General features: G+C 37.7%; 60 protein-coding genes and 1 pseudogene (1 of these 61 running past the window's edge). 9 read left to right on the forward strand and 52 right to left on the reverse strand.

Annotated features, from left to right (window positions below; all coding sequences use genetic code 11):
- Nucleotides 1-135 precede the first annotated feature (135 nt).
- The 14 genes from PG766_RS11245 to PG766_RS11310 all read right to left on the reverse strand — a co-directional run bounded on the left by PG766_RS11245 (nucleotide 136) and on the right by PG766_RS11310 (nucleotide 7,095).
- Nucleotides 136-540 (reverse strand): hypothetical protein, encoded by a 405-nt coding sequence (locus PG766_RS11245; RefSeq protein ID WP_270590813.1) that lies wholly within the window; start codon nucleotides 538-540, stop codon nucleotides 136-138.
- A gap of 2 nt (nucleotides 541-542) precedes the next feature.
- A complete protein-coding gene (locus tag PG766_RS11250; protein ID WP_270590814.1) occupies nucleotides 543-764 on the reverse strand; it encodes a hypothetical protein in 222 nt (73 codons plus the stop codon).
- A gap of 75 nt (nucleotides 765-839) precedes the next feature.
- Nucleotides 840-1,958, reverse strand: a complete 1,119-nt coding sequence (locus PG766_RS11255; protein WP_270590815.1) for a DUF4317 family protein — start codon at nucleotides 1,956-1,958, stop codon at nucleotides 840-842.
- Between the two features lie 75 nt (nucleotides 1,959-2,033).
- Complete coding sequence (locus PG766_RS11260; protein ID WP_270590858.1) at nucleotides 2,034-2,378, reverse strand: hypothetical protein; 345 nt, start codon at nucleotides 2,376-2,378, stop codon at nucleotides 2,034-2,036.
- Nucleotides 2,344-2,622, reverse strand: coding sequence for a hypothetical protein (locus tag PG766_RS11265; RefSeq protein WP_270590816.1), 279 nt, complete (start codon nucleotides 2,620-2,622; stop codon nucleotides 2,344-2,346). The genes PG766_RS11260 and PG766_RS11265 overlap by 35 nt, the downstream gene beginning before the upstream one ends.
- Before the next feature lies 1 nt (nucleotide 2,623).
- Nucleotides 2,624-3,055 (reverse strand): hypothetical protein, encoded by a 432-nt coding sequence (locus tag PG766_RS11270; RefSeq protein ID WP_270590817.1) that lies wholly within the window; start codon nucleotides 3,053-3,055, stop codon nucleotides 2,624-2,626.
- A complete protein-coding gene (locus PG766_RS11275) occupies nucleotides 3,022-3,975 on the reverse strand; it encodes a ParB/RepB/Spo0J family partition protein (protein WP_270590819.1) in 954 nt (317 codons plus the stop codon). The genes PG766_RS11270 and PG766_RS11275 overlap by 34 nt, the downstream gene beginning before the upstream one ends.
- 46 nt (nucleotides 3,976-4,021) lie before the next feature.
- Complete coding sequence (locus PG766_RS11280; RefSeq protein WP_270590820.1) at nucleotides 4,022-4,438, reverse strand: RNase H family protein; 417 nt, start codon at nucleotides 4,436-4,438, stop codon at nucleotides 4,022-4,024.
- Nucleotides 4,350-5,186 (reverse strand): rolling circle replication-associated protein, encoded by an 837-nt coding sequence (locus PG766_RS11285; protein WP_270590821.1) that lies wholly within the window; start codon nucleotides 5,184-5,186, stop codon nucleotides 4,350-4,352. Before PG766_RS11285 ends, PG766_RS11280 begins: the two co-directional genes overlap by 89 nt.
- A 164-nt stretch (nucleotides 5,187-5,350) precedes the next feature.
- Nucleotides 5,351-5,707, reverse strand: a complete 357-nt coding sequence (locus tag PG766_RS11290; RefSeq protein WP_270590822.1) for a DUF3846 domain-containing protein — start codon at nucleotides 5,705-5,707, stop codon at nucleotides 5,351-5,353.
- On the reverse strand, nucleotides 5,704-5,901 hold the full coding sequence (locus PG766_RS11295; protein ID WP_173826517.1) for a hypothetical protein: 198 nt from the start codon (nucleotides 5,899-5,901) through the stop codon (nucleotides 5,704-5,706). Before PG766_RS11295 ends, PG766_RS11290 begins: the two co-directional genes overlap by 4 nt.
- Entirely contained in the window at nucleotides 5,879-6,115 is a 237-nt protein-coding gene (locus PG766_RS11300) for a hypothetical protein (protein WP_270590823.1), read from the reverse strand. Before PG766_RS11300 ends, PG766_RS11295 begins: the two co-directional genes overlap by 23 nt.
- Before the next feature lie 36 nt (nucleotides 6,116-6,151).
- Complete coding sequence (locus tag PG766_RS11305) at nucleotides 6,152-6,304, reverse strand: hypothetical protein (protein ID WP_173698935.1); 153 nt, start codon at nucleotides 6,302-6,304, stop codon at nucleotides 6,152-6,154.
- 59 nt (nucleotides 6,305-6,363) lie between these two features.
- Nucleotides 6,364-7,095, reverse strand: a complete 732-nt coding sequence (locus PG766_RS11310) for a phage antirepressor KilAC domain-containing protein (protein ID WP_270590824.1) — start codon at nucleotides 7,093-7,095, stop codon at nucleotides 6,364-6,366.
- Nucleotides 7,096-7,199: 104 nt separating this feature from the next.
- Between PG766_RS11310 and PG766_RS11315 the strand changes: the two genes are divergently transcribed.
- Entirely contained in the window at nucleotides 7,200-7,676 is a 477-nt protein-coding gene (locus tag PG766_RS11315) for a DUF2321 domain-containing protein (RefSeq protein ID WP_270590827.1), read from the forward strand.
- Nucleotides 7,677-8,094: 418 nt separating this feature from the next.
- On the opposite strand, the gene PG766_RS11320 is transcribed toward PG766_RS11315, so the two are convergent.
- Nucleotides 8,095-8,256 carry a hypothetical protein gene (locus PG766_RS11320; protein WP_270590828.1) on the reverse strand — a complete coding sequence of 54 codons (162 nt, stop codon included), beginning with the start codon at nucleotides 8,254-8,256 and terminating at the stop codon, nucleotides 8,095-8,097.
- A gap of 155 nt (nucleotides 8,257-8,411) precedes the next feature.
- On the opposite strand from PG766_RS11320, the gene PG766_RS11325 reads away from it, so the two are divergent.
- On the forward strand, nucleotides 8,412-8,765 hold the full coding sequence (locus PG766_RS11325; protein WP_173684967.1) for a helix-turn-helix domain-containing protein: 354 nt from the start codon (nucleotides 8,412-8,414) through the stop codon (nucleotides 8,763-8,765).
- A gap of 11 nt (nucleotides 8,766-8,776) precedes the next feature.
- Here the strand turns inward: PG766_RS11325 and PG766_RS11330 are convergent, their stop codons facing one another.
- Nucleotides 8,777-8,899 (reverse strand): hypothetical protein, encoded by a 123-nt coding sequence (locus tag PG766_RS11330; RefSeq protein ID WP_270590830.1) that lies wholly within the window; start codon nucleotides 8,897-8,899, stop codon nucleotides 8,777-8,779.
- A gap of 181 nt (nucleotides 8,900-9,080) precedes the next feature.
- On the reverse strand, nucleotides 9,081-9,275 hold the full coding sequence (locus tag PG766_RS17140) for a helix-turn-helix domain-containing protein (RefSeq protein ID WP_173698948.1): 195 nt from the start codon (nucleotides 9,273-9,275) through the stop codon (nucleotides 9,081-9,083).
- Nucleotides 9,276-9,336: 61 nt separating this feature from the next.
- On the opposite strand from PG766_RS17140, the gene PG766_RS11340 reads away from it, so the two are divergent.
- From PG766_RS11340 to PG766_RS11350, 3 genes are all read left to right on the forward strand, one after another.
- The gene (locus PG766_RS11340) at nucleotides 9,337-10,149 is read left to right on the forward strand and encodes a potassium channel family protein (RefSeq protein WP_270590832.1); all 813 of its coding nucleotides are present in this window, start codon (nucleotides 9,337-9,339) and stop codon (nucleotides 10,147-10,149) included.
- Nucleotides 10,106-10,729 carry a hypothetical protein gene (locus tag PG766_RS16975; protein ID WP_330674517.1) on the forward strand — a complete coding sequence of 208 codons (624 nt, stop codon included), beginning with the start codon at nucleotides 10,106-10,108 and terminating at the stop codon, nucleotides 10,727-10,729. Before PG766_RS11340 ends, PG766_RS16975 begins: the two co-directional genes overlap by 44 nt.
- Before the next feature lie 201 nt (nucleotides 10,730-10,930).
- Nucleotides 10,931-12,460, forward strand: coding sequence for a recombinase family protein (locus PG766_RS11350; RefSeq protein ID WP_270590833.1), 1,530 nt, complete (start codon nucleotides 10,931-10,933; stop codon nucleotides 12,458-12,460).
- 21 nt (nucleotides 12,461-12,481) lie between these two features.
- On the opposite strand, the pseudogene PG766_RS11355 reads toward PG766_RS11350, so the two are convergent.
- From PG766_RS11355 to PG766_RS11420, 14 genes and pseudogenes are all read right to left on the reverse strand, one after another.
- A pseudogene (locus tag PG766_RS11355) lies at nucleotides 12,482-12,685 on the reverse strand (manganese catalase family protein); the annotation flags it as partial.
- A 3-nt stretch (nucleotides 12,686-12,688) separates the two neighbouring features.
- The gene (locus PG766_RS11360) at nucleotides 12,689-12,961 is read right to left on the reverse strand and encodes a spore coat protein CotJB (protein ID WP_117556436.1); all 273 of its coding nucleotides are present in this window, start codon (nucleotides 12,959-12,961) and stop codon (nucleotides 12,689-12,691) included.
- 5 nt (nucleotides 12,962-12,966) lie between these two features.
- A complete protein-coding gene (locus PG766_RS11365; RefSeq protein ID WP_243002763.1) occupies nucleotides 12,967-13,284 on the reverse strand; it encodes a spore coat associated protein CotJA in 318 nt (105 codons plus the stop codon).
- 262 nt (nucleotides 13,285-13,546) lie between these two features.
- Nucleotides 13,547-14,830 carry a S1C family serine protease gene (locus PG766_RS11370; protein WP_118198460.1) on the reverse strand — a complete coding sequence of 428 codons (1,284 nt, stop codon included), beginning with the start codon at nucleotides 14,828-14,830 and terminating at the stop codon, nucleotides 13,547-13,549.
- 160 nt (nucleotides 14,831-14,990) lie between these two features.
- Entirely contained in the window at nucleotides 14,991-16,829 is a 1,839-nt protein-coding gene (gene glmS / locus PG766_RS11375) for a glutamine--fructose-6-phosphate transaminase (isomerizing) (protein WP_118198461.1), read from the reverse strand.
- 129 nt (nucleotides 16,830-16,958) lie between these two features.
- Nucleotides 16,959-18,416 carry a hypothetical protein gene (locus tag PG766_RS11380; protein ID WP_118198462.1) on the reverse strand — a complete coding sequence of 486 codons (1,458 nt, stop codon included), beginning with the start codon at nucleotides 18,414-18,416 and terminating at the stop codon, nucleotides 16,959-16,961.
- Between the two features lie 179 nt (nucleotides 18,417-18,595).
- Entirely contained in the window at nucleotides 18,596-20,578 is a 1,983-nt protein-coding gene (locus PG766_RS11385; RefSeq protein WP_207662339.1) for an LTA synthase family protein, read from the reverse strand.
- A 142-nt stretch (nucleotides 20,579-20,720) separates the two neighbouring features.
- Nucleotides 20,721-21,377: a hypothetical protein gene (locus PG766_RS11390; protein WP_118198463.1), complete on the reverse strand. Its 657-nt coding sequence runs from the start codon at nucleotides 21,375-21,377 to the stop codon at nucleotides 20,721-20,723.
- Between the two features lie 42 nt (nucleotides 21,378-21,419).
- On the reverse strand, nucleotides 21,420-21,767 hold the full coding sequence (locus PG766_RS11395; RefSeq protein WP_118198464.1) for a hypothetical protein: 348 nt from the start codon (nucleotides 21,765-21,767) through the stop codon (nucleotides 21,420-21,422).
- A 274-nt stretch (nucleotides 21,768-22,041) separates the two neighbouring features.
- Nucleotides 22,042-23,139, reverse strand: a complete 1,098-nt coding sequence (glf, locus tag PG766_RS11400; protein ID WP_118198465.1) for a UDP-galactopyranose mutase — start codon at nucleotides 23,137-23,139, stop codon at nucleotides 22,042-22,044.
- A gap of 18 nt (nucleotides 23,140-23,157) precedes the next feature.
- A complete protein-coding gene (locus PG766_RS11405; protein WP_118198466.1) occupies nucleotides 23,158-24,156 on the reverse strand; it encodes a glycosyltransferase family 2 protein in 999 nt (332 codons plus the stop codon).
- A 23-nt stretch (nucleotides 24,157-24,179) separates the two neighbouring features.
- Nucleotides 24,180-24,860, reverse strand: coding sequence for a sugar transferase (locus PG766_RS11410; protein ID WP_008374631.1), 681 nt, complete (start codon nucleotides 24,858-24,860; stop codon nucleotides 24,180-24,182).
- Nucleotides 24,861-24,869: 9 nt separating this feature from the next.
- Complete coding sequence (locus PG766_RS11415; protein WP_118198493.1) at nucleotides 24,870-26,063, reverse strand: DegT/DnrJ/EryC1/StrS family aminotransferase; 1,194 nt, start codon at nucleotides 26,061-26,063, stop codon at nucleotides 24,870-24,872.
- 133 nt (nucleotides 26,064-26,196) lie between these two features.
- Nucleotides 26,197-26,655 (reverse strand): GtrA family protein, encoded by a 459-nt coding sequence (locus PG766_RS11420; protein ID WP_118198467.1) that lies wholly within the window; start codon nucleotides 26,653-26,655, stop codon nucleotides 26,197-26,199.
- Between the two features lie 173 nt (nucleotides 26,656-26,828).
- On the opposite strand from PG766_RS11420, the gene PG766_RS11425 reads away from it, so the two are divergent.
- The 4 genes from PG766_RS11425 to PG766_RS11440 are packed head-to-tail and all read left to right on the forward strand — an operon-like array spanning nucleotide 26,829 to nucleotide 31,637.
- On the forward strand, nucleotides 26,829-27,968 hold the full coding sequence (locus tag PG766_RS11425) for a polysaccharide pyruvyl transferase family protein (RefSeq protein ID WP_243014326.1): 1,140 nt from the start codon (nucleotides 26,829-26,831) through the stop codon (nucleotides 27,966-27,968).
- A gap of 2 nt (nucleotides 27,969-27,970) precedes the next feature.
- Entirely contained in the window at nucleotides 27,971-29,194 is a 1,224-nt protein-coding gene (locus PG766_RS11430; protein WP_118198469.1) for a Coenzyme F420 hydrogenase/dehydrogenase, beta subunit C-terminal domain, read from the forward strand.
- Nucleotides 29,195-29,206: 12 nt separating this feature from the next.
- Nucleotides 29,207-30,271, forward strand: a complete 1,065-nt coding sequence (locus PG766_RS11435; protein ID WP_118198470.1) for a pyridoxal phosphate-dependent aminotransferase — start codon at nucleotides 29,207-29,209, stop codon at nucleotides 30,269-30,271.
- 16 nt (nucleotides 30,272-30,287) lie between these two features.
- Complete coding sequence (locus PG766_RS11440; protein ID WP_118198471.1) at nucleotides 30,288-31,637, forward strand: Gfo/Idh/MocA family oxidoreductase; 1,350 nt, start codon at nucleotides 30,288-30,290, stop codon at nucleotides 31,635-31,637.
- A 52-nt stretch (nucleotides 31,638-31,689) separates the two neighbouring features.
- On the opposite strand, the gene PG766_RS11445 is transcribed toward PG766_RS11440, so the two are convergent.
- From PG766_RS11445 to PG766_RS11545, 21 genes are all read right to left on the reverse strand, one after another.
- Nucleotides 31,690-32,844 carry a LicD family protein gene (locus PG766_RS11445; RefSeq protein WP_118198472.1) on the reverse strand — a complete coding sequence of 385 codons (1,155 nt, stop codon included), beginning with the start codon at nucleotides 32,842-32,844 and terminating at the stop codon, nucleotides 31,690-31,692.
- Nucleotides 32,845-32,871: 27 nt separating this feature from the next.
- Nucleotides 32,872-33,831 (reverse strand): glycosyltransferase family 2 protein, encoded by a 960-nt coding sequence (locus PG766_RS11450; RefSeq protein ID WP_118198473.1) that lies wholly within the window; start codon nucleotides 33,829-33,831, stop codon nucleotides 32,872-32,874.
- Complete coding sequence (locus PG766_RS11455; protein WP_118198474.1) at nucleotides 33,804-35,003, reverse strand: glycosyltransferase; 1,200 nt, start codon at nucleotides 35,001-35,003, stop codon at nucleotides 33,804-33,806. The genes PG766_RS11450 and PG766_RS11455 overlap by 28 nt, the downstream gene beginning before the upstream one ends.
- Nucleotides 35,004-35,013: 10 nt before the next feature.
- Nucleotides 35,014-36,762 (reverse strand): glycosyltransferase, encoded by a 1,749-nt coding sequence (locus tag PG766_RS11460; protein ID WP_182438575.1) that lies wholly within the window; start codon nucleotides 36,760-36,762, stop codon nucleotides 35,014-35,016.
- A gap of 72 nt (nucleotides 36,763-36,834) precedes the next feature.
- The gene (locus PG766_RS11465) at nucleotides 36,835-37,569 is read right to left on the reverse strand and encodes an ABC transporter ATP-binding protein (RefSeq protein WP_118198476.1); all 735 of its coding nucleotides are present in this window, start codon (nucleotides 37,567-37,569) and stop codon (nucleotides 36,835-36,837) included.
- Between the two features lie 11 nt (nucleotides 37,570-37,580).
- A complete protein-coding gene (locus tag PG766_RS11470; RefSeq protein WP_118198477.1) occupies nucleotides 37,581-38,369 on the reverse strand; it encodes an ABC transporter permease in 789 nt (262 codons plus the stop codon).
- Between the two features lie 14 nt (nucleotides 38,370-38,383).
- Nucleotides 38,384-39,388, reverse strand: a complete 1,005-nt coding sequence (locus PG766_RS11475) for a glycosyltransferase family 2 protein (RefSeq protein ID WP_118198478.1) — start codon at nucleotides 39,386-39,388, stop codon at nucleotides 38,384-38,386.
- Nucleotides 39,389-39,598: 210 nt separating this feature from the next.
- Nucleotides 39,599-40,630, reverse strand: coding sequence for an acyltransferase family protein (locus PG766_RS11480; RefSeq protein ID WP_270590842.1), 1,032 nt, complete (start codon nucleotides 40,628-40,630; stop codon nucleotides 39,599-39,601).
- 51 nt (nucleotides 40,631-40,681) lie between these two features.
- Nucleotides 40,682-42,373 (reverse strand): hypothetical protein, encoded by a 1,692-nt coding sequence (locus tag PG766_RS11485; RefSeq protein WP_118199108.1) that lies wholly within the window; start codon nucleotides 42,371-42,373, stop codon nucleotides 40,682-40,684.
- 7 nt (nucleotides 42,374-42,380) lie between these two features.
- Entirely contained in the window at nucleotides 42,381-43,319 is a 939-nt protein-coding gene (locus PG766_RS11490; RefSeq protein WP_270590844.1) for a glycosyltransferase family 2 protein, read from the reverse strand.
- A gap of 28 nt (nucleotides 43,320-43,347) precedes the next feature.
- A complete protein-coding gene (locus PG766_RS11495) occupies nucleotides 43,348-45,303 on the reverse strand; it encodes a polysaccharide biosynthesis protein (protein ID WP_118199106.1) in 1,956 nt (651 codons plus the stop codon).
- A gap of 69 nt (nucleotides 45,304-45,372) precedes the next feature.
- Nucleotides 45,373-46,962, reverse strand: coding sequence for a glycosyltransferase family 39 protein (locus PG766_RS11500; protein WP_118199105.1), 1,590 nt, complete (start codon nucleotides 46,960-46,962; stop codon nucleotides 45,373-45,375).
- Nucleotides 46,963-47,109: 147 nt separating this feature from the next.
- On the reverse strand, nucleotides 47,110-48,072 hold the full coding sequence (locus PG766_RS11505; protein WP_118199104.1) for a glycosyltransferase family 2 protein: 963 nt from the start codon (nucleotides 48,070-48,072) through the stop codon (nucleotides 47,110-47,112).
- A gap of 197 nt (nucleotides 48,073-48,269) precedes the next feature.
- On the reverse strand, nucleotides 48,270-52,091 hold the full coding sequence (locus tag PG766_RS11510) for an N-acetylmuramoyl-L-alanine amidase (RefSeq protein ID WP_118199103.1): 3,822 nt from the start codon (nucleotides 52,089-52,091) through the stop codon (nucleotides 48,270-48,272).
- A gap of 17 nt (nucleotides 52,092-52,108) precedes the next feature.
- Entirely contained in the window at nucleotides 52,109-52,714 is a 606-nt protein-coding gene (locus tag PG766_RS11515; protein WP_118199102.1) for a hypothetical protein, read from the reverse strand.
- A gap of 225 nt (nucleotides 52,715-52,939) precedes the next feature.
- A complete protein-coding gene (locus PG766_RS11520) occupies nucleotides 52,940-53,851 on the reverse strand; it encodes a nucleotidyltransferase family protein (protein WP_118199101.1) in 912 nt (303 codons plus the stop codon).
- A gap of 31 nt (nucleotides 53,852-53,882) precedes the next feature.
- Nucleotides 53,883-54,146 (reverse strand): HPr family phosphocarrier protein, encoded by a 264-nt coding sequence (locus tag PG766_RS11525; RefSeq protein ID WP_117556388.1) that lies wholly within the window; start codon nucleotides 54,144-54,146, stop codon nucleotides 53,883-53,885.
- Nucleotides 54,136-55,413, reverse strand: coding sequence for a CdaR family protein (locus PG766_RS11530; RefSeq protein WP_118199100.1), 1,278 nt, complete (start codon nucleotides 55,411-55,413; stop codon nucleotides 54,136-54,138). The genes PG766_RS11525 and PG766_RS11530 overlap by 11 nt, the downstream gene beginning before the upstream one ends.
- Nucleotides 55,394-56,281: a diadenylate cyclase CdaA gene (cdaA, locus tag PG766_RS11535; protein ID WP_118199099.1), complete on the reverse strand. Its 888-nt coding sequence runs from the start codon at nucleotides 56,279-56,281 to the stop codon at nucleotides 55,394-55,396. The genes PG766_RS11530 and cdaA overlap by 20 nt, the downstream gene beginning before the upstream one ends.
- 56 nt (nucleotides 56,282-56,337) lie before the next feature.
- Nucleotides 56,338-57,504 carry a hypothetical protein gene (locus PG766_RS11540; RefSeq protein WP_118199098.1) on the reverse strand — a complete coding sequence of 389 codons (1,167 nt, stop codon included), beginning with the start codon at nucleotides 57,502-57,504 and terminating at the stop codon, nucleotides 56,338-56,340.
- Nucleotides 57,504-57,671: the final stretch of a hypothetical protein gene (locus tag PG766_RS11545; RefSeq protein ID WP_117836238.1), read on the reverse strand. The gene runs 228 nt beyond the window's last position; only the last 168 of its 396 coding nucleotides appear in the window; its start codon lies off the right edge, out of view; the stop codon is at nucleotides 57,504-57,506. Before PG766_RS11545 ends, PG766_RS11540 begins: the two co-directional genes overlap by 1 nt.

A 57,671-nucleotide genomic window follows, 5' to 3' on the forward strand; every position in this document is an offset into this window, starting at 1 on the left:
AATTGGCGTTTCAACTGGCTTACTTTTTTCTTTAGTGCCCGGTTTTCTTTTAATACTGCCATGAGTTTGCAGCTATCTTTCTGATCACATTTCGTATCTTCTGAATAGTTTTCACACATCAGGCATACTTCTTTTTCAGTCATTGTTGCCGCCTTTCTTGTATGGTTTTGGAAGCGGCATCCAAGCTTTTATATCTTTCCAATCGTTTCCACTTTCCAAACAATGTCCTACAATATCTATGCAGTTCTCATCGGTCCATACCCTTTTTCCGTCTGTTACTATTATTTCTTCACCATCTTCCGGCATCGGGCAGTCCAGATAGTAGACTATATCATCCGGTATTCCTTCCTCTTCCCGTTCGGCATCCAATATCACATGCCATTTCACCGGAATCCATTTCAAGATCATTCCAGTCTCTTCTAAATCCTCATATTTTGCCAGCCTATTACAGCACGCCTGATGTCCGTTTTTTCTCAAATCCATTCTTGGTATAGCGTGTCGGTCTTCTCCTTCGCCAATCCATTCTGTCAATCTATCCATTGTTACCCCTTCCTGCGCCACGATTCCGCGCCTTCCATTCCTTCTTTACTTGTCAACTGCTGCCACTCCCAGTTTATATAGCTCCTCACAATCCCTTTCTGATTCCTGACCTGCACATGGTGCGGATAGATTCCAAGGATTGTGACCTTTTCCGTGGCAAGTCTGCTTTTACCTCCCTTCTGGGAGATCCTGCGCCTTAACTGTACTTTATCTCCAACTTTCATTTTTTTGTTCCTTTCCGTCTTACTTTGCGCATTTTCTTCGTTACTGGATAGATGAACGCCCGCATATTGCCGGGTTTAGTCATCTTCCTCTTCATCTTTCTCATTCTCCCGGTTCTCTAAAATGATTCCATTTGCACAGATACCGCCGTCTGCTTTGATCAGGATGTATTCTTCACCATCAATCACTCTGGTTGATACCAGATCCGTCCGATCAGCATTTACGGTCACATGCGCATCCGGAAGTCCGATTTCAAATCGCTTCGTATTTACGGTGTTCTCTGTGTCAATCTCGGCAATATTGCAGCCTTTGGCACTTTCTGCTGCCGCCTCCGGATCAATCCCAATGTTTTTCAAGACATTCTCTATCTCGCTTGCTTTCAGCCTTCTATCTTCTGAATCCGATTTAATATCCTTGATTCTTCCAAGTGAATGATACAGATCTTTCGCCTGTTCCAGGCTCACTTTTCCGTTCACTGCATTTAAGCTTTCCCTAAATGCTATTTTCTGTTCTTCCGGCGTAGACGGTAATTTACACCATAAGGTCTGTGTGATCAATCCTTTGTCCGGATCGTTCGGACGTTTGCTATAGTACCAGACGTGATCCAGATCACTGTGACGGTCTGTGAATGCTGGATATAAAAATCCCTGCGTCGGCATGCTTACCACCCAGTCCCTTGTCCGTTCCTGAACGTCTGCCAGCTCCGGTGCATAGGATAATCCTGCTGCCGATAATCCTACCGGACATAAGCAACCAATCATATACCGGTAAACCTCTTCGCTTTCATACAGATCAGTTCCATCTGTGGCAATCTTCGGGATATCATAGATTCCGCTGGCGATCAGGATTAAGGTGTATGTTTTGTTCGATACATCTATGGACTCTGCAATTTCTTCCAAGAAGATCTGACGCACTTCATCGTCCTTCAGCTCTGTATTTGCAATGGCATTTAAATATCTGGCTCTTTCTTTGTCCAGAAAATCCAACTGGAACATATTTTTTCCCGGCTTTCCAGATAAGACCTTTCCGAAAATATCCAAATATTTGAACTGCTCTGTTTCCGGAATATTTAAAAATGTCTTTGTAAACTCCAACTGACAGTCCCTGTTATTGTCTACGATATATCCTGTTATCTTAGTGATGTTGCATAATTCTATCCTCATGTTTCTTTTAAGCTCAAACAGCTCTTTCTTCATATCGCTCCTTTCTGGCTGCCGCACCGGGCAGCCATGCACTCTGCGAAATTGTGATATATTAACTTCCTGTGGTGCCTATAAATAATTCTTTCCGGCGTTTTTCATCCATTCTTCCCTTGCATGGGTTCTTTCGTAAACCTCCTGGGCTTTCGCCATCAGGATCCGTGCGTTCTTGGCATTGTTATGGACTGCTGCCGGTCCGTTTCGGTGATGTTCCAGGCAGAGATTTACTTTTAACCCTTCCGCCTCTGCAAATGCATGGGTGTTACCAAACAAAACATGATGCTCTTCCAGATATGGCTTGTATGTAAAATCTCCATCCAGTAACATACACAGATAGCACCGACGATCGCCTTTTGGCTGCATAATGCTTTTTTTGTGCTTCTTACGTTTCTTCTTGGTTGGTTTCGGAAACATCATATTCACCAGATAACACCTCCCCGTTTTGATCTACTTTTTCGTTTAAATACAGATACCATTCCTGTGAACTGTGTACTTTTTGGGTTGTCTCTGCAAGGTACAGAGCCGCATGATACAAGGGAATTGTCTGGAGATATTCCCGGCGGGTTAATTTGATTTTTGGAAATGTGACCAGATATTCTTCTACGGTTATATTTTTCGGGCAGGCATCCGGTTTCCAGTCTTCTACACTTAACTGCTCCATCTTAGGACTCCTTTTTGTATAGCTCATGGTTGCCGTAAACCAGATCTGCCTCTTCTCTTTCGTAACTCCATCCGTAGCGCATCAGAATTTTGAAACATTTCTGACATTCACGCCCTCGTTTCGCATCAAATCCACCGTCATAGTTTACTAAACTTCTTGTGCTATCCATCGTACCGTTGAGTACAGTCAAAAGCAGTATCTGGATGTCTTCCTGCCGTATTCTTTCTCTGATCTCGTTTCGTTCTTCTTCCGGCATACCGTACCACTCTTTCCCTGTGTAAACCTCACTAAATCTCCTTTCATTTATCCATCCTCCGACTTCTGTCAGAGTTCTGATCATCTTTTCAATCACTTTCTGACGTTCTTCGCCTTTCAGCAATTCAATTTTCCCGATTATGATCATCCTGATAAACGATTGTCTTCTGGCATCCATTTTTTCTGCAGGGCTTCCAGTTCCTTATTCTTTTTCTGCTGTTTGTCCCATTCCGTTTCTTCTTTTGGTTTTCTTGGTAGTTTTTCTACTACGCAAATTCCATCCCAACTTTCCAGCCAAAAAAGATTTGTCCCATGGATATTAAGTTCTTCTGGTGGCTCTTTATCCAGTGGAATGCTCTTTTTATCTTTCACCTCTTCTGTATAACGTTTTCTCTCTATCTCCTTTGTAGCTTTCTTGATTCCTGCTGCCTCCAAGAGTTCGACAATAATCTTTTTATTCTTCTCCCTCTCCCTGTTTTTAATCTCTGCTTCTACTTTCCACTGGATCTGCCTGGAGTCCGCTGCATTTTTTAAGATTTGGTTTCTGGTTTCAACATCCTCGATTCTCGACAGTTGGGCAAGGTCTTTTAGATTTAGCTGATATGCCCCGTTCTCATCCGTCTTTTCCTTCACCAGATCCCGGTCAAGCTTCGCGATCTCCAACCTCCGGTGGACGGTTGTCCTGGAGAATCCGGTCTTTTCCGCAATCTGTTCTTCCGTATCTCCAAGGTTAAGCATCATCTGGAAGCCTTCCGCCTGTTCCAGGACCGTCAGATCGATGCGCTGCATATTCTCTTCCAGCATGGTTCCGACCTGGTCTTTGTAGCTCATGTCCTCTACGATCCGGCATGGATACATAGTTACGCCTGCCATTTTTCCGGCAGCGAACCGGCGGTGCCCGATGATCAGCGTGTATCCTTCATCGTGGTGCGCCCGGTTTTCATCCCAGTGCCCCGGAACGACCGTAAGGTTCTGCATAATTCCTTTCTTCTTGATTGACTCACTCAGCTCCGTCAGATCACCCAGGTCTTTTCGTGGGTTATCCGGATGCTGATGGATCAATTTCGCATTGATATTCGTGATTCCACTGGTTGTCATTTCAAATTCCTCTCTTTCTCGGTGTTTTCAAGGTTTTCTCCTGTTTTTATCTCATTTTGGACTGTAGTCTATCGGAATACCGTGTAGACTCGGAAAATTCAAGGGTTACACGGTGTTTTTGCGTCTGCTCATACAGTTCCTGCCAGAGTTCTTTGTTCTTAATCTCTTTTCCATGTGGTCTGCGCCACTCTTCCCGTTTCCATTTGTCCATATTTCCTTCGTTTATGGTGGTGACCAGGAACTGATCCGGCGTGTAGACGGTTACTTCACACGGTCGGAGCATTCTCAGACCAGCAAGGATAGCGATCATGCTCATTCTGTGGTAGGTCGTGTTCTGTTCGGTCTCGATCTGTGCTTTCACTGCCGGCCCTTTCTTAGTCTCGCACTCCACCAGAGCGATACACTTTCCGTTTTTTGCGGTTGGTCCCCGGAAGTTTACCTCTGTGTATAGTTCTATCTTCATCTTCTCTCCTTATCCGGATCATTTCGTAGTGTCTGTACGGGAATCCGGTTGCTTTGTTGATCCCTTCGTAAAAAGAATCCTTTACTATGTAATATCCCTTTGGCGGTTTCGGTTCTTTCGGCCACCGGTATAAAATCTTTGTTTTGGGTTCTGGAAGCGGCATGTTCCGAGACGTAGAAAAATTAGCTTCTGCAATCTCATGATCCAGTACGCCCTCATCCACATATTTTTTCTGAGTTTTCTCATTTTTGGTGACATACTGCGCCAGCTTCCGGAACTCGCCTTTTTCGTAGAGTAGCTGCTTATTACGAACCTTTCCGTGTTTCCAGGCTGCAGCTATGATCAGATCTGTATCCGGGATTCGATTCAGAACCACATGGATGTGCCAGTTACCGGACGGGGTACATTCAATATTGCGGATCCAGCGGAGCTCCTGTCCTCTTTTCTTGTATTCCTTCTTACAGAACAGGTAAAACTCTTTAAAATCCTGCTTTGCCTGCTTCATGTCCAGCGGACGTTCTTCTTTCGGATATGTCAAGGTGAAAAAATAGTCATTGACCTTAAAATACATCCGGAGTCTGTGTCTGGCTTTCCTCTCCCTGGTCCACTGGTTGACCTGCTCCACTTCCTCCGGTGTGGCTTTCTTCTTTTTGGCTCTCTTCTCTCCCGGTGCTCCATATCTTCCATCCAGATATTCCTGTCTCTCTATTACATTTCCCAAATCGTATGTCACTCGTCTGATTCTCATAGCGTGTCCTCATAACTTTAATAGTCTTATCAAGTTATTAAAAAGGGCAGTCGCCCTGTAAATACTTGACTTTCCAGCCGCTAAAAGGTACACTATAAGTGCTTAGATTATTCGTGTACCTTTATGGTTGCGGCGCTTGCGATATTTCTTTTCGCAAGCGTTTTTTATTCTTCTTTTAAATATGAAAAATTCATTTTCAGGAATATCTTTAAGGCTTCTGCATCTGATGGTGCCTCGATATCCTCTCCGGCTGTGATCGCAAATACAACATCTCCTAAGATTGGCCATCCGTGCCTGTCTGCATCGTAGAAATAGCTTCCCAGACGATTTACTTCTTTCTGTTTCATTATTCCGTCTTCATCCACCAGCATGATCATTGGCATTTTAAACGTCTCATATAGGGTTTTTGTGCTTACAGTTTCAAAATGCCCGCCGACTGCTTTCTGCAGATCGTGGAAATCGTCAAAATCCACATCGATTATCGAAATGATGTTATCCGGTGTTACTTTTACTGTTTTCACTGCTTGTCCTCCAATACTACTGTTTTTCTGCCTGCTTCTTTCAGGCTGTCTACATATTGTTCTAAATATGGGATCGCACTCTGTTTGAAATATTCGGATTCACGATTGACTCTTTCTATTGATTTCAGAGTCTCAATCCATTCATCCAGCTTCTCCACTCTGATCCGCCTTTTACGCTGCTTCTCTTCTGGCATGCTCCCTCGCCTCCCTTATTTTCCTTTTCCGGTACTGCCATTCCCGTATCCGGAAATATTCCAGTGCAAATGCTCCTGTAGAAAACGTTGTGAATCCAAGTGCTGCATATAAATAAAACAGCTCCTGACTTTTCACCGAGCACGCACCAGCCATCATCAAGATTCCGATAATACTTGCCGTTACGCTGAGTGTCTTTGCGATCTTATAAAACATTTTTCATCCCTCCTTTGCTTGTCCAACTGGTACCGCTTACGCGGTTTTCTCCTTTTTTCTCTCTGCAGCTTCGATCAGAACTCTGAAAAATCCATCTGCACATTGCTGCATTTCCTCTTTCGTCTTTTTAAAACAATCATCATGCACCCGTATGGTTGCGTTTCCGATCTGCATGGTTTCAACAATCATCTATCATCACCTCTTTTTATGCTATGCTGTCCAGATTGTCCTTCTTACTTTGTCCTCGCCTACTCTTTTAAAAACTTATTGATAAAATATTGCTGACCTTTGCCTGTAACCTTTGTAGTTTTATTGATTCTCACGGATCCATCCGGATTATTTACCGTAGACTCTTTTACCTGGAACAGCTGTAGCTCCATTGACTTCTGCGTTGGCATATTGTAGTCTGTTCCTTTCCTCCGGATCAGATAACCATTCGCACGCAGCCACTCAAAGAGTCTCTTCGGACCGGTATCCACGCCATTCTGCTTCAGGAGCTTTGCGAGATCCGCAATCAGGATTGTGCTCTGGCTTGTTGCTACCGCATCCGCAAATACTTCTTTCGGTTTCATCCGGAAATTATCTTCCAGAAGGGCTGCATTATTGTGCTTCAGTTCTTCGATAGTCTTTTCTGCCATCTTTAATGCCCTGGCAAATATCTGTTCCGGTGTGTTCCATGCTTTCTCCAGATCTATAAAGTACTGGCGGATCCGCTTTCCTTCCGGTGATCGCTGGATCATACAAATCTCTTTTGCCATATCCACAGATATCTGATAGTCAACCATGTTCTGTCCACCGTGGTTTTCGCTTCCCAAATTTGGGTAGCAAGTTTTGTAGTCTGTATTTTCAGAAAATCCATATTCTGTCATTCTCTGAAACCATGTTGTGAACTTGGTCCCGATATTCAGCTGATCATGCAACTCTCTTGCTGAAACAGTCGGATTTTCTGCTTCATAACTAATTTTCAACAATTCCTGCATTTCATCGCCTCTTTCTTTCCTGTTGCCTTTTCATCAGATTCTCCTATACTTTAACTACAGGCATTACCGTGCCAAGTAATAAAGAAGGGGAGAATGCGTTACACATGGGAAACTTTCTTACAGTTCAAATCTGCGAAAACGGGCATATAATAACTAGCGATATTGAAAAATTCTCTTATTCCTTTTGCCCTCAATGCGGTTCAAAAGCTTTTGACAAATGTCCTTCTTGCGGAAAACCTATTCATGGTAGTTATTACGAGTATGATATTCTGTTCGTACCCGAACCGTTGGATCAAAAACCTTTCTATTGCTATCATTGTGGAAAACCGTATCCGTGGACACAAAAAATCTTGGATAGTGCTATCGAACTTCTATCACTTGATGAAGATCTCGATTCAGATACGAAATCGATAATTAAAAATGCTATTCCTAATTTGCTTGTTGAAACACCCGAAACTCCTATTGCAACCGCAAAGTACCGATCTGCTATAGGAAAAGCTGGACAAATCCTTAAAGATTCTTTGTATCAGCTCCTCGTTGATTGCATTACTGAATCTGCAAAGAAAGTAATTTATCCTTAATTTTTTTGTTTAGCGAGTTTAACCAACATCCTATACCCTGGACAACTATCTTCACCGCATGTATAGTTGTCCTTTTTTAATACCCAACACTTGCACACAGGTCTTAATTTTGCTCCACATTTTACACAGAAATTTGCATTTCCGTTAATTTGCTTACTTCCACATCTTGGACATTCCATCCCATCACCTCGCTCTCTGATTTTCCTGCACTTCCGTTTACTGGGTGCCTCCAATGTTTTGCCTTCTCTGATCTCATGCAGAATCTCATGCAGTAATGCTGTTTGATACATGATTTCTTTTCCTATAACCGAATCAGGATCAATGTACACCTGTCTTCTCCTTTTTTCTTTTCTTTGCTGACTTCATCCCTCTGCCTTTTGGCAAATAATGAAATTTCTTCGTAAATATCCACCTTTCCTCACCTCACTCTCTGATTCTCCGCACAAAGCGCATATCCTTTTACGATTCCAATGACTTCTCCTTTCTTTTCTTCCGGAATCTTATTCAGAATGGCAACCAACTCTTTTGCATCATCTTTTTTCTTTTCTACTGTGTCTGCATATAAATTTGCATTTGTCATTTATCCTCACCTCTTTCTGTCTAACCGTCTCTCCCCTGTGTCTATATAATATTCCCCATTGTCTAGTTTGTCAATATATTTTTTGCATTTATGTTGACAGAGGGGATTTTTAGGTGTATTCTGATTACAGAATCACATAGAAAGGAGGACTTCGAATGTCTACAAGCGAACGGTTACGTCAGTTGCGTAAGGATCTCGGCATGAGTCAAGAAGAATTTGGTCGCCGTATCGGTGTTTCCAACACAGCAATTTCTAAATTAGAAAAAAATGAGCGCAATTTAACAGAACAAACTGCTAAATCCATTTGCAGAGAATTTCGTGTAAATTATTTCTGGCTTACCGAAGGAAAAGGTGACATGTTCACTGGCACTCCTGAAAGTGTGGTCGATGAGATTGCTGAAGATTATAATCTGGATGATATTGATAAGAAAATTATTGAAAAGTATCTGGAACTTTCAGCTGATCAAAGACAGGTATTAAAAGAATATTTGAAGAGTATTTTTACATAATAAAAACGGGCTTATCTGCCCGTTCTCCTGATAAAAAACTTATGTACATAATTGAATATACGTTTGAGATGTTCTGGATTGTTGATTTTCTGGATCATTTCAATTATGTATTCTTTGTACTCTTCATTACTCATTTTCATACCCCTCCAGTCTCGGCGTTTCCGAACGTATGTTTGTAATTATATTACATCTTGAATTAAATATTTTCAAGAGTTTCACGAACATTTGTTCTTGTTTATATTGTTTCTTACTATATTAACAATCCAAAACTGGAGAAGTAACGCGATTTTTAAATTTGTCCGAGATCTCGGACACTTATTTGTACGGAGAGTCATATAGGTCAGATATTTTGACTTTCAGTCCTGCTGCCAACTGCTCCAATGTGTCCAGCCGTGGTGATTTTCCATTCATAATATCATTTATGGTGGATTTGGGGACTTTGGTCATCTGTTCTACTTGACGTACCGTTAGATTTCTTTTGTGCATGATTTTAGATAGTAAAATTTCCATAGGATTATTATCTAAACTATAATTAAAATTTATGCATGTAAATGTAGGGGGATTTTTACCATTGAAGAACAAAGAGCGAATATCTTTTTTCTATGAAGTGTTTTTTGCCGCTCTTGCACTGGTTGCTGTATTCTTATCCTTTCGCGATATAAGTACCGGTCTTACAGTATTTCAATACCGTATCGATTTTATCATAAACATTATTTTTATAATTGATTATGGAATACGATTTTTATCAGCAGATAAGAAAAAAGACTTCTTTAAAAATAATATTTTAGATTTAGTAGCTATCATTCCTTTTACATCGCTTTTCAAAGTCTTCCGGGTATTTAAAATCTTTAAGTTCCTCAGACTTCTTAAATTTGCAAGAATATCCGCTTATTTTGTTAGATTTTATAAACGAATTAAATTTTTCTTCGATGTAAACGGCTTCAAGTATATGGTCCTGGTTACAGTATCGTGCATCATTACCGGAGGAGTTGCCATCCATTACGCCGAAGGAATGAGTTTCTCTGACGGATTATGGTGGAGTTTTGTAACAGCTACCACTGTTGGATATGGAGATATCTCACCAATCACCCTCCCTGGGCGTGTGATTGCATCGCTCTTGATGATTGTTGGAATTGGATTGATCGGTTCATTAACCAGCACAATTACAGCTGTATTTTTTCAGCGCTCCTCCGACAAACAAAGCTGTAATGCAAAAGATTCTCTGATCAGTTCTATTCAATCGCAACTTGATAATTTCGATGAACTGACGGATGATGATATTCATACGATTTGCTGTACCTTGCAATGTTTACATGATAGCAACAGAAAGGATATCAAAAATGAAAGTAGGAATGAGAAAACCCAGTGTCAAGAAAAGCATTAAGGCGCGAACAACAGGAAAAGCTAAAAGAGCCGTTAAAAAAGCTGTTATTCCCGGATATGGGAAGAAAGGATCCGGATGGATTAAAAATCCGAAAAAGGCTGCGTATAATAAAGTCTACAATAAAACAACTTTTGGTGTGAATGACATCTATAAAGGGTTATCATCTTCTGATTCGCATAATGTTTCACGCACTCATGCCCACGTCAATGAACAGATTGGATCAGTAGTTTCTATGGATCCTGAATTAGAAAAAATATTGACACCACAAGAAAAGAAGAAATACTCTTCTCTTATCCAGATTGGTTTTGTCCTTGATCAAGATCGAGAAGCAATTATAAAACCGAATGGTAAACCTGAGAAAATTAAACTTTATAGCGTATGCAGTATTCTTTCTCTTGTTTTTGCCATTCCTTTACTTCTTTTTGGGCTGATTGGTTTATCAATTTCTTTAGCTGGTGGAGTGATTTTTATTATATTTAGTCTTCCATTTTTTCTTATGGCTAGAAGTTATAAAACGACAGTTTCTTTACACAAAAAGATTTTCGAACTAAAAGATAAAGGTTATTTATCTAATTATTAAATAAGAACCGCTCCTGCGCCAACAGGAACGGTCATAGGACGAAACATACGCCAATATGTTTCTCTCAGTACTCCGAAGAGATACATCATTTTTCCAATCAATATTGTATCATCTCCGGAGCAGCCACGCAAGAGAACAAAAGTTCTCAGGCTGTTATTTTTATACCCTTTTTTTCATAAAATACAAAGGAGCTGATACATTATGTATGTAATTTATTTAAGAAAATCCAGAAAAGATTCCGACCTTGAAGCACTCGGAATTGATGTTTTGAAACGTCATGAGGAAACTCTTCTTGAACTTGCACGTGCCAGAAACCTTCCGATCGGAGCTATTTACAGAGAAGTCGTATCCGGAGATAGCATCGATGCTAGACCGGAAATGGTCCGCCTTTTATCTGAAGTTGAATCCGATATCTGGGAAGGTGTCCTTGTTATGGAAGTGGAACGTCTTGCCAGAGGTGACACTATTGATCAAGGACGTGTTCAGAGAGCTTTCTTCTACTCCAACACTCTGATCGTTACTCCAGGAAAGACTTATAATCCAGCGATTGAGAACGACAATGAATACTTCGAGTTCTCTCTTTTTATGTCCCGGCGTGAATATGCCACTATTAAACGTAGGATGCAGGCTGGGCGTATTCGATCTGTAAAAGACGGATATTATGTCGGCAACATCGCTCCATACGGTTGGAGGCGTGTAAAAGCGGATGATTGCAAGCATTTTACGCTCGTACCAGACAAAAAAGAAAATCCGGTTTTGAAACTGATGTATGATTTTATGGGGAATAAAAAATACGGATTCCAGAAGACCTGTTCTGCATTAACCGGCATGGGAATCGTTTCTCGTAGTGGAAAGCCTTTTAATCCGGCTACTGTAAAAACAATCATTTCAAACCCTGTAAATATAGGAATGTTACGTTGGAATTATCGAAAATCACAAAAAGCAATTGTAAATGGAAAAATCGCAACCAGCCGTCCGAAGGCAGATGATTATATTTTAGTAAAGGGAAAACATCCTGGATGTATCTCGGAAGATCTCTATTACCGGGCGAACTCTGTAAACTCTTCCATGACCGCTCCGGTAAAACGTAGCTGTAGAATTCAGAACCCGTTCGCCGGAATTGTCCGGTGTTCTTGTTGCGGGCGCGTCATGGTGAGAAAAAAAATGTCTGCCAAACAGCCTCGTGATTATCTTATTTGCCAATATGCCGGATGCGCCACTGTAGCTATTGAACTTGAAGAACTCGAAAACGCTGTCCTGGAATGGATCCGCAACTACATAGCTGACTACAAGGTAAACAATTTTGAAAGTACAGATGATTCCGAGCAAGAATCTCTCCGGTCCATTCTTGTGAATTTGGAAAAAGAAAAGGAGACAACTCTGAAGCAACGGGGATCCTTATTCGATTTATTAGAGCAGGGGATTTATACAAAAGAGATTTTCTTTGAGCGTTCTACTGCTCTGGAAGATAAAATAAAAGATTTTGATAAGAAAATTGAATCTGTGAATGCTGATATCGTGCGTCTCGATTTGTCGAAAAAGAACCGCTCCACATTTGTCCCTAAATGTCAGGAGCTTCTAAATGCATGGGATACTTTTGATGCTGCAGATAAAAATACAGCTTTGAAGAATGTGATTGAAAGAATAGATTTTACAAAAACAGAGAAAAACGCCCGTGGCCAACGGCATTCTTCTTTTTCCATAGACGTTTTTCCGCGTATTTCTCGCTGATCTTTTTTACTTCCATCTTGTATGTGCTGATTCCTCTGTGCCAATATCGGTTAAAATTCCTGTCACTTCTTTGTACGGCATGGTGTACCTCTGTGATAAATAACGCATGGACGCAGCTAATTCTCCATCCGGTCCACCGAACTGACTGATGATTACCTGGGCCATCTTCGGATTGGTCTGGGTAATTTTTACGGGATATTGTAAACGTTTTTCATAATTCCACATAAACTAACACCCTCCTTCCTGCCATGGCCATGGCTCATTGATCCAGTTCCATCTGTCTGAGCAGGAAGGAACAGCGGTATCTACTGTGAGTGGTCCATAATATTTTGCATATTCTTTCAACAACTGGTTCCTTTTTTTATTATATTCATAAAAATAGTCCATTGCTTCCTGATCACGAGGATGAGTGTCCAGATAAAGCTTCACATCATCTACCGCAAAGCTCGCATGACCAATCTGCATCAGGAGATCTTTTCTACAAGGTTTGGAATTTGGCATTTCATTCATGCATTACATCCTCCTTTCCCCTTAAACGGAAGATCAAGCTCTTCGAATATGGTTCCTCTGTGGAATCCTTTTCCGGCTTCGTATATGTGTCTCCAGCTCTGCCATGGCACATAAGCCATTGCGATCGGCATTCCATCTAACGCATCGTCCCGGTCGCTACATCCAGATCGTTCTCGGTAAACAGGTACTGCCATCGATGGATTTCTTCCATCATTGTTCGCCATACATGAATTACTATTACAGCTATTGTTATTATTGCCACACCCACAATTTGCACGTCTCATATATGGATTATTATTTCTGCAATTTTGCATCGTTTTGGCTCCCCTTTCTTATATCTGCAATATTATTGTATGGTAATTTTAAAAAAAGGGTTCTGACTTTTGCATCCGACATAGTCTGAAGTCCATTTCCATTTCAAATAGGTCTCAACATCAATAATGCCGCCAGACCATTTCTGATCTGACGGCATCTTTCTTTAGTATTTTATGATATAACCGGATTGCTCCATTGCTATGCAATTCCCGCAATCCTCGAACACCTCATACTCCCATAAAACGGCGTGTTCACATCATTTTATGAATTTTTACCAAGTGTAACCTTGATATCTTTCTCTGTATATTCACCATTCTTATCCGGGATCTGTACGGTAAGCGTTACCTCTTCTCCGGCTTTATAATACTGAAGTTGTTCCTGAAGAGAGCTCATACCACTGATGGAACTTCCCTCAAAACCAGTAATGATCGATCCTTTTGTAAGACCGGCTTTCTCAGCTCCGCCACCACTCATAACTTCTTTGACATAAACACCGGTCGGCATATTGTACATCTGTGCACCTTCTTCAGATACATCGTATCCCTTGATTCCAAGATATCCTCTTTCTTCATCTGAAACCTTGCTTCTTGTCTCTTTATTCATCAGATTCTGGATAACATCACTTGCATCAGAAATCGGAATCGCAAATCCCATACCCTCTACTGCCGAGCTGTTGATCTTTGCAGAGTTGATACCGATTACCTCACCATTTGCATTCAGAAGAGCTCCACCACTGTTACCAGGGTTGATTGCTGCATCTGTCTGGATGTATTCTCCGTCAAATCCATCAATTGTTCGTCCGGTTGCACTGACGATACCAGTTGTAACAGACTGCCCATAGCCAAGCGCATTACCGATTGCAATAGCAGGTTCTCCAACCTTCAGAGAATCTGAATCTCCAAGTGTTGCAACCTTAATCGCATTCATTGTATCGTCTGAAATTTTATCAAGCGGAACGGCTACGACTGCAAGATCCCTTGCGGAGTCTGTTCCTTTAATCTGCGCTTCCACGCTGTTACCATCATTAAATGTAACAGTAAGTGTATCGCTTCCTTCTACAACATGGTTATTGGTAACAACCAGGAGTTCTGAATCATTCTGGCTGATGATGATACCGGATCCGGCGCTTTCACTCTCCTGCTGGCTGATTCCTCCGAAGAAATTCTGTACTTCCTGTACGCTCATATTGGTAATAGAAACAATTGACGGAAGTGTATTTTCAACGATATCTGATACATCAGATGTCACTGTACTGGTAGATGTTGTAAGCTTTGCGTTCGATACAGTCTTTGTTGTGCCTACGGTACTCTTTGTATTCTTTCCAAGCAGCTTACCAGTCAGATAACTGGTTCCCTGCATCGTCACACCACCGACTGCCCCAAATAATACGGCTGCTCCTACAACAAGTGCTACTTTTTTCATGTAACCTTTTTTCGGCTTTGAAGTCTTCGGATCCTTCTGTGGTCCTGCTCCGAATCCCTGCTGATTGCCTGCTCCTCTATTTTCATCTGAATCTGATCTGTAATAATTGTACTGATTGTCCATCATTCAAGACTCCTTTCTTTTCCTTTTCTATAGTTAAGAGTTTAGCCCATAATTGTGATGAAAGTGTGATAAAATATGAAAAAAAAGATGAACGGCACATTTTTATGTCGTCCATCTCGTTTATTCAACAGGAAATTCCGCTGGAACTTCCTGCATCACTTTATTCAACCGTTACAGATTTCGCCAGATTACGCGGCTTATCTACATCCAGTCCCTTTGCAACGGATACATAATATCCCATCAGCTGCAGCGGAATCACTGCAAGCGATGCCTCAAAATGCTCATCTGTCTTCGGAATGTAAACCACAAAATCAGCAGTATCCTCAATGCTGTAATTGCCATAAGTTGTAAGTCCCATCAGATATGCACCACGGCTCTTGCACTCTACCATGTTGCTGATCGTCTTTTCATATAATTCCGGCTGTGTCAACACACCGATCACAAGCGTTCCATCCTCTATCAGAGAAATGGTTCCGTGCTTGAGTTCTCCCGCTGCATATGCCTCTGAATGAACGTAACTGATCTCTTTCATCTTCAGGCTGCCTTCCATACAGATTGCATAATCAATTCCACGTCCGACAAAAAATGCGTCCTTTGCGTTTGCCTGCTTTGCTGCAAACCACTGGATTCTTTCTTTATCTTCAATAATCTTTTCGATCTTCTCCGGGATTGCCTGTAATTCGGCAATATAATTGTCATACTGCTCTTCAGTGATTGTATTTTTTACTTTGGCAAACTCAATTGCAAGGATGTAAGAAGCCATCAGCTGTGTACTGTACGCTTTCGTTGTTGCCACAGAGATCTCCGGTCCTGCAAGAGTATAGAATACCCTATCCGCTTCTCTTGCAATAGAAGATCCGACTACATTGACAATTCCAAGTGTACGGATTCCCTGCGCTTTTGTCTCACGGAGCGCTGCAAGACTGTCTGCGGTCTCTCCTGACTGGCTGATAATGATCACCAGACCATTGGGATCCAGAATTGGCTTACGGTAACGGAATTCAGAAGCCAGCTCCACACGAACAGGAATCTTCACCAGATCCTCGATCACATACTGTGCCACCATACCTACATGGTAAGCAGAACCACATGCTACAATGTAAATCTGGCTTGTTCTCCGGATATCCTCTTCCGCTAATCCGATATCTGTCAGATCAAACTTTCCGTCTTTTAATACAGAATTCAGAGTATCCTTAACCGCTCTTGGCTGCTCATGGATCTCTTTCATCATAAAATGCTCAAAACCAGCTTTTTCAGCTGCTTCTGCATCCCAGTCAACAGTTTTCATTTTTTTCTGGATCTCTTCTCCGTCCAGATTGTAGAAGGTAATTTCCTCTTTGCTGACCTTTGCCATCTCCAGGTTGCCAATATAGTATACATTTCTTGTATATTTCAAAATAGCCGGCACATCTGATGCAATAAAACTTTCTCCATCTCCTACGCCAAGAATCATCGGACTGTCTTTTCTTGCCACATAAATTTCTTCCGGATAATCCTTGAACATCACAGCAAGCGCATAAGATCCACGAATACGGACCAGAGAATGGTTGATCGCATCTACCGGTGTTCCTTCATACTTTTTATAATAATAATCGATCAGCTTAACAGCAACCTCTGTATCCGTCTCAGAGTAGAATGTATATCCTTTGCGGAGCAGCTTGTTCTTTAACTCCTGATAGTTTTCAATAATACCGTTGTGTACAGCAACTACATTGCCATCGTCACTCATATGCGGATGCGCATTGTTCTCTGACGGTTCCCCGTGTGTTGCCCATCTGGTGTGACCGATTCCACAGGTTCCCGGAACGGCTGCACCACCATTGGTCTTCTCAAACAGTACTTTCAAACGGCCTTTCGCCTTGATAACTTCTGTCTCTTCTGTTCCATTACGAACAGCAAGTCCTGCTGAATCATATCCACGATACTCCAGCTTTGACAGTCCATCCAGTAAGATCGGAGCCGCCTGCTGCGATCCAACATATCCTACGATTCCACACATTTATCTATATCCTCCAGTCTTTTTTGCGAAAATAAATTTTACTCTTTTCGTTACATTGTAGCAAATATGGGACTTTTTGTAAAGAATAAGCGGGAATAACAATCGTCATCCCCGCCTTTCTCCTTAATCCTAATCCAGATCAATAAAATCCATTTCGAAAGTATCACCTTTTTTACGCTTTTCTTTCTTGATATTATAATCATCGAACGAATCAAAGTCGTCATCATCAAAATAATCATCAAACTCATCAACGCTGCGAGTATCATCACTTATTCCTTCGTCATCATAATCATCGTCAAAGTCATCATCATAATAATCATCATCGTCGAAATCATCATCGAAGTCGTCATAATCATCTTCGAAATCATCATCCTGTCTCTTTTTGAACTGTGATTTCTTTTCTGCCTTAACAGGCTGGATCGGTTTTACCGGATTACGTTGCGGCTCATCGTCCAGTTCATATTCATCATACAGATCATCCAACTCTCTGTTGCGGTTATGTAACTTCACAACGGAAACAAGAAGGAAGATTACCAGAAGAATAACGATAACTGCTGCCGCTGCTACAAACCAGATCAGATGATCGGAAATCTTTTCTAAAATTGCGTCAAACTTGCTTGCACTCTTCTTATCCGGTGTAGTCGCAGACTTCGGAGTCTCCATTCTCTGATAAGTATGCTCTACAGAGTCATATAAATAGAGGGATTCTTCACCGTCATTATTTACTGCATATAATACATAGAAACCATCGCGGTCCGGTTCATCCCAGATTTCAAAAGTCTTGCCGTTGATCTCCAGATTTCCTTTTGAATACTTTGATGGCATAGACACTTTACTGCCTGCATCAAAAATTACGATAGAATAAGTATCTGAAATCACAACCTGTTCTGCCGGTGAGAAGCTGCTGTCAGATGAATCATACATCCAGAAATCGCCTTTTCCGTCACCGTCTACCAGGTAAGCCATCTGAAGTCCTGTCTTTTCCTGCACAGCACCTTTATACGTCGAATCATTATAAGTAATCTCTCCTGCTGTAAATCCAGCTGGAATCATGCTGTCTGAGAAATCACCAGATAAGGTATACTCCTGACCATCAATCGTGACACTTGTTCCACTCGCAACATCCTTGATCTTGCTCGGATCTCCTGCTCCGATCGTAACATCCGCATATCCTTCTTCACATGCCACACTTGATCCAGCGCTGTCTGTAACCATCGCATCTCCCTGTTCAAGTCTTGTACTTCCTTCCTGGAGAGCCTGGAATTTCATTGTAAACTCAATCCGGTCACTACTTCCGTCACCTGAACCTTTAAATGTCAGATTACCATCCGTGTCTGCATTCACTCCGTCTCCCTCTTCAAATCGCATATAAGAAGGATCGTAAGTCATATGAATCGTCGCGTCTCCGATTACATCTCCGCTGACAACTGCTGTACCTGTGATCGTAAATTCATCCCCGACACTTGTCTCAAGATCAGAAAAGAATATCACACCATTTGCAGCTAGCGCCATCACAGAAAAACATGGTACGATCAGACATACAGACAAAAGAATTGTCGCTATTTTTTTCGTAAACTTCATCTTCATGTACTTTCCTCTTTCTAACCATATTAATTGTAAGTATAAATACTCTTAGACTCTATCTTACACTTTTTATGGGGAAATGTCTACTTGTTTGTAGAAATTCCCATTGTATCAATTTACGGACAACTCCGTTCTGCTTTATTTATCCGAAGAAAAACCCCGGCATAAACCGGAGTTCTTCTCTAATTTGCATTTTCAGTTGTTCCGCCTGCTTCGCTTTCTGCGCCTCCACCAGGATCCGGGGTTGGTGTTGAATCCGGTGCCGGATCTGGTGTTGGTGTCGGATTTGGCGCTGGATCCGGTTCCGGCGTTGGAACTGGAGTCGGTTCCGGCGTTGGAGCTGGAGTCGGTTCCGGTGTTGGAGTTGGTTCTACATAAGTATTATCATCATATCCTCCATTCCATGAATTGTCCCAGGAATTTCCTCCGTCATACCAGTAATCATTCGATCCGTCATTATAATTATACTGATAATTATCCTGCGTATACCCCTGCCATGCATCCGGCGTTTCAATACCACTTGTATCTACACCTGCATCTGGCTGATTCGTCTGCTGCTCTTGATTGTCTGTATTTTCCTGATTATCTGCATTTTTCTCTTGCTGTTTTTCGGCCTCTTCCTTTCGCTTTTTCTGTAGTACATCAATATCCACATCATTGATCAGCATATCATAGAATTTTGATTTTTTCATCAGCTCTTTATCAAGGCCTTTTCTTCCATATTGCTCGGTAAGTGTCTGTTCATCAGAAAAAAGATTCACTCCTAGTGCCAATCTGTCCCCTTCAATTTTCACACCCATAGCTGCCAGAGTAGTTGGAAACATATCCAGTGTTGCAAACTCTCTGTTATGTGTTTTTTCAAACGAAGTATCCAGACCTTCTGGAAGATTGATAAATACATTGTATACACTGCGTTCATAATCATCACTGACATCATTGCAAAAATCAGAATCCATCGTCAAATGATCCCCGATTATTACAATGGTGGTGTTTTCATAAAACGGCTGTTGTTGAATCCATTTTACAAATGCATCTACCTGCCTGCTCGAACATGCCATTACATTTGCATACTGATTATCTTCAAACTCATTCTGACACTGCTCACATACATATCCGTCTTCAAAATGAGTATCTACCGTCAGCATCGTAAAATTAAACGGTTCATCCTTTGAACTTAATTCTGTCAGTTTTTCCTGTGCATTTGCGAACAGCTTCTGATCCTCATAGCCCCACCACACATAATAGTCTTCTGGTATCTGTCCGTTTTCTTTCGCTGTATTATAGTCACAGATTTCTGTTTTCCCTTTTCCATGACTCTCAAAATATGCTCTTCTTCCCCCAAAAGTCGCATCAGAGCCAATCATAAAGCACTGGTTATATCCTTCATCTGCAAGAATATCCTCAAGATTCCTTGCCTGTGAAGAAAATGAAGACTGTTCTGCGAGTGTTGCATTTACATCATCTGTCTGTTCGGAATTCTTGATCGGTATTCCTGATGTCTGTGAAAAAATACCTGCCATCGTCCAGGTTCCACCATACGCAGGATATCCACCACCCAATTTATCTGAATTGGAAAAATTAGTATTTTCTTCTGCAAGAGTCGTCAATTCCGGAATACAGTTGAAATCCATTCCACCGCCATCTTCTTTTGACGCATAAGTGGATTCCATTGACTCCAGATAAATATAAATCAGATTTCTTTTTTGTTCCGGAAATGTAATCTTCGTTGTACGTGGATCCACATAATTCTGTTCAATAAAATGCGATTCTTTCTTCTGACTTACCAGATATTCTTTTACATCCAATTCATCATATACTTCATAAGCCGCCCTTCCTGCACTTCCACAGGCAATCACAGCTACAAGAAATAACGCAATCATACATTTTCCATGCTTATTCCTTAATCCTATAATCAGGAAAATAGATAAAAATAATACTAATACTGCCAATGGTACGCATGCATTGATCCCATCAAGTACTACGTCTGAGTTTGTCCCATCAAGCGGTACTTTCAGATGAAAAATAATTTCATCGATAGACAACAGCCCCCACGTGTCTAATACCCAGTTTCCCAGATTATAAAGAATAAATCCAAGAACCGATATTATGATCATTAGAATACAATAGAATCCATATCCGATACTCTTTATCTTTGGTTTTTTCATTTTCCTTTCATTTCCTTTACTTAGTATTTACAAACATACATAATATAGTAAAGCATAAATATTGGGAAAATGCAAGATTGACAACAACTACAAAATCATCAAAATGTAAAAATCAGGATATGTTTTTATCCCATATCCTGATTCATTCTAGACCGTTATTATTCTTGTTTTTTATAAACGCCTTTTTCCTATTATCTTGTACATTAAAATTTGCAAATGCTAACATTAAAAATATATTATAATGCAATTCAAACAAATGTTGCTCTATTACCGAATGTATACATATTACAACTATCATCGCCATCAAATACGGTTTATTAAAGCTCTTAATAATCATAATACTTAATAACAACATTACTATCACAAAAACAGCAAATCCAAATCTCATTAGTATATTTAAATACGAACAATCAATAAAAAAGTAATCTGGGACAGGATCTGTCGTTCCACCGTCTCCATGCATTTCAATATACTGTCCCCACAACTTCACATCATACAAATCAAAAGTTTTCTTTCCCAAAAAAAGTCTTGTTGACGTAATACTATTCAGTTTTTCCATCCAGCCTTTACTTGGATCATAAAATCTGGACAAAAGAATCATTATTCCTGCACCTAAAAACGGCACACATAAACATAAAAAATTTAAGAGCTTAGATGTCTTATACTTTTTCCCTTTTTTCTCTGCAAAATACATTCTGCATTTTAAATATGCAGTACAAAGCACAATAAGAATAATACATATTTCTCCACACCTTGCATCACAATACTTGTCCAGGAAAACTACAAGTATCGTAATCATACCTAACTCTAAAAATGTGCATTTTACCTCTTTTATTGCAATTCATGCAGCAATTATAAACATAAGATGCGACACAAAATTTGTAGGATATACAAATCCAAAGGTCATTCTCACTTGTTCTCCACGGTGATATACTAAATTTTCAATTATTCCCAAACGTGCAGCCATTAAAGTGATAAGCGTTAACGGGATTTCAATTGCAAGATATACTTTTAAAATCTTTTTATAATCAATTTTTCTAGCTCCGATAATAAACAATCCTGTTTCAAGTAATAATCCTGTTCCATTTCTATCTTTTGAAATTACAAATACAGCTAAAACTATAAGAGCTAAAACCAAAGCATCTATATTCTCAGAACTCAGCACCGTGTATCTAAACAACACTGCCATACCAACAAAAACCTGTATATAAAAATATAAATGTTCAGGTCACTGTATATGAAACATCGTTATCCAATTAAACGCATAGATTATCCATACACTTAATGCACACAAAAAATTTTTTTCCGACATATCACATTTTTTTCATACGGAATAGATTCCCATTTCATTTCGATCTTATTTCTTATTTCAATTATTTTCTCCATCTTCAACTTCTTCCCATACATATTACATAAAAAACAGGATATCCTCATTCATACCCTGTTTTTTATGCTATATTTTCCTATAATTCCTCAGCCACCATCTCCAATGCCGCTTCAATTACCTTATCCATATCATAATACTTGTAATTTCCAAGACGTCCACCAAAGATCACATTCTTTTCCTGCTCTGCAAGCTTTCTATATTCTTCAAACAGCTTATTGTTCTGTTCGTTATTTACCGGATAATACGGTTCCATTCCTACTTTCCATTCGGAAGAATACTCTTTGGAGATAACAGTTTTTTCCTGTTTTCCAAATTCAAAATGCTTGTGTTCGATGATACGTGTATAAGGAACTTCTCTTTCGGTATAGTTTACGACTGCATTTCCCTGATAGTTATCCGTATCAAGTACTTCTGTCTCAAATCTTACCGAACGATATTCCAGTGCTCCGAGCTTGTATCCGAAGTATTCATCGATCATTCCGGTAAACAGTGTCTTTTCTGCGATATCCGGATTTTCTTTGATAAATTCAAAGTAATCGGTATCTGTCTTTACTTCAATTCCGTCAAGCATCTTTTCAATGATCTTTGTATATCCTCCGATCGGGATTCCCTGATATCTGTCATTGAAGTAATTATTGTCAAATGTAAATCTTACCGGTAAACGTTTGATGATGAATGCCGGAAGGTCTTTGCAGGCACGTCCCCACTGTTTTTCGGTATAACCTTTTACGAGTTTTTCAAATACATCTTTTCCTACCAGCGATAATCCCTGTTCTTCCAGGTTCTTCGGCTCTGTGATTCCTGTCTCTGCAACCTGTTTTGCGATCATGTCTTTTGCTTCCTGTGGTGTCTTGATATTCCACATTTTGCTGAATGTATTCATGTTGAACGGCAGGTTGTAAAGCTCGTCCTTGTAAATTGCTACCGGTGAGTTAATGTAATTGTTGAACTCTGCGAACTGGTTGATGTAATCCCAAACCTGTTTGTTGGATGTGTGGAAAATATGTGCACCGTATTTGTGAACATTGATTCCCTCGATGTTTTCACAGTAAATATTTCCACCGATATGCGGACGCTTGTCAATTACCAGACAGGTCTTTCCTTTTTTCTTTGCTTCGTGAGCGAATACTGCTCCGTATAACCCTGATCCTACTACTAAATAATCATACTTCATAATACTAAATCCTCTCTTTTATTTCTTTGTAATTTTATCTTTTATCATCTTTCCCATTCCGACTACACTTCCCACTCCATAGCTTAAATGAAGTAAAAAGAAGATTCCCGGAAGCAAAAGCTGACATATATGCTTCGCCTCATTTTTTACAGACAGAATTGCCATTCCGATTGCACCACACCAATAAGTGATCCACATGGCAATCGCCAGAAATGGCTTCTTTAGTGCTACCAAAATGGATGTCACAAGAATCGCAATCACAAAAGCAAACGGCACAAAATGATAAATGCTGAGACATCCAGGACATACGCCAAGAGTTCTTGCTACCCAGTCTCCATTGCCGTATTTCTGCTTCATCATTCCCGGAATCGAACTTCTCACATATTGCCAGGAATGAATCTGCGGATCGTAGCATAAGCGGTATCCTGCCTGCCGGATCCGGTAATGCATCTCATTATCTTCCGTTCTTCCCAGATTTTCATTGAAAAGTCCAACCTTTTCAAATACTTCTCTCCGATACGCTGCATGGAACATGGACTTTACATATTTCTTTTCATTCTCTCTCCGGAAGCCTGCGATTCCACTTCCGAACATCGAACTTTCTGCGTTCAGTAGAAGTTTCTGCCACGGTGTGTCCTTCTCCGGAAGATTCGGTCTTGGTCCACCAGTGACATATTCTCCGCTTTCCATGCATTCTACGTTCTTGGAAACAAAATCCTCCGGAATGCGTCCATGTGCGTCCAGACGGATAATAATATCTCCGGTTGAACTACGGATTGCCTGATTCCATCCGGATGCCTGATTATTCCCCGGATTTTCCGTAACAACGCAGTTATGATACTGCGGATTTTCTTCGGCAAAACGTTCCATAATCCGTCTGGTTCCATCTGTTGAACTGCTGTCCACCATCACAACTTCAATCTGCTCTGCCGGGTAATCCTGTTTGGTGATATCCTCCAGCAAGTGTGGAAGATACTCTTCTTCATTGCGCGCAATCGTGCAAACTGATACTAACATACATTTCTCCTATACTGTAGTTCTTATCGTAATACTGCAAATACTGTCATAAACATGGTCATAAAATCTCTCCACAGACTGTATTTGCGCAGATCTTCCAGATTATAACTCATCTTCTCCGGAAGCACTTCATGAATATAAGCATAATCCACATCTTCTACATGCTCCAGCATTTCACCCTCATCTTTGTAGCATACGCTGGCTCTGGAAGTGATTCCTGCCGGCAACAAAAGAGTTGCATACATTTCTTTCGTATAGCCTTTTACATATTTTACAACTTCCGGTCTGGTTCCAACAAAACTCATCTCTCCGCGAAGAACATTGATAAGCTGTGGAAATTCATCAATCCTGCAGCCACGGATCACTTTTCCAACCCGTGTCAATCTGGAATCCTGACTGATCGTAACCTGTGTTCCCATCTTGTCTGCATTCTGCACCATAGTACGGAACTTTAGAATGTGAAATTTCTTTCCATACTGTGTCACACGCACCTGCTTGTAAATCACCGGTCCCGGTGAATCCAGCTTGATTGCAATACTGATGACCAGCATGATCGGTGATAAGATAACAAGCAAAATCATCGAAAGCAGAATGTCAAAATATCTCTTTAATCTTAATTCTTTTTCGTGTCTGATCAGAATATCATAGTATTGTTTTACTTCGTCTGTTCTCATAAACTTCGGAAGTTCGTCCCATTTTCTCATACAGCATTCCTATCCGATGCATTCCTTCAATACATCTGTCACGTATTTTACCTCTTCATCGGTAAGTTTCGTATGAAGCGGTAATGTAATTGCATTTTCAAATAAAGCATAAGCATTTGGATAATCTTTAATATCAAATCCCATATTTTTGTATGCAGATAACAACGGTAACGGTTTGTAATGCACATTCGTTGCTACGCCATGCTCTGCCATCTTCGTAATGATCTCATTACATTCTTCCCGTGTTTTTCCCTGAACACGGATCAGATACAAATGTCCGCTGGACTTATGATCTGTATCAAAATGATTCAGTACATCCACAGGAAGACTTTCCAGTGCTTTATCATACATTCCTATGATTTCCCGGCGCCGTGCTAATAATGCATCATAGCGCTTTAACTGTACCAGTCCAATAGAAGCCATGATATCGGTCATATTGCATTTGAAATAAGGTGCCACAACATCATACTCCCATGCGCCAAGCTGCGTCTTAGCAAGCGCATCTTTGGATTGACCGTGCAGTGAAAAAAGCATATATTTTTTATAAATCTCTTCGTCATCCACACCTTCGATCGGACGCCATGTGACTGCGCCACCTTCCGCTGTCGTCAGGTTCTTTACCGCATGGAAGGAAAAGCTTGTGAAATCTGCAGCCTGTCCACACTTCTTTCCTTTTCGCTCTGCGCCAAATGCATGCGCTGCATCTGCCACTACGATCACTCTGCCAAACTTCTCCTGAAGTTCATTTGCCGGATGGAAAAGCGATTTCTTTGCTTCTACAATTTCAAATATCTTATCATAGTCACACATAATTCCGGCAAGATCTACCGGGATAACCGCTTTCGTCTTCTCTGTGATCGCATCTGCCAGTTTCTCATAATCCATCTCGTAAGAATCTTTTGCCACATCCACCAGAACCAGTTTTGCACCTACATGCTCTACTACACTGGCGGATGCAGTATAAGTATAAGCTGTTGTGATTACTTCATCTCCCGATCCGATTCCCAACAGGCGAAGTGTCATCTCCTGACAAGCTGTTGCCGAATTCAGACAGACTACTCTATTAGTCCCTATATATTCTGCCAACTGTTTTTCAAAAAGCTTTGTCTTTGGTCCGGTTGTGATCCAACCACTTCTTAACGTATCTACAACTTCTGCTATTTCTTCCTCTGTGATATCTGGAGGTGAAAAAGCGATATGCATATTCTCCATAAATAATCTTCTTTCTTTAAAATAAAATATACTATGTAACAATTATTACAAAATTATTACATAGTATATACTACCAAAAAACTCCATAAAATACAATTAAAACTATTTCTTAACTACTTTTCTGCTATTTTTTGAACACAATCAGCTTGCTGATCACATAATTAAGCACAATTACGATCACCTGTGCCACTATCTTAACCAGCATACTGTTCATTCCCAGATTTGTGATGAAAATGAATAAAATCAGTTCCTCAATTACCAGCGTTGCTACTCGACCGCCTATAAAACTGGTGATTTCTTTGATAAAATCAGCTGCTGTACTTGCATTTGAATCAAACACCCAAATCCTGTTAGTTATATAAGCAAATGCAACTGCCAGTATCCATGAACCAATATTTGCTACCAGAGCATTCCATCCTATTTGAATGTTAAAAAATGCATAAGAGATAATACTTACTAAAAAAGTTAAGCCACCAAAGAATAAGTATAATAATATTTCTTTATTTTTTTTGTAAAATGGATTAAAAATCCGTAAAACTGGAAGTTCCATGATGCGGTCAAATATATCTTTTTCTTTTTTCATTTCTGTTATCCTTTCGTAAAATATTCTCTCTTCTTCAAACCGTGCTATTATACTATATTTTTGTTCATATAACAACGTTTTCTTTACAATATCACTTGTTGTCTCCTAAAATCCATGATAACATGATTAGTATATTTAACAACTTATTTTATATAATTTCAAGGAGTATTTTTATGATTCGAATAGGTATAGTCAGTTATAATATATATTGCAATTTTACGAATTATGGATCCGCCCTACAATCCTGGGCACTTTACCAATCTATAAAGCGTATTTCTCCGGATTTGTATCAACCAGTTTTAGTTGACTATTGCCCGGATTCTCTCTCTGACAAAGATCCTTTAAATCCTTTTTCCAATATGTGGGATCAGGACCCAGAATCCAGAAAAATGTGTGAGTTGTCTCTTCCTGCCATTCGTATTAACTATCAGAAATTTGATCACTTTTATCACACATACTTTGGTTTAACTTCTCAAAAATATACTTCAGAAAACTTTAATTCTATTGCCCATTTTGATGATATTAACCATTTTGTATGTGGCAGTGATACCATTTTCTGTATTAATGAATTCAACGGATTTGATGATGGTTATTTTGCTAACTACGATGTAATGAAAGGAAATTCTGTATCTTATGCTGCAAGTTTTGGTGATGCCCATTTTGACACAGATAGCTACCAGATATTAAATAACCGGCTTCAAAACTTTTTAGCAATTGGTTTACGGGAAAATAAATTTATACCTTATCTAAAAGAACATATTAATTCTAATGGAATTCAAGTTTTTAGAACAATCGATCCAACTCTTTTGCTAACCACTGAAGATTATGATACCATAGCCGCATCTCGTATTATAACTGAGAAATATTTATTATTATATGCACGACGATACAACAAAGAAATGGAAGCTTTTGCAGAAAAAATAGCCCGTGATAACGGATGGACAATTGTTGAAATCAGCTTACGCAGTACAAACTCAGCAAAAGGACATAAAATGTTTTATGAAGCAGGTATTGAAGAATTTCTTTCTCTGGTAAAATATTCAGAATACATTATAACGAACTCTTTTCATGGTTTGATTTTTGCTGTACAATACCGAAAACAAATGGCAGTATTTTCCAGAGAATCCGGTGACAATAAAATTGCCGAAGTTCTGGAGTTATTTGATTTAAAAGAATGCCTTCTCACAAAAGCACCTTCAGTAATTCCACAAATCCACGATTACGATGCTGTGCATGCACGTATAAATACTGCAAGAAAATCTTCTCTGGACTTTCTCACGAAAGAACTTAATTTATTGAATGGAGATCATTAAGCATGTGTTACCTTGATACAAATGATAAAATTACCTGTTCCGGCTGCGAAGCCTGCGCAAATGTTTGCCCACACAAAGCCATCTGTATGATTCCTGATTCAGAAGAATTTCGCTATCCCAAAATCAATATAGATTTATGCACGAATTGCGGATTATGCCGTAAAGTTTGTCCTTATAATTTATCTCCTCAAAAATGTTCCGGAATGAATTATACTTTTGGAGGACATATAAAAAATCAAAAAGTTTTATCAGAAAGCACCTCTGGTGGAGCTTTCTCTGCAATCGTTGATGCATGGTGCGATAAAAATTATGTAATTTTCGGAGCTGTATCAGATGGTTTAAATGTATATCATGATCATATTTTTGACAAAAAATATTTAGATAAATTCAGAAAATCAAAATATATACAAAGTAATATTGGAACTTCCTATACTGATGCAAAAAAGTTTTTACAGAATGGAAAAAAAGTTTTATTTTCCGGTACGCCTTGCCAAATTGCCGGTTTAAAATCTTTTCTCCTTAATTGCAATCAAACAAATCTGCTGACAGTCGAGGTTATTTGCGAAGGTGTTCCTACTCCTCTTTATTTAAAAAGTTATAATAAGTATATTACTACAAAATATCATTCACGTATTAAATCAATTGATTATCGTTACAAAGATTTCAAATCCTATTTTAACCATTCTATTGGGCGATGGGATTTTGAAGTTATGCAGCTTTCTTTAAAAAACAGCAGGAAGCTTAAAACTGACAGATGGTTTAACCCGTTCTGGTCAATTTGGATCAGTCATTTAATGAGTCGACCATCCTGTTATCAATGTCCATATGCAACCAAAGAACGTTTTGCTGATATTTCACTCGGAGATTTGTGGGGTGTTCATTTATATTGTCCTGAATTATATAATCACAATAAAGGTGCTTCTCTGGTTATATGTAATTCTATCAAAGGTAAAAAGGCTTTTCTAAGTACCAAAGATATTTTTATCGGACATGAACTCAATTATGAAGAGGCTCTAAAATATCAGGGGCCTCTAAAGAATCATATTAATTCAAATCCAAACCGTGCATCATTTATACAAGATCTAAAAACTATGCCTTATACAGCTCTTTTTAAAAAATGGTCCTCTCCTCCAACACTAAAATTGCTATGGCAAAAATATGTTTGGGGAAACAGACAAAAAATATTATTTTGGAAATTAACTAAAGGATTTTATCATATTCAATAAAGGAGATTCACTATGTATTACTTAAATAATAATCTAAAAGATTTAGTTCGCATTTTTGATCAAAATGAACGCAAAAAGTATTTACGACTTGACTTAAATGAAAACCCTGGAGGGCTTCCTCAAGATTTCATTAATTCTATTCTGCCTGAAATAACTCCTCAATTAATTGCACAGTATCCAGAAACCCATCACTTTTCGGAAGTCCTTGCAAAACATCTGAATACTACACCAGAACACCTTTGCCTTGTAAACGGATCCGCTGAGGGAATTCGCTATATTATTCAGGCTTTTACCTCAGAAAGCGGAAAAATTGTTGGAGTAGTTCCATCCTATTTCATGTTTCAAGTATATTCTGAAATGTATGGCCGATCTTTTGTAAAGGTTCCATATAATGATGACCTTTCAATGGATATTCAAAATATTATTTCCACCTTAACGCCTGATACACAATTACTTATATTACTTAACCCAAATAACCCGATGGGAAATGTATATTCAGAAACCGAATTTCAAGAAATCATTAAAGTATGTGAACAACTTGAAATCACTATCCTTGTTGATGAAGCCTATCATTATTTTTATCCAAAAACATTCATCAAATATGCTTTGACCTCCAAACATATCCTTGTTACAAGAACCTTTTCCAAGCTATTTTCAATGGCCGGTTGTCGACTTGGATATGTGGTTGGACATCCTGATGAGATAAAAATGGTACAGAAATTATGCACACCACATAATACAAACGCATTCGCCATGTTAGTAGCTCAAAAAATTTTAGAAACGCCTGGTATTTTATCTTCTTTAATTGAAGACTACACTCTTGGACGTGATTATTTGATAAAAGAATTAAATTCCCATAAGTATTTGCATAAGGGGGATGCAGGAAATTTCATTTTTATAAAGCCTAAAACAAATGCGCTAACCATTGTTGAAAAAATGAAATCGCAAAAACAAATTTTAATAAAATCTTATTCTAATGTCGGAAATTTTGGCACCTGCCTACGCGTTACCATTGGTGCCAAACAATATATGGAACGTTTTTTAGATGCTTTATTTGAATTAGACAATACCAATTAAAGGAGTCGCTTTTTAAATGATAAAAGTTATAACATATGGAACTTATGATCTACTCCACTACGGTCATATCAGATTACTAGAAAGAGCAAAAGCTCTTGGGGACTATTTGATTGTCGGGGTAACCTCAGATGATTTTGATAAAACACGTGGAAAAATAAATGTACAACAGTCTCTAATGGAACGTATCGAAAACGTCCGATCTACCGGACTTGCTGACAAAATAATTATCGAAGAATATGAAGGGCAAAAAATTGATGACATCCAGCATTATAATGTCGATATTTTTACTGTTGGCTCTGATTGGATTGGTCATTTTGACTATCTGAAAAAATATTGCAACGTCATCTACTTAGACCGTACAGAAGGTATATCCAGTTCCGAGCTTCGTGCAAAAGACAGTAATTTAAAGCTTGGATTAATAGGCAATTCTACCCTTGTAGCAAAATATTTTCGTGAAAGCAAATTCGTGAATGGTGCAGAAGTAACAGCCGTTTCTTCTTCCTCAACTTCTGCACAAATAAAAGCTGATAACAGTCTGTTATTAACCAACAGTTATACAGATCTTCTCTCTTCAATAGATGCTGTATACATTGCTTCACACCCTACTAAACATTATAATCATGTCAAACAGGCTTTACTTGCTGGTAAACACGTTTTATGTGAATCACCGATTGCACTTTCTGAAGCTGAATGTAATGAGCTTTATCAGCTGGCAAACAGTAAAAACTTAATCTTAATGGATGCCATTAAAACAGCTTATTCTACAGCTTATAACCGCTTGCTTTTACTTTTAAATTCCGGGAAAATCGGTCAAGTACTTTCTGTTGAATCAACTTGTACAAGTCTTAAAAACATCAAAATTGATACAACAAAAAAAGCAACTCATTATTGGAACAGTATTTGTGCATGGGGTCCTACAGCTATGTTACCTATCTTTCATATCTTAGGTACACATTGGATAGATATAAATATTACCTCTCTTATGTTAGACAAAATTCCTACTTTTGATTTATTTACAAAAATAAATTTTACTTACAAAAATGCTGTTGCTTCATTAAAAGTGGGTAAAGGAGTAAAATCAGAAGGTGAGTTAGTTATTTCTGGCACAAAAGGCTATATTTATGTACCCGCACCCTGGTGGAAAACTGAATATTTTGAAGTTAGGTTTGAAAATCAAAATGATAATCGAAGATACTTTTATCCACTTGAAGGAGAAGGGATTCGTTATGAATTGGTTGCATTCTTAAGAGCCATAAAAACCAATCAGTTACCAAATAATATTCCGATGCAAATTTCTGCAAATATTTCAAAAGTTATAAACATTTGGGAAACTGATTCTAAAGTCGTACATCTTTCACCTTCTTAAAAAAAGCAGACAACTACAATTATCCTTCCATAATTGTTTTGTCTGCTTTTCTCTATTTAACTCTTTTCTTTACCTCTTCTTCAAGAAGCTTTTCATTTTTTTTCCAATCTGCATGAATAAAATGAGGCTCTCCACATGGGAATGTATAGAAATCTTCACCGTACACTTCTTTTAAAACGTAAATATACTTATTTGGCACATAATATTCATCGCCTTCAAATTCGATTTTCTGTAATGGATAAAAAATCTCTTTTGATATTAAATTATTATCGTTACAATAACTCCAACTATCAAAACTGTATAAGCACCCTTTTGCATCTTCTTTAGCACAAATAATATTTTTATCATAAAGTTTCTTATAATATTTATTAAAAATCTCTGCAATCTGAATTCCAATAGCCGAATCATCATCAACACATCCTGCCCTACGAAATTCCTGAATCAATGGATTTCCTTCATCTGTAATTTCTGTTTTTAACTCTTTTCTAATTTTCTGATTTTCTTCCCATTTTTCATATGATGCCTCACTAATCCAGTCAAACGGAAATATATCAATAAAAACAGGAATAGTCGTATCTTTATAAGTAAAACGAATCTGCTTACAAAATCCCCATGCATCATATCTTACTGTAAGTCTATATTCTTGATGATCCTTTAATATTTCTCTTAATTTTTCAATATCCTCTCTTGCCATACAAGTATCTACATCATCATCCCATGGAATAAATCCCTTATGTCTCACTGCTCCTAACAAAGTACCTGCATAAAGCCAATAAGATAACTGATTCTCCTCACAAATTCTAGCAAAAGCTCTTAGTAAATCTTTCTCCAGAAGTTGCAAATTTCTGCTTACTCCCTTCGCTTTAGGTAATGCAAGAAAAAATCTTTTTTGAGCATCTGCTGTAGACTCTCCATCTTTTCGATACTCTTCCCAAAACATCTGCATATCCTGCTTATGATAATGTGTAATAATTCTTTCCAAACGAGCATTTTCCTCATGCAGATGTCTCACTTCATTTGATAATCCATCTATTTTTCCACTCATCTGATTATAAAGCTCGTTTTGATGATTATAACTATTTTTAATTCCCGATTCTAAAATTTGTCTTAATGAATCTGCTTTTTTTACTAAATCATTTGCCTTATCAAGAAATTGCCTTTTTCCTACTGGCAGACGCCAGTAAATATATTCCCATACTCTTCTCATTTCTTTCCTTCCCCTTAGAACTATTATCTATCTAGCCATTTTATATAATCTCTTTGTTTTTTCTTTTACTTCAAGTTTTGAATGCTTATAAAATGTTTTCAAATTAAATTTTTCTATAATTCTAACTGTTTCTAATGCTAATTTCTTTTTATTTTTCGGATTAAACTGAATCAAATCCGGAACAATAAAATTAATAAACCATTCAAAATAAGCTCGCCCCCATTTATTTAGAAATCCTTTTTCATTCCAAAATGCTGTTATTGTTCTAAGATTTTTCACATGCTGAACTAAACGTTTTTCCGTTTCATCATTATATTGTTGCATAAACGACCCGCTTCTATAGCATTGATAATAGTGCAGTTGATCTGAAATATACTGTACTCGTTTTGCCATAGGAACTGTTTGAAACAAAAATACAATATCCTCTCCAAATTTAATCGATTCAATAAATCGTAACTGATTATCATTTAAAAAATCTCGAGAATACGCATGATTCCAAATAAAGGGTTCACTATTAGTTTCGCCAAATAAAGATTTTTCATTCGGTTCTGGATAATATATATCTCTACTATTTAATTTCCATGCAACCCAGGCGTCCGGCTCTGGTATTTCAGGAAACGGTTTCGATCCATATACAATAATGTCTGCATAATGATTAATTCTCTCTTCATAAATTCTCTCACACGCATTAGTTGTTAAATAATCATCCGGATCTAAAAATACAATCATATCCCCTGTTGCCGCATCAATTCCAGTATTTCTTGCTGCCGCAACCCCAGCATTCTGTTTATCAATAAGTTGAATGCGCGAATCTATCTTCATCTGTTCCCGAATTATTTCATCTGAGTTATCTGTTGATCCATCATTAACACATATGATTTCAATATCCAAAAGAGTTTGACGTCTCAAACTTTCCAAACATCTACTCAAATAATCCGCCACATTATATACCGGTATAACTACCGAGATCTTCGGTCCTTTAACCATGATATACCTCCAATAATCTTCTTACAACCTAATTTAAAAGTATATACAACCCCATCATCTTTAACACTTTGAATTCCACCCAAAATCTTTCTTGGGAGAAATGTAATAAGTCTTCCTATGCGATACGAATAGGATTCTTTAATTTCCTTTAATTCTTTCATTGAATATCCCGGTTGATTGAGTGCATACTCATTATAAAAACCTATAGGATCTTCAACCATTTTTTTTACACCTTCCCACTTATATTCTTCAAAATATCGTGAATCCATTGTACCTTTTTCAAAGCATTCTTTAAATTCCTGAGCTGCTCTTTCTAAAAAGATATACTTAAATTTAGGACTAAGTCTCCCCAAATTCCACATATAAGTATCATATTTTATTCGATTACATACACATTCTAATACTCCACGATGTAAAGGATTTGTTTCCAAGAATTTATGCATCTCTTCATATTCATCACATACACAAAAAACTTTCTTCGGAGAATTTACTGAAGAATTCTCATTATCCTGACGATAATGCAAATATGCTTCCTGTAACAGCTGAACACGTTTAGCAAGACACATTACTTTAAAGCTAAAACTCGTATCCTGAAACGATGCTCCTGGTGTTTCATTAAAACGGATTTTATTTTCTCGAATAAAATCTTTTCTATAAATAGCAGACCAAATCGTCGGCTTCAAATTAAAAAATTCTACCATTTCCATCGGTGCATTAAAATCTGTAGCCGGACAGAATGTTTTTCTTGCACGTACTTTAGATACAATTTCTTCTTTTTCATTTCTTTCTTTCGGAATCGAATAATAATAGTAAAATCCTGATTTCACCACATCCAACTGATTGCTTGAAGCTACATTATACATTTCTTCAAACATCTCCGGATCCGCATAATCATCCGACTCAACAATACCGATATATTCGCCCTCTGCCATATCAAATCCACGGTTCATGGAATTTCCATAACCACTGTTTGGTTTTGTAATTACTTTTACACGTGAATCCTTATCCATATATTCCTGGATAATCTGTGGTGATGAATCTGTTGATCCATCATCTACACAAATAATTTCGATATCTTTCAATGTCTGATTTACAATACTGTCAAGGCACTGACGAAGATATTTTTCTACGTTATAAATTGGTACTACTACTGATACTTTCGGTGATCCCATATGTTCCTCCTTATAAATCCATGTTTTTATCTAATTCCAGATAATGATTCCAAAAATCCTTTGAAGTAAAGGTACCAAACATATTTCGGTACTGTTTACATACTTTATCATATCTCTGGTCAATATGTTTACATACTTTAAAAAATTTAATGTAAGATGCTATCATCGTAATAACACTTCTTTTTGCATCCAGCACATGATCTGTACTGTCTATATACAGCACTTCTTTATATCGATATAAATCATAAATATTTGGATATGGAATTTCTGCTTTTGGCTTTCCATGTCTTGCCGGCAAAAAATGTCCATTCATCGTAGCCATTTTCCAGATCTTTTCCATAAATGGAACATTCTTTCTTTGCTCTTTTCCATATGGGCTAAGATCTTCTTCCGTTAAACCTTTGTAACCGATAAAATCTTCTTTAGATTTCATCTCATAGTTATATGCCGCCAGTTTTTTGTGAATCTCTATTCCATCCTGCTCGCTGAACCATTTTGCTCCTTTTAAGAAATCAAGTGTTCCAAGTAGATTTAAATCCACATACTTGTAGCGATACTTTCCTATATTGCTGCTAATCTCTTTAAATAAAACCTTTTTAAATTGTTTAGCCGTAAACTTTTCATCATGAATCGCATTCAGTATTGCCAGATTTCGAATATCATAATATTCATTTGTTCCCGGACATTTATTTTCAAACGCTTCATGCCATACACAAATTCCATTTAATAAAATAAATTCTCCATTTGCACGTAATCCATATTCAATATCATCACGATGAATAAATAACGGAAGCGGTAATTTATTTTTGTTAATAAATGTGACTGGTATGCAGGAATACCACCATCCAACATAATCATGTTCAATCTCGACTTCATTTGTAATGCATTCTGCCAATGAAGTCATATCAAAATCATGATTATGTGCAATCATATCTCCATTGTTCCATAATGCTCCACTTTCATACTGGATACTTGGATGATCCAGTCGCATCAGAGCTCCACCAATTACATAATTATAATATTTCTTCTTTAAATGTTTTAAGAAAAGATAATTTCTTTCAATTGTTTCCGGTAATATAATTGCATCATCATCCATTAACAGAACGTGACTTATTTTTTCTTCGCCATTTAAATATTCCAGCATGGTACGGGTAAACCCGCCTACTCCACCCAGATTTTTGTTTTTTACAACATGAATTTCTGGATTTTCAATTTTCTCTGGTTCTAGCGTACCCGCATTATCCGAAATACAAATTTTAATATGTTCATACGCTTCTGCTGCCGGATTATTTAAGATTCCTTCTTTCAGGAGATTCATATTACGCTCTACATATTTTTCTCTCTTGAACGTACAGATTCCGATTCCTATACAGATATCATTCTCTTCCAGACCCGTCTGATCTGTTGAAAAATCAACCTCATAAAGCACTGACTCTGACACTGCCTCAATCATAACTCCAAGCATTCCTTCCTCCGGAAGCGTAAATTCATTTGAAGTTACATATCCTGAAGCATCCGACTGGATTTCCTCGTCCAGTACACCATGTCTTTCTACATCTCCATCTTTCACCTGAAGATGATCTATTTTTACTTTTACAATTCCATTCAGCTTTAATCTAAGATAAACAGACTCAACTCCAACATATTTTTTCCACTTCAGGCATGAAAATAAATTAAAATATGTTTCCAGATTTACTTTTGCCAAAGTCTTTAACTCAACTTTTTCCTTGTCGGTCACAACATCATCAGTTGTTTTCATATAAAGCCGAGTCGTCTCTTCTGAATACGGATATAAAGCAAATTTTTGTAGTATCATATTTCTCCCATCAAACTATTCATTCATATACTCATTGGTTACTTCTTCAACCAGACCGCTTTTTCTTACCACACCTTTATCAATCCAAATTGCATGATCGCACAGCTTTCTTACAGATTTGACATCATGCGATACATATAAAAGTGTTGTTCCTCCACTGAGCATATCTTCCATTCGCTTATAACATTTTTCCTGAAACTGATAATCTCCTACAGACAAGATTTCATCAACAACCAGAATATCAGGCCTTACCATCGTAGCAATCGCAAATCCAAGTCGAGCCTGCATACCTGATGAAAAATTCTTAATCGGTACATCCAGGAAATCCCAAAGTTCCGCAAACTCAATAATCTCATCAAAATGCTCTTCCATGAATTTTCTGGAATGTCCCAGTACTGTCCCATTTAAAAACACATTTTCTCTTGCTGTCATATTCATATCAAATCCAGCACCCAGCTCAATCAATGGAGCAATTGTACCTTTCGTTGTAACAGTTCCCTTATACGGCTTTAAAATGCCACAACATGCTTTTAAAAGAGTAGATTTTCCAGAACCATTAGTTCCGATCAACCCCCACGCTTCTCCCCTCTTCACTTTCAGATTTACATCTTTTAACGCCAAAAACTCCTGAAACATCAATTCATGCTTAATCAGTTTAATTACATATTCTTTTAAATTATCCACCTTTTCAGATGCCATGTTAAACCGAATCGTAAGATGGTCAACATCAACAATATATTCTTCGCTCATTATCTTTTCTCCTAGATATACAAAATGAAGTTATCCTGTGTTTTCTTAAATACACCAAGTCCAATTGTCAGCATAATAAACGCCATCACCCAACAACCGACAAAAATTCTCGGTGTTGTAAAATGTCTGTATAAAACAAGATCTCTGAAAAACTGGATATAATAATACATCGGATTGCAGTATTCTACCAGTTTTCTCAGCCCGTCCGGAAGAAGGTCAATCGGATAGAACATCGGTGTTACATACATCCATGCTACAGTAATTGCATTATAAATATACTGAATGTCTCTAAAGAAAACATTTGCTGCTGACAAGAAGAATCCCATTCCACACACAAAAATATAAAGCGGTATAACTACCAGCGGAAATAATAAAAAATATGGTGAAAATGGTGTTCTTGTAATCAACATCACCAAAATCAATGCACCCATTGAAAAAATAAGATCAATCAATGAGCTTGTTACTTTCGACAATGTAAAAATATATTTTGGTACATAAATTTTCTTAATCAGTGCTCCATTATCCAATACTGAATACATGGACATATGGGTTGCATTATTCATAAAATCAAACAGTGCCTGTCCAGTAAGCAGATAAACTGGAAAGTTTTCTATTCCACGCTGAAACATCTGTGAAAATACAAGCGTCATTACTAACATAATCAGCAATGGATTCAAAATGCTCCATACATATCCCAGGAAACTTCTTCTGTATTTTAATTTCACATCTCTGACTACCAGTTCTCTTAATAAATCCTTATACCTAAAAAATGTATTTATCCTATCTCTTGTCACACTCATTTTTCTTCTCCATCTTAATATGAATTTCTTCGTCCTTTAAAAGCAAGAACCGCTAACGGGAATGCAGCATATCGAGTTTTCCTCAAAACCAGAACAGCCGGATTCTTTACTCTGTCATAGACTTTCCGGTTCTTATGATAAAAATATGCATCTAATTTCATTGCTTCTTTTCTCATACCATTCTTAAGAGGAAAACTTATATAAATCTTCATCTGACTGGTAAGAATTGTTGCTGTCAGCTCACGGATATACTCCAGATTCGCTACCGGAGCAATCTTTTCTACTTTCTTGCAATAGCTGTTCAGCCGCATAAGCACACGTAAATGATTCTTCAGATTCTTCTGCATCTTCTGAATAGACATACTCTGTCCCGGAAGTCCCAGGCGATACTGATATACCGGCTCTTCTATGAAATACACTGTCCGCACATACGGAATCGGAAATGCAATAAATTCCACATCAACATAAAAAGTGTGTTCGTCAATCTGTTCATCAGCCTTTCTGAACAATTCCGTCTTCACAGTTGTCGCATGCATATCAATAATCGTTTTACCGACAATCTCTTCAAACTGATACAGCTTATTATACTCTATTTTTTCAAACGGATGTTCCTGCCTCTTCTCTGGCATTCTGGTTGTATGATTGATCCAGGTATAATTAGACGCCACAATATCTGCATCGCTCTCTTTTAACACTTTCACAAGATGAATAAAACTTCTTGTATCTACCCAGTCATCTCCATCAACTACTTTGAAATATTTTCCTTTTGCTTCACGGACACCCGTGTTAATCGTAGAGCCATGTCCCCCATTCTCTTTATTGATCAACCGGAATGTATTTTCGTACTTATCTACATATCGCTGCGCAATCTTGGCTGTATTGTCACTCGAACCATCGTTCACGATTAATACTTCAATATCATCCATAACTTCGGAATTCACAAAAGATTCCAGGCAGTCTTCCAGATATGCTTCCACATTGTAACTCGGGATCGTTACTGTTAATATCTTCTCGTCCATTGTTCTCCTAACTTATATAAATAATATTTTTCTCAAAAAAAGTTGGTTTTACAGATATTTAGTTCTATCTGAATCACCAACTTTTATTTTGATTACTTGATTATTATACTACACTTTTCTTTAGATGGAAAGATTATATCAAATGCTTGTTTTTTTGTCAAATTTATATTATTCTTATATCTTTACAAAATGTCTATTATAACAAAGTATTTAATTTTTATACCCAAATATTTTTCTTACAAAAGTAATTTTAGACAAAATATATGTAATTCCCAAATCCAATATCAGCTTGCAAATAATTATTACCATCAATCGAATTTCTTCAGTTCCTCCCATTATAATAATTTTATCTGTTATTTTCCACCATAGAACTAAATTAAGTTCTATAACATGCACACACAATATTAACAAACTATATCTCCCAAAGTATGCAAGCACATTACTAATCTTTTTCGTTTTAATATCTATAGTCCTTGATATTAAAATAACCATTGCACATGCACACATACTACCAAAGATATCCACAATTCCTCTTCCTATATCACAATGGACTAACCAGAATGACTGAAAATCTTTAATAAAAAAGTACCATGTAACCATTGCAAATCCAATTCCAAATTTTTTCACTTCGTTCGGAATTTCTTTTATTATATCTTTTGTTAAGTTCAAAAGATTTCCCATATACATAAATAATGTTGCACATGCCCCTGCTTGTATACTCAACGGAAACCAAAACAATTTCCTAGAATAATAACCTATCGCAAATATCACAGCAATAGAAAACAATCTAATATATTTATTAAAATTTAGCGATATCCTCAAAAAAATACTTCCCCAGAATGTCGCCAACAAAAACCATATTGCTCCGATTCCCGGAATATAAAACGGATTAGTATATGAATCACCTGCACCATATACCGAAGCATAACTCCATTTTTTTATTTCCACAATAGCATCACCACAAATTGCTCCTTGTAACGTTGCAATTATTACTATTGCCAAACACGTTATTATATACGGAATAATCAATGTTCTTACTTTATTTCTAACAAAAATATTAACTTCACATTTATCACTAATAAAATACCCTGTTATAAAGAAAAAAATTGGTACGTGAAATGTAAATACTACTCGGTTAATATTTGCATTTCCCATATGTCCCAGAATAATACAAATCATTGCAATTCCTTTAGCAATATCTATATATTGTAGTCTTTTATTTTCTAATACTTTTTCTTGCATACCAATCTTATCCCCTCGTATATTCTTTTCATTTACTCAATCTAATTATTATCACCGTTCCAAACAATATATGACACTCATATCATCCGTCCCCAACCATTTAACTTTATTATAATTCAGACTAGATTTTATATATTCAACACAATCATCCATTTCCATTCCTTGATCAGACACTAATGTATCCACATATAAAATTAGTTGTTCAGAAGAATTATTAACTGAATTTATATTTTTTTTCAAGTTATCCAAATTAGATTGATAAATAGTTTTTGTGTTCATAAGATTTAATGCATTATTCAGCATTCTGTACGGAGCCGTATAAACATATAAACACGGAACATTTGTATAATTTTCTAATTCTGTTGCAATCATTCCTTTTTCTTCATAAATGTATTCTGGATCATTTGCATAAAATGTTACACCTATTATAAAAATGGAAATAATTCCCATTGTAAGAGCTTGTTTTACCTTTTTTTTAGTGCATACTTTCACAGTTTTTTCTAGTAATAAACACATTAGCAAAACAAGTAACGGATAAATGCACATCATAAATCTATTTGAAATAAAAAGTGTTATTTTACATACCAATATATAGTAAAATGCACAGATAAACAATATTCCTCCAATAATAAAAACACTTTTTCTAATTACTATTTTCTTTTTTTCAAAGTCATTTTTTTCAATAATAATACAAATTAAACCTTTTTCAGTTTTCTTTAATTTAATATTAAAAACCAGTCTCGAAAATATATAGCTGATAATAATGATAACACATATGCCTATTATAACTCCCCACACACTTCCAAACAATTCTGAACTCACATCAGCCCAATACGCTTTTAATCGATTTGACCAATCACTAAAATTTCTCATGTTTGCATGTGTCTGTGCACTATTAGAATTTCCGTCGTTTCCACTTATTTTCTGTATATATGTCGGGAATAAGAGAATCGCACTTATTCCACCTATAACTCCTGTCAATATATACTTCAATAAACCTTTTCCCGATTTTTCTTTATACAAATATAATAAATTTAGTAAAACCACAGGGCAAGCAAATATTATGAAGAAAAAATGTGTATACATTCCACCCAAAGTTGCTATCCCCAACAAAATATAATTGCTTAATTTCAGTTTCTCTTTTTGGTATAAATAGATATTTTCTAACAAAAATAATAAACACCATAAAGTCAGTAACATATACATTCTAATATATGTTACTGAATTAATTGCTCCTATACTAAATCCATATAACACTTGTACTGCAATAAAGAAAATATTATTATCAGATACACATTGCGATATCTTCAACAGCAAAAACATCACAATTACAAAATATATAATATTAGGTATTAAGCCAAACCACTTACTAAAAGTCCCTGTAAAAAGTGACGAAACGCTATGCAATACCATATAAAATAAAGGTGGATGTGCATCATGCATTTGATTATTCACCACTGAGCCAAATTTAAAATTTTTTCCTTCATCAACAGTTAAATATTTTTTGAATAATTCTGAAGATATTTTCACATTTTCCAATGAATTATTATCCTCTAATTGAGCATGATAATAACTATTCGATAATCCATATGACCATATTTCATCAACAAAATATCCTTTTTTCATATTGCAATAATATAGCATAAACAAAACTTGAATGCATAAAATCACTACAAATATGATATATATATTTGTCTTTTCAACTCTATCTACAAGCTTATTTAATCCCTTCTTTATCTGCATTTATTTTTTACTCACTTTCTCTCACAATATAAATAGGTCTCTTTTTCGTTTCCAAATATGTCTTTGATAAATATAATCCCATAATTCCAAGACACAATAACTGGATTCCACCCAAAAAGAATATTATTGTTACCAATGACGGCCATCCCGCAACCGGATCTCCAAATGCTAATGCTCTAATAATAATCACCAACATAGATATAAACGAAACTCCACAAAATACAATTCCAAACACGGACGCTACTGCCAGTGGTGCTGTAGAATATGCTAAAATCCCTTCAATTGAGTACAAAAACAGTTTCCAAAAAGACCATTTTGTCTCTCCTGCGCTTCTTTCCACATTTTCAAAGGCAATCCACTTTGTATGAAATCCCACCCAACTGTAAATTCCTTTTGTAAAACGGTTATATTCTGCATCTTTCAAAATAGCATCCACCATTTTTCGTTTCATTAACCGGAAATCTCTCGCACCATCTACAATTTCTGTTGATGACATTTTATTGATTATCTTATAAAACATTCTCGCAAAAAAAGACCTGATAGGCGGTTCCCCTGCCCGGTTAACTCTTCTCGTAGCAACGCAATCATAATCTTCTTTACCTTCTGACTCTTTAATTGTTTTCCACATTTCCGGCAGCAGTGACGGTGGATCCTGCAGATCCACATCCAATGTTGCAACATAATCCCCTGTTGAAAGCTGTAATCCGGCATATAATGCAGATTCTTTTCCAAAGTTTCTTGAAAATGAAACATAATGAACTCTTTCATCCTTTGCCCGCAGATCTTTGAAGCACTGCAATGTTCCATCTTTACTCCCATCGTCTACAAAACAAAACTCAAATTCAAACTCATCTTTCAACTGTTCTATTACTTTCAAAGCTTCTCTGTAAAAAATAGGAATTGCTTCTTCTTCATTGTAACAAGGTACTACCAATGACATTTTCATAATTCTGTTCTCCAAACTACTACTGTTGTTAAATAGTTGTATGTTCTTTTTCTACGCTTGGCCCTTCATGACTGATTCTTCCCAGACTCACTAGTTCTTGAAAAGCCTCACTATCTCTCTTCTTGTCTTCCGGCCTGATATGATACGTTGAAATAATTTCAGCAACTTTTTCTTTAATATCCGGACTTTCTTCCATCGCCGCTTTTTCAAGCTCTCTTAACTGGCTTAAGAAATGTACCTCATCAAACTCCAATGGTTTCCCAATAAAGATCAAGTCATTCGCTGTTTTTTGAAGTCCTTCTTCTTTTGTCAGCAATTCTTCATACAACTTTTCACCCGGTCTTAAACCAGTATATTTAATTTCCATATTCACACCAAGTGTATAGCCGGAAAGCCGGATCAAATTCTTTGCAAGATCGGCAATCTTTACCGGTTCTCCCATATCCAACACAAAGATTTCTCCACCATGTGCGTAGGCTCCTGCTTGTAACACCAGTGATACAGCTTCAGGAATCGTCATAAAATAACGAATAATATCTGGATGTGTAACCGTAACTGGTCCACCTGCTTCCATCTGCTTCTTGAAAAGTGGTATTACACTACCATTACTTCCAAGTACATTTCCAAATCGTACAATTACATATTCTGTTCTGGAATACTTACTAAATGTCTGCACGATCATCTCACACATACGCTTTGAAGCTCCCATGATATTAGTAGGGTTTACAGCCTTGTCAGTAGAAATAAGTACGAATTTCTTTACTCCATACTTGTCCGCTGCTCTTGCAGTCTTGTATGTTCCAAACACATTATTTTTAATCGCCTCATTCGGACTGTCTTCCATAAGCGGTACATGCTTATGGGCCGCTGCATGAAATACAACTTCCGGGCGATAATATTCCATTACACTTTCAATTCGACTCGTATTACGGACAGATCCAATTAATACTTCCAACTTCAGATTTGGATATTTTCGGATCAGTTCCTGCTGAATCTCATATGCATTATTCTCATAAATATCAAATATAATCAGAAGCTTCGGATTATGCGCAGCAATCTGACGGCAAAGCTCACTGCCTATTGATCCCCCTCCACCAGTAACCAGTACTCGTTTATTACTTACATACTGTCCAACACTTTCCATATCAATGTTTATTGCATCTCTGCCAAGTAGATCCTCAATCGATACTTCTCTCAGATTTGATACTCCAACTTCATCATTGATAAGCTGATACATGCCCGGTAAAATTTTAAGTTTACAATCTGTAAGATTACAAATTCTTAAGATATCACGGGTAGCCTTATTTCCTGCTGACGGAATTGCAAGGATAATTTCTTCTGCATCATATTTTTTTGCTGCTTCCTGAATCATATCTCTTCCACCGATAATCCGAATTCCATGAATATATTTTCCCTTTTTCGACGGATTATCGTCAATAACACATACAACCTTTTGATTCAGATACTTACTGCTTTTCAGTTCTTTAATGATCATATTTCCCGCTTCACCAGCTCCGATTACGATCGTATTACGGGAATGCTTCGCTGATTTTTTGATTCCATTCTGCATCGTGTGCAAAATCCGATATGAAAAACGAGTGATCAACGTAGTAATACTAAGCAAAATAAAGTAGAAGAAATAATAACTTCTTGGAATCGGCAAATATAATAAACTGAATCCAAAAGCCTGAAATGCTGTCGAAAGCATTGCGGCACACACAATCAATAGCATCTCATATAAACTGGCATAAGACCAGACACGATTATACAGATTCAACAGTAAAAAGATAATTACCGTCGTAATCACATTTATAATCATGTAGTGTTCTACACTGCTCATGTACTCCTCTGGTACCCAGATGTTATCCAATTTAAAGCGCAATATAATCGCTAAATAAGAATCCAAAACCACAGTAAGCATGTCCACGATAAACAAAGCAATCATTCTGCTTCTGGAATTTTGAAGTCCCCATCCTTTTTTCATATCTAACCTCCATTTTTATAATATAAATTTCAAATCTAAATTTGAAATTTATATTATAATTTATCAAAATTATTTTCCATATTTTTCATCCGCTTTATTTGTCAAATAATTTACAATCATTTTCGCTTCAATCGCAGCATATGGAATCAGAAGTAAGAAATATGTAAATGCATATTGCCCTTTACCTTCCCATATCATATGAAACAAAAATCCACCAATAAAGACTGTTCCTGGAAACCAAATAAATATATTTTTTCGTTTTCTATTAGTAATCACATACAAAAATGCCAGCCAATATACAAACGACTGCAAAACATCCAGTACTTCAATTACTATTTTTTGTAGTTTTCCACCATTTAATATGCTATCCAAATATCGAGAAATAGTAACATTCTTTTCAAACTGGTTAATCCAAATTCCTCCAAATGTAGGTTCACACCATTGAGACAGCATTTTCTTTGTATAAAACTTTATTGTATATATAGGATTTTCAGCAAAATATGTCATTCTTTCCCTAATATATTTCTGAGCCTCTTCAGCTGTTTTTTCAGAATCACAATCATTATTTAAGTATGTGTCTGCATTATATCCATTATACCAGCCTGGTGCCATACCTGTTTCTTGCATTCCCATAGCAATCCAAGCAATTTTAGGAATTCCTTTTCCTAAATACACATTTTCCTGAATACTCAACAATTTAACCGGACCAGATGTTGCTATTATATAGGAACAGATTACAATTACTGCAAAAATAATATTTTTCTTTTTTAAAGATATAATCCAATCTATGCCCAAAAAAATCAACATTGCCAATAACACAATCAAATAATTTGACTTAATCATTAGAGCTATTCCAATAAATACAGTACTTAATATCATATTGCAGACTTTATGATTTTCAAAATACTCAAATTCATAATACATAGCCATCGTTGAAAACGCACATCCCATTAAATTTCCATACAAAAAAGATGTATAAAATACCATCGGGAAAAATAATATCAAAAAAAGAATTCCTATTTTCTCCGCATGAACTGGTGTGATTTTTTTTAAAACTTTCATTAAATATATGTCAATCAATACTACAGAAACTACATTTAAAATTTGAAATGCTATATAATTATTTATACCAAAAAGGCTATATATTATCTTAAATACTAAAATAATTCCTGATTGAAATGGGTATTGATTCAAATATCCGCCCTTAAGGAAATCTGCTTTATCATACGTTGCTGAAAAAAGATTAGCTGCTATTGCCGAACAAAATCCTTGATCTGCTCTAGGTGTCAATTGCGTACAAACAACCCATCCTATTCCTAATATGCAATGCATGCAGATTAAAAGTTTATATATGTCTATTTTTTTCCCATATTGAGATTTATATTTAATAATTTTATTGTTCCTTTTCAAAACAATATATATTTTATACATAACTATCATTCCTATTATGATAATCACATACTTAAAAATATTATCTTTATTGTAAAAAGTAAATTCCCATAAAGTGTCCGTATCACATAACTTGCAAGTATATACAATTGAAGCTATCGATAATATAAATAATATTATTCCTAATACAATTTTTATAATATCTCCCGCAATATTCACAATAAGTTTTCTAAAATTATAGACTTTTCTTTTATTTTCAACCCTTTCCATAAATGATTCCTCCAATATTTATCACAGCATACGCCTTATGTAATATAACATGTTTCACATAATATCGCAATATTTCCACTACTCAAGTCTACATTTAAGTAAATTCTTATTGTCTCTTAACGGAAAAGGATTTTTCAACATACATATTTAATCCTGAACATCATCTGTAGTTTCACTAATAATATATCTTGGTCTTGCCTTTGTTTCCAAATATATTTTCCCAATATATTCCCCAATAACACCAAGCGAAAGTAACTGAATCCCTCCGAGAAACGCTACTATGCAAACCATACTTGCCCAGCCAGCAACCGTATTTCCCATAACCTGCATAATAATTGCCCATATAATAGCACAAAATCCAAGACATGAAATAATTGTTCCAGCTGCTGTAATCATTCGGATAGGTTTAATGCTCAAACTGGTAATACCATCAAATGCAAGTGCCAACATTTTTTTCAACGGATAATGACTTTCACCCGCAATTCGTTCATGCCGTTCATAATATACTGAAGTACTGTTAAAACCAACTAACGGAATCAATCCACGTAAGAAGATATTTACTTCTTTAAAATCAGAAAATGCATCTAATACTTTTGAAGAAATCAGTCTGTAATCTGCATGATTAAATACAACTTCTGCTCCCATCCAATTTAACAAATGATAAAAAGATTCTGCTGTAAATCGCTTAAAAAATGTGTCTGTTTCTCTCTTGCTTCGTACTCCGTAAACAACTTCAGCCCCTGCCATATATGCATCTACCATCGCATCCATTGCATTAATATCATCCTGTCCATCGCAATCAATCGAAATTGTAATATCCGCTGCTTCTTTAGCTGTCATCAATCCAGCCAGAACAGCATTTTGGTGTCCACGATTTCTGCTCTGTGCAATCCCTTTATAATGATATTCTTCCTTTGATAATTTTTTAATTAATTCCCATGTACCATCTTTGCTTCCATCATTAACAAATAAAATACGGCTTTCATCAAGAATCTTTCCTTCATTGACTAACTGATGAATTTTTTCCAAAAAAAGCGGCGCTGTAATAGGTAACACTTCTTCTTCATTGTAGCAAGGAATAACAATATATAAAATTGGTACTTTTCTCATTATTTTTATCCTTTCAATCTTACTGTAATTACTCAACTATTCTAACACTTTGAGGTATATTTTACAATCTTCTGCTGATACCCTAAAAATAAATTTTTATACTTTTTAGTTCAATTATCTAGAAAAACCCTTTGAAATCCCGATTTTCACCAAGATTCCAAAGAGCTTCTTCATTTTTCACCTTTTACAATATGTACTTACTTTTCAAGCTGGTTCATTAATTTAATAATCCCCTGGCCATACTCTACTCCTGTTGCCCAACCAGCTCCTATCGGATTTTCATGGGTGCCAAGCCATTCCACGTATTTTGCTGAGCCTTTGTTTACTAAACGAAATCTAGGATCAACACATGTATATTTTAAATCTTTCTCTGTTAAACCTGAAACTGCATATGCTTTAAGATGCTGAATCTGAGCTCTGACGCCCATTCTTACACCATTCTCTCCATATTTACTAAAATCAGCTCCGGAAGCTCCGTTATCAGTAGCTCCTAAACCAGCGAAATTGAACTGTTCTATTTTCACCTGTCCGCCAAATTGTAACCATCCTGTTTCCTTCATACTCTGGCACCATGCAACCGCTGGATCTACACCTTCCGCTGTTGCTTCTTCATAATAAATACTGGCAAATTTTTCTATACTTTCCGCTCCACCTTTTTTTAATTTTTCAGTTGGATACGTTTCGCCTGTATTTTTATAAAACTGTACCATCTGCGTCACATTTGTGGTAGATGTATTTACAATCAGATGGCTTGCTTCTTGCTGTTTTTCTACTCTTTTACCTGTATTATCATAATAATGTCCATTTATGGTAGTATTTTTTACCATTGCACCTGTCACAGCATCAAAATAATAATAGTAATTTCCTATTTTCTGTTCTTTATAGAGCATTTTTCCATCCGTTCCATAATATACAGTTTTTCCCGGCAAATTATAGAATCCCGTCGCCATCTTTCCAGTTATCGTATCAAAATAGTACCATGCATCACTGATCTTCTGTTCTCCATACTGCATGACACCACTTCCATTATAGTACACAGTCTTTCCTGGTAACTGGACGAATCCCTTCTGCATGACTCCATTCTTATCAAAATAATACCATCTTCCGTTTTCACAATATTCGCCGATCTTACTTTGTCCATTACTTTGATAATACCTTGTTTTTCCGTTTACTGTCTTCCATCCAGAATACATGCTTCCAAATACTGTATCAAAATAATAATAGTAATTCCCTATTTTTTGTTCTCCATACTGCATAACTCCGTTTTCATTATAGTATACAGTCTTTTCTGGTAACTGGACGAATCCCTTTTGCATGATTCCATTTTTATCAAAGTAATACCATTTCCCATTTTCGCAGTATTCACCTGTTTTTCCCTGACCATTACTTTGATAATATCTTGTTTTTCCGTTTACCGTCTTCCATCCAGAATACATGCTTCCAAATACTGTATCAAAATAATAATAGTAATTCCCTATTTTTTGTTCTCCATAAAGCATTTTTCCGTTGCTTCCGTAATATACCCACTTTTCAGGTAACTCACAAAAGCCAGTTGCCATCTTTCCGGTTATCATATCAAAATAGTACCATGCATCATTTATCTTCTGTTCTCCATACTCCATGACTCCGTTTTCATTATAGTATACAGTCTTTTCTGGCAAATCAACAAATCCGGTCTGCATAATTCCATTCTTGTCAAAATAATACCATTTATCATCAATCTTGTACTCTCCTATTGTACAACATCCATTTTCCTGGTAATATCTTGATTTTTTATTAACTGTTTTCCATCCTACATACATACTTCCAAATGTAGGATCAAAATAATAGTAACAATTGCCTATTTTCTGTTCTCCATAAAGCATCTTCCCATCTGCTCCATAGTAAACTACTTTTCCTGGTAAATCATAAAATCCTGTAATCATTTTACCAGTAGAAGTATCAAAACAATACCATGCATCATTTATCTTTTGTTCTCCGAAACGTTTCTTTCCGTCGGTTCCGTAGTAGTATATTTTTCCCGAAAGATTATAGAAACCAGTTACTCTCGCACCCGTAATTGTATCAAAACAATACCAGGCATTATTTATCTTCTGTTCTCCATAGCGCATCTTTCCATCTGCCCCATAGTAAACAATTCTTCCCGAAAGATTATAAAAACCAGTTACTCTCGCACCCGTAATTGTATCAAAACAATACCAGGCATTATTTATCTTCTGTTCTCCATAGCGCATTTGCCCATCTGATCCATAATAGACCGTCTTACCCGGTAAATTGTAGAACCCAGTAATTCTTGCACCCGTAATTGTATCGAAATAATACCATGCATTATTTATCTTCTGTTCTCCATAAAGCATCTGTCCATCTGAATTATAATAAACCGTCTTACTTCCCAGATTCACAAATCCAGTCTGCATTACTCCATTTCCATCAAAATAATACCAGTGACCACCAATTTGTCTTTCTCCTGTCACTCTCTGATTATTCACATAGCAATATTTCTTTCCATTTACGGTTTTCCATTCTACTTTTTCTTTCGATAATCCAAGATAATTTGCAATTCCAGTCGCATCCGCAACACCTAATCTTTTTAGTCCAGCCTCTGTATTTAAGACATTATTCACATCACCACTATTCGTGATAAACGCATGTTCAACAATAATACCAGGAATTCCATTGTACTTATTAGCGACCTGTACTGTAAACCAATCTTCAAGTGAACCATCTGGATACTTGTACTCCGGCTCTGTTCCTGTCTTATAATACAGTCCTCTGTTATACAAACCAAGTGAAGTCAGTTCACTCAAAATCTTTGACGCAAGCTCTCTTCCCTGTGCACCTACATCTGATTTCCAGTTATAGTTTGGAATAATAACTTCTGCCCCATAAGCCGCTGTTGTAGCTGCCGCATTCAAATGAAAACTCACAAAAATCTTTGCACCTGCTTTGGCTGCTGCATTTGCTCTTGCGGTAATACAACCTCCTGCCGGCGTTTCATTTGGATACGGGCAAGCTGAAGAAGTTCTTGTCATGTATACTTCTACACCATAATACTGCTCCAGTTCTGCTTTACAATAATTTGCAATTTTCAGTGTAAGTGCTTCCTCTCGCAAACCATTTGCTGATGCTCCGGCATCTCTGTTATCATGTCCCGGATCCAATGCTACAACTATTTTTCCAGATTTTGCAGCATATGTACTGATTCCTGTATCATCATCAAGCGATAACGTTGCTGGTGTTGACGCAAGAATATCTGTCTGTGCAGCCTGAAGTGCATCTTCGATACTGTTCTGTTCTTCAATTGTTCCATCTTCATTAATAGTAGAAATGGATACATTTGCTGCATCCTCAGCTACCGCTTCTTCCTGTTCTTCATCAACCGGCTGAAGCTCATCAATACCATCATATTCTTGATTTACTCCGAACCTCGCTTCCACTCCAAGATCTGAAAGCGCATAATCTGTCGTTTCTCCATTTTCTGTTACACTGATTGAAACGACTTCATATGTTCCACCCTGATACTCATCTTCATAATACTTTTCAAACAGGTAAAGATTACCTTCGGATCTGCTGATGTACCAGTCTTCCCAGGTATCATCATCTTTCCGAACATGAAGTACCATCTGGTCTATGTATTCATCTTCCTTGCCCCAGGATACAACGATTCTCTGTGTATCCGGAGTTTCCAGATATGGACTTTCAACATAAGCATAATTCATTTTGCTCTGTTCCGTCTGATCTTCCTGTTCTGCTGCTTCCTCCTGTTCCTGAACTACTTCCCCTTGATTATTTTCACTGACTGACTGCTGTTCTTCTGTCGTCTGCTCTTTTTCTGCAGGCTGTTCTTCTTGTTGTTGTGACTCATCTGCCTGTGGCTCAGAAGCCTGTCCTTCTGTCTGCTGAGATTCTGTCGTTTGTTCTTCTGCAGCTGGCGCATCCGCCGCATATACCGGCATTGTTGTACCAATCATTGAAAAGACCAGCAATGCCACACTGCATTTTTTCAACCAGTTCTTCATTATATACTCCTCTTCTCTTACTCATCTGCTGTCATGTATCCTTTGAGTACGGTATGTCCGGTCTCTAAAGGCTGCCCGTTTTCCGTAATCTTAAATCGTTCACATTCATACGTTTTCAGGAAAGACTTTTTAATACATGTGAGTATTTGTTCTTCTCCTGTCGTCCCCATGCTTCTGATGTAAGAACCAGTTCCGGAATCTACATCGAGATCAATCGTTTTCTGTTCTTGATCAACATTACAGCTGTTCATCTTACACTCACTGCTAAGAACGCCTTCCCCTATTAAGCCGTTCCAGATATCGGTTGTCTGGAGCAGATTTGTTCTGATCTCTGCGCATTCGATTTCTTCACTGTCGGATATATAATATAATTTCAGAATCTGATCCTGAGCTTCATGGTCTCCGCTGTCTTCCGCTTTGCTGTCATTTTCTTCCGCCTGCTCATCCTTTTGTTCTGTTTTGTCCTGCGTTGGTTCTGTCTTTTCCTGACTGGTATCTTGCTTTTCCTCTTGCTTTGTATTCTGTGTCGTATCATTTGCTTCTTTTGAAGTATCTGTACCACTGCATCCCAAGAGCATAACACTGAGGCTCAACACCATTACAAATACCAATATTTTTCTCATCTCACACCTCCCTCCTTAATCTTGTCTATTATACAATAGTTCTCAATTTTTGTCTATTTTCGACACGAAATAATTTCCCGAAAATGGATATTTATTAAAAAGCAGGAATTTATCTCCACCCTTTTTCAACGAACATTTTGTTTTATGCCATATTTCCCTTCAAAATCAGCAAGGCAAGCTCCATAGTCTCATCCCATGTTGCTTGCCTTCTTAATTTCACACTATTTACTTCTCCGGATACAATCCCTTTTCAACCAGCGCCTTCACTTCATTCACAACCAGTTCTTTATCTTCTTTATAAGTCACCCCGAACCACTTATCATGTGATTTCAGCACTTTTACTTCGACTTTTCCTTCTTTCAGAAGATCTCCGATAATCGTTGGAAGCAGATACTCCCCTTTCAGATTGCCTTCTTCCTGTGCTGCCACAAATTCTGCGAATCCTTTTTCGAGGATCTCAAAGAATTCTGGTGTGAGTCCCCACATATTCATGGAAACCGGCGTGTCTGCATCGATCGGTGTCTCTTTTCCATCTGTTGCAACTGCTGCACCTGCCTGTGTCTTGATGATATTGGATGTCTCTACAATCTCTGTAAGCATCTGGTTATCATCTACCTTACACACACCACGGGTTACTCCACCATTTTCACTAAGTGTGTTTTTAAGTACGAATCCAACCATGCTGATCTGCATTTTATCTGCCTGCTTTTCCGGTGTTGTCAGTTCTTTGAATGCTTCCACATAAGCTTCTTTTCCATAATAATCATCCGCATTGATTACCAGGAATGGTTCTTTTACCACATCCTTACAGCAGAGAATTGCCTGACCGGTTCCCCATGGTTTCGTTCTTTCTGCAAATTTTTCTTTAAATGCTTCCGGAATATCATCAACTTCCTGGAATGCATATGCAACTTCAACTTTCTTTTCAATCCGGTTTCCGATAATTTCACGAAAATCCTTTTCCAGATCTTTTCGAATAACAAATACCACTTTGTCGAATCCGGCTTCCATTGCATCATAGATCGAATAGTCCATGATAATTTCACCATTTGGTCCTACCGGCTCCAGCTGCTTGATTCCGCCTCCAAAACGGCTACCAATTCCTGCTGCCATAACAACTAATGTAGCTTTGCTCATCTTTTCTATACCTCCTGATTCGCTTCTCCTACTATTCTCCAATCCCACTCTCCACCAGTTCTACCATCGCTTCAAGTGCCTTCTCTTCATCTTTTCCTTCACACACAATCTCAATCGTATCTCCGGATTTAATGCATGCACCAAGCACGCTCAGAACACTTTTCGCGTTTCCTTCCGTATCCCGGTAACGAAAAGTGATCTTACTTTCATATTCCAGTGCCATCTTGCAGAAAAGTCCTGCCGGTCTCAAATGCAATCCCGTCGGATTTTTGATCGTTACCTTTTTACTGATCATTTTCTCCTCCACTGCTCTTTGTCAATGTGATCTGTACATTGATCGTATCTTCAAGTTCAATTCCGTCAGGAAGTGTAACCTGGATCGGAACATTATAGGTTCCCGCTGTCTTGCAATCGTTCAGATTGATTGACACGCTTCCTTTTTCAAGAGTAAAATCATCCAGATCCTCTTTAGAACCACGCACAACAATTTCCAGATCGCCCTGTTCTGCATATGACACCTTGTAATCCTTTGGTGCATTCAGCAGCGCAATGGAATTGTATGGGAATTCAACTGTCTTAGTTCCGAATTTCTCTACCTGGATCTTTATAACGATCGGTACGCCTCCTGCGCTGTCCTGGTCTGTCTTTGCCCAGTACGGAAGATAATTGGCGATATCTACTGTCTTTTCTATTGTCTGGTCCAGACCATCTTCTGCCAGCTCTTCTGCCGGAATCTCAATAGAATCCACCATTGCAAGCTGCTCTTCTGTACCTACGATCTGAATACTTTCCGGCTGGATCGTGATCCCACTGAAATGATATCCGCTGGCAGTGCCAATCATCGAAGTATCAAATTCTACCGGAATACTCTTTGTCTGAAGCATAGTTATCTGAACTTTCAGTCCTTCATCTCCCAGGTTATTTTCAATCTGTGTCGAATCTACGATCTTTCCATTGTTATCATAAAGGATCAGCTCTGCTTCTTTTTCCTCATCTTTAGACTGTCCGGAAACATCTACAAGTGCTACCACCTTATCGATCGAATCGATTACTGATTCTGGTCCGCTGATCTTGATCTTCTCCGGATTTGCTTTCAGCTCACCCACCTGATATCCGTCTCTCGGTGTTCCCGAGCTGGTTGCAGTGATCGGGAAAGTCTCTGATTTTCCAAGTTCAATGCTTACTCGCAGATTGATCGGATTGGCAGTCGCCTCAAACCTTCCTGCATAAGAAGGAATCGATATATCAATCGGGATCAGGGATCTGGTTCTGACATCCAGGTTCTTCATATCCGCTGTTGCCCTGATATCATCGGTTTTAATTTTATTTAAAATAGAACGTTTTGCCTTTACTGTTACGGATACCGTCCTGCTGTCATCCAGAATCTGATATGTATTGCCCGGATTTGTTACGATTTCCGGATGTGTCACTGTCACCTGGATTCCGGAAAATGTCCGTTCGTCCACCGGATCTTCAATATTCATAACAATTATCCATAAAAGGACAGAGAATACAAATGCCAGCAACTTAAGACCCCAGTTTTTAGTCAACGCCTTTTTCATGCGATCTCCATCCTTTCCATATTTTTTTCAAACGTCCGATCTCCACACTCTTCTTACTGATAGATTCCAGACGTTTTTTCAGATATTCTGGTGTAACATTGCGCACAAGCTGTCCGCCCATCGCTACAGATACATACCCGGTCTCTTCTGATACGGTGATGATCAGAGCATCACTCACCTCACTCATTCCGACCGCCGCACGATGTCTGGTTCCCAGTTCCTTACTGATTCCCATATTGTCTGACAGTGGAAGATAGCAGGTCGCTGATACGATCCTGTCTCCACGGACGATGATCGCGCCATCATGAAGTGGTGTGTTGTGTTCAAAAATATTGATCAATACCTGCGGTGATACAATACAGTCCAGCGCGATTCCGGTACTCTCGTATTCTGTCAGCATGATTGCCTGCTCTACGACGATAAGCGCTCCTGTCTTCACTGCTCCCATCGCAAAGGATGCTTCTACGATTCCATCGATCGTTTTCTGGCTGAAACGTACATTATCTTTTCCTCTTTTATCCAGTGCTACCATATTGGGAACAAATTGTTTTTCCCCCAGTTTTTCCAATGCTCTTCTGAGCTCAGGCTGGAAAATGATCACGACTGCGGTTGCCATGACCGGAAGTGAATTCTGTGCAATCCACAAAATCGTATACATTTTAAAAACTGCAGCCACCAGAATAAACAATGCAACAACCAGAATCCCCCTCAGCAGCATCCAGGCTTTTGTATTCTTTATCCAGAGAATAATCTGATAGAATAAAAATGTAATAATCAGTATCTCAACAGCATCTACTACCCGGATCTGCGGGAAGTACCACGATTCTGATACAAATTCTTTTAAAACCTGTGTTAATACTGTGTTCAACAGTGTACCCCCTTTTTCTATCCGTTATTTATACCCCTGTTTTTTATAATATTTCCCTATTTGTTATCGCTATTCAGTTCATTTTCCACAATGCTCTGAATATCCAGTTCTTCCTTCAGGCTCTGTGCAAGAAGGATTTCATCTGTATTGCCCCCAACTCTTGTCGGTCGCTGAACTGCCGGACTCTTTGGCCGTTTTACCTTAGAAGCCGTTTTTGTTTTGCGTACTGCCGGTTTTTCCGTCTGCCCGCTCTTCGACCTATGTCTTCTCTCCGGCTCTGTTCCCGCAATCTCACCTGTTTCTTTCCGCTCATTGATATGTTTGACCGTCTTCTCCGGAGCTGTCACCGAAATCTTAGGGATGGCTTTTACATAATAGTAATATTCATCATCCTCAAACTGGAGACGTTCTGTTCTGGAATAATCCACCGAGAACAGGAAAAATTCCATGATAAAACCAATCACGACTGCTGCAATATTTCCAATGATCAGCATATTATAAGAGGTATGTATATCGAATACAATATCTCCGATCACAATTACAACAATATTCACAACCGCACCGGATGCTGCTGCGATCTTCCACGCATGATCTACCGAAAGCCGGCGCACTGTATATACCACAAAAATAGCGATAATAAATGCGATCACAGTGATCCACAGAGTCTTATCCTGGAATACCGTCTTCACAAACAGCGAAATCTGCCTGGTAATTCCATCCGCACTGGTGATCGCTGTTGCCGAAGTTCTCACACATTCGATCATATAGTAAATGATCGTTCCAAATACAACCGGTACTGCTGAAATCGGTCCAAGTACAAGCGCACAGGCAACCGGCACCACATACGGAACATGAAGCATAAATGCTACCGGTGTGACCAGCAGAAGAAGTGCCTTTTTCGGAGTAAATCTGCAGTAAAAGATAAACATTACCACAAAGATCAGTGCCGCTGCCGCTGCCACTCCTATAGACAGTTTGAACAGATGCACAATTACAAGTCCTGCCGCCACATACGCCGTTACAACCGGTGGAAGAAAGGTGCAGATCACTGCCAGTGCCACCGCTACAACCGGTGTCGCCACCGCTTTCATCAGTCCAATATTCTGATTGATCATAAGAAATGTGACCAGTGCCAGAACAAACTGCACAGCTTTATCAATATAGATTGATTTCATCGCGTATAATTCCTGTAATTTATCTCTCCATACTATCAGATCATTCATTATCGTTTCTCCCTTTCATACATTCTGTTCAGTCTTGTAAGATCGTGATTGAATTGTTTCACACGCTTTCTTGCTTTTTCATGTTTGGTTCCGTAAAAATGGGAAGCAACGATTCCATAAAAAATAACAAGTACCAGATATCCAATTATCACAGCTGCCGCAAGCAT

Origin of the sequence: Coprococcus sp. LG101-27, assembly GCF_027695515.1 — a bacterium.
Lineage (GTDB): Bacteria > Bacillota > Clostridia > Lachnospirales > Lachnospiraceae > Allocoprococcus > Allocoprococcus comes.

Bases quoted from the DNA above. Each gene is read 5' to 3' on its own strand.
- PG766_RS11480 (WP_270590842.1), bottom strand. From the start codon at position 40,630: ATGCAAGAAAAAGTATTAGAAAATAAAAGACTACAATATATAGATATT.
- PG766_RS11330 (WP_270590830.1), bottom strand. From the start codon at position 8,899: ATGAGTAATGAAGAGTACAAAGAATACATAATTGAAATGATCCAGAAA.
- glmS (WP_118198461.1), bottom strand. From the start codon at position 16,829: ATGTGTGGAATCGTAGGATATGTTGGATCGCAGCAGGCGGCTCCGATC.
- PG766_RS11430 (WP_118198469.1), top strand. From the start codon at position 27,971: ATGTGTTACCTTGATACAAATGATAAAATTACCTGTTCCGGCTGCGAA.
- PG766_RS11280 (WP_270590820.1), bottom strand. From the start codon at position 4,438: ATGAAGATAGAACTATACACAGAGGTAAACTTCCGGGGACCAACCGCA.
- PG766_RS11250 (WP_270590814.1), bottom strand. From the start codon at position 764: ATGAAAGTTGGAGATAAAGTACAGTTAAGGCGCAGGATCTCCCAGAAG.
- PG766_RS11350 (WP_270590833.1), top strand. From the start codon at position 10,931: ATGTATGTAATTTATTTAAGAAAATCCAGAAAAGATTCCGACCTTGAA.
- PG766_RS11520 (WP_118199101.1), bottom strand. From the start codon at position 53,851: ATGAGCAAAGCTACATTAGTTGTTATGGCAGCAGGAATTGGTAGCCGT.
- PG766_RS11465 (WP_118198476.1), bottom strand. From the start codon at position 37,569: ATGAGCGAAGAATATATTGTTGATGTTGACCATCTTACGATTCGGTTT.
- PG766_RS11390 (WP_118198463.1), bottom strand. From the start codon at position 21,377: ATGATTACGATACTTGTAGTTTTCCTGGACAAGTATTGTGATGCAAGG.
- PG766_RS16975 (WP_330674517.1), top strand. From the start codon at position 10,106: ATGAAAGTAGGAATGAGAAAACCCAGTGTCAAGAAAAGCATTAAGGCG.
- PG766_RS11475 (WP_118198478.1), bottom strand. From the start codon at position 39,388: ATGGACGAGAAGATATTAACAGTAACGATCCCGAGTTACAATGTGGAA.
- PG766_RS11265 (WP_270590816.1), bottom strand. From the start codon at position 2,622: ATGGAGCAGTTAAGTGTAGAAGACTGGAAACCGGATGCCTGCCCGAAA.
- PG766_RS11425 (WP_243014326.1), top strand. From the start codon at position 26,829: ATGATTCGAATAGGTATAGTCAGTTATAATATATATTGCAATTTTACG.
- PG766_RS11370 (WP_118198460.1), bottom strand. From the start codon at position 14,830: ATGGACAATCAGTACAATTATTACAGATCAGATTCAGATGAAAATAGA.
- PG766_RS11325 (WP_173684967.1), top strand. From the start codon at position 8,412: ATGTCTACAAGCGAACGGTTACGTCAGTTGCGTAAGGATCTCGGCATG.
- PG766_RS11420 (WP_118198467.1), bottom strand. From the start codon at position 26,655: ATGAAAAAAGAAAAAGATATATTTGACCGCATCATGGAACTTCCAGTT.
- PG766_RS11315 (WP_270590827.1), top strand. From the start codon at position 7,200: ATGGGAAACTTTCTTACAGTTCAAATCTGCGAAAACGGGCATATAATA.
- PG766_RS11310 (WP_270590824.1), bottom strand. From the start codon at position 7,095: ATGCAGGAATTGTTGAAAATTAGTTATGAAGCAGAAAATCCGACTGTT.
- PG766_RS11540 (WP_118199098.1), bottom strand. From the start codon at position 57,504: ATGAATGATCTGATAGTATGGAGAGATAAATTACAGGAATTATACGCG.
- PG766_RS11530 (WP_118199100.1), bottom strand. From the start codon at position 55,413: ATGAAAAAGGCGTTGACTAAAAACTGGGGTCTTAAGTTGCTGGCATTT.
- PG766_RS11450 (WP_118198473.1), bottom strand. From the start codon at position 33,831: ATGGTTAAAGGACCGAAGATCTCGGTAGTTATACCGGTATATAATGTG.
- PG766_RS11360 (WP_117556436.1), bottom strand. From the start codon at position 12,961: ATGCCAAATTCCAAACCTTGTAGAAAAGATCTCCTGATGCAGATTGGT.
- PG766_RS11525 (WP_117556388.1), bottom strand. From the start codon at position 54,146: ATGATCAGTAAAAAGGTAACGATCAAAAATCCGACGGGATTGCATTTG.
- glf (WP_118198465.1), bottom strand. From the start codon at position 23,139: ATGAAGTATGATTATTTAGTAGTAGGATCAGGGTTATACGGAGCAGTA.
- PG766_RS11275 (WP_270590819.1), bottom strand. From the start codon at position 3,975: ATGACAACCAGTGGAATCACGAATATCAATGCGAAATTGATCCATCAG.
- PG766_RS11365 (WP_243002763.1), bottom strand. From the start codon at position 13,284: ATGCAAAATTGCAGAAATAATAATCCATATATGAGACGTGCAAATTGT.
- PG766_RS11490 (WP_270590844.1), bottom strand. From the start codon at position 43,319: ATGAAAATGTCATTGGTAGTACCTTGTTACAATGAAGAAGAAGCAATT.
- PG766_RS11405 (WP_118198466.1), bottom strand. From the start codon at position 24,156: ATGTTAGTATCAGTTTGCACGATTGCGCGCAATGAAGAAGAGTATCTT.
- PG766_RS11500 (WP_118199105.1), bottom strand. From the start codon at position 46,962: ATGGAAAGGGTTGAAAATAAAAGAAAAGTCTATAATTTTAGAAAACTT.
- PG766_RS11305 (WP_173698935.1), bottom strand. From the start codon at position 6,304: ATGATTGTTGAAACCATGCAGATCGGAAACGCAACCATACGGGTGCAT.
- PG766_RS11515 (WP_118199102.1), bottom strand. From the start codon at position 52,714: ATGAGAAAAATATTGGTATTTGTAATGGTGTTGAGCCTCAGTGTTATG.
- PG766_RS11410 (WP_008374631.1), bottom strand. From the start codon at position 24,860: ATGAGAAAATGGGACGAACTTCCGAAGTTTATGAGAACAGACGAAGTA.
- PG766_RS11415 (WP_118198493.1), bottom strand. From the start codon at position 26,063: ATGCATATCGCTTTTTCACCTCCAGATATCACAGAGGAAGAAATAGCA.
- PG766_RS11505 (WP_118199104.1), bottom strand. From the start codon at position 48,072: ATGAGAAAAGTACCAATTTTATATATTGTTATTCCTTGCTACAATGAA.
- PG766_RS11385 (WP_207662339.1), bottom strand. From the start codon at position 20,578: ATGAAAAAACCAAAGATAAAGAGTATCGGATATGGATTCTATTGTATT.
- PG766_RS11445 (WP_118198472.1), bottom strand. From the start codon at position 32,844: ATGAGAAGAGTATGGGAATATATTTACTGGCGTCTGCCAGTAGGAAAA.
- PG766_RS11510 (WP_118199103.1), bottom strand. From the start codon at position 52,091: ATGAAGAACTGGTTGAAAAAATGCAGTGTGGCATTGCTGGTCTTTTCA.
- PG766_RS11495 (WP_118199106.1), bottom strand. From the start codon at position 45,303: ATGAAAAAAGGATGGGGACTTCAAAATTCCAGAAGCAGAATGATTGCT.
- PG766_RS11455 (WP_118198474.1), bottom strand. From the start codon at position 35,003: ATGGGATCACCGAAAGTATCAGTAGTAGTACCAATTTATAACGTAGAA.
- PG766_RS11255 (WP_270590815.1), bottom strand. From the start codon at position 1,958: ATGAAGAAAGAGCTGTTTGAGCTTAAAAGAAACATGAGGATAGAATTA.
- PG766_RS11460 (WP_182438575.1), bottom strand. From the start codon at position 36,762: ATGAAAACAACTGATGATGTTGTGACCGACAAGGAAAAAGTTGAGTTA.
- PG766_RS17140 (WP_173698948.1), bottom strand. From the start codon at position 9,275: ATGGAAATTTTACTATCTAAAATCATGCACAAAAGAAATCTAACGGTA.
- PG766_RS11295 (WP_173826517.1), bottom strand. From the start codon at position 5,901: ATGCCAGAAGAGAAGCAGCGTAAAAGGCGGATCAGAGTGGAGAAGCTG.
- PG766_RS11470 (WP_118198477.1), bottom strand. From the start codon at position 38,369: ATGAGTGTGACAAGAGATAGGATAAATACATTTTTTAGGTATAAGGAT.
- PG766_RS11320 (WP_270590828.1), bottom strand. From the start codon at position 8,256: ATGACAAATGCAAATTTATATGCAGACACAGTAGAAAAGAAAAAAGAT.
- PG766_RS11285 (WP_270590821.1), bottom strand. From the start codon at position 5,186: ATGAGAATCAGACGAGTGACATACGATTTGGGAAATGTAATAGAGAGA.
- PG766_RS11435 (WP_118198470.1), top strand. From the start codon at position 29,207: ATGTATTACTTAAATAATAATCTAAAAGATTTAGTTCGCATTTTTGAT.
- PG766_RS11380 (WP_118198462.1), bottom strand. From the start codon at position 18,416: ATGAAGATGAAGTTTACGAAAAAAATAGCGACAATTCTTTTGTCTGTA.
- PG766_RS11395 (WP_118198464.1), bottom strand. From the start codon at position 21,767: ATGGCAGTGTTGTTTAGATACACGGTGCTGAGTTCTGAGAATATAGAT.
- PG766_RS11440 (WP_118198471.1), top strand. From the start codon at position 30,288: ATGATAAAAGTTATAACATATGGAACTTATGATCTACTCCACTACGGT.
- PG766_RS11485 (WP_118199108.1), bottom strand. From the start codon at position 42,373: ATGCAGATAAAGAAGGGATTAAATAAGCTTGTAGATAGAGTTGAAAAG.
- PG766_RS11300 (WP_270590823.1), bottom strand. From the start codon at position 6,115: ATGTTTTATAAGATCGCAAAGACACTCAGCGTAACGGCAAGTATTATC.
- PG766_RS11260 (WP_270590858.1), bottom strand. From the start codon at position 2,378: ATGATGTTTCCGAAACCAACCAAGAAGAAACGTAAGAAGCACAAAAAA.
- PG766_RS11270 (WP_270590817.1), bottom strand. From the start codon at position 3,055: ATGGATGCCAGAAGACAATCGTTTATCAGGATGATCATAATCGGGAAA.
- PG766_RS11245 (WP_270590813.1), bottom strand. From the start codon at position 540: ATGGATAGATTGACAGAATGGATTGGCGAAGGAGAAGACCGACACGCT.